The 56,101-nt window shown below is 74.5% G+C and carries 51 protein-coding genes and 1 pseudogene (2 of these 52 only partly in view); 24 read left to right on the forward strand and 28 right to left on the reverse strand.

Annotated features, from left to right (window positions below):
• The 3 genes from NFS20_RS03785 to NFS20_RS03795 form a co-directional block, all read left to right on the forward strand.
• Positions 1 to 850, forward strand: the 3' portion of a protein-coding gene (locus NFS20_RS03785) for a carbohydrate ABC transporter permease (RefSeq protein WP_251150384.1). 71 nt of this gene lie to the left of the window's left edge; only the last 850 of its 921 coding nucleotides appear in the window; its start codon lies off the left edge, out of view; its stop codon occupies positions 848 to 850.
• 95 nt (positions 851 to 945) lie between these two features.
• Positions 946 to 2,493, forward strand: a complete 1,548-nt coding sequence (locus tag NFS20_RS03790; protein WP_251150385.1) for a glycoside hydrolase family 1 protein — start codon at positions 946 to 948, stop codon at positions 2,491 to 2,493.
• Between the two features lie 68 nt (positions 2,494 to 2,561).
• Entirely contained in the window at positions 2,562 to 3,578 is a 1,017-nt protein-coding gene (locus NFS20_RS03795) for a LacI family DNA-binding transcriptional regulator (protein ID WP_251150386.1), read from the forward strand.
• A gap of 69 nt (positions 3,579 to 3,647) precedes the next feature.
• Here the strand turns inward: NFS20_RS03795 and NFS20_RS03800 are convergent, their stop codons facing one another.
• Positions 3,648 to 7,304, reverse strand: coding sequence for a bifunctional proline dehydrogenase/L-glutamate gamma-semialdehyde dehydrogenase (locus NFS20_RS03800; protein WP_251150387.1), 3,657 nt, complete (start codon positions 7,302 to 7,304; stop codon positions 3,648 to 3,650).
• A gap of 52 nt (positions 7,305 to 7,356) precedes the next feature.
• Here NFS20_RS03800 and NFS20_RS03805 point away from each other — a divergent pair, with 52 nt between their 5' ends.
• The 3 genes from NFS20_RS03805 (at position 7,357) to NFS20_RS03815 (ending at position 10,498) form a co-directional block, all read left to right on the forward strand.
• A complete protein-coding gene (locus NFS20_RS03805) occupies positions 7,357 to 8,163 on the forward strand; it encodes an AraC family transcriptional regulator (protein WP_251150388.1) in 807 nt (268 codons plus the stop codon).
• Positions 8,160 to 8,966 (forward strand): aldo/keto reductase, encoded by an 807-nt coding sequence (locus tag NFS20_RS03810; protein ID WP_251150389.1) that lies wholly within the window; start codon positions 8,160 to 8,162, stop codon positions 8,964 to 8,966. The genes NFS20_RS03805 and NFS20_RS03810 overlap by 4 nt, the downstream gene beginning before the upstream one ends.
• A gap of 152 nt (positions 8,967 to 9,118) precedes the next feature.
• A complete protein-coding gene (locus tag NFS20_RS03815) occupies positions 9,119 to 10,498 on the forward strand; it encodes a Glu/Leu/Phe/Val family dehydrogenase (RefSeq protein WP_251150390.1) in 1,380 nt (459 codons plus the stop codon).
• A 116-nt stretch (positions 10,499 to 10,614) separates the two neighbouring features.
• Here the strand turns inward: NFS20_RS03815 and NFS20_RS03820 are convergent, their stop codons facing one another.
• The gene (locus tag NFS20_RS03820) at positions 10,615 to 11,445 is read right to left on the reverse strand and encodes a TspO-related membrane protein (protein WP_251150391.1); all 831 of its coding nucleotides are present in this window, start codon (positions 11,443 to 11,445) and stop codon (positions 10,615 to 10,617) included.
• A gap of 139 nt (positions 11,446 to 11,584) precedes the next feature.
• Here NFS20_RS03820 and NFS20_RS03825 point away from each other — a divergent pair, with 139 nt between their 5' ends.
• Positions 11,585 to 13,459, forward strand: coding sequence for a M48 family metallopeptidase (locus tag NFS20_RS03825; protein ID WP_251150392.1), 1,875 nt, complete (start codon positions 11,585 to 11,587; stop codon positions 13,457 to 13,459).
• A 128-nt stretch (positions 13,460 to 13,587) separates the two neighbouring features.
• Here NFS20_RS03825 and hemQ read toward each other — a convergent pair whose 3' ends face one another.
• Together hemQ and NFS20_RS03835 are read right to left on the reverse strand one after the other, a co-directional pair.
• Positions 13,588 to 14,322 carry a hydrogen peroxide-dependent heme synthase gene (hemQ, locus tag NFS20_RS03830; protein ID WP_251150393.1) on the reverse strand — a complete coding sequence of 245 codons (735 nt, stop codon included), beginning with the start codon at positions 14,320 to 14,322 and terminating at the stop codon, positions 13,588 to 13,590.
• 34 nt (positions 14,323 to 14,356) lie between these two features.
• Complete coding sequence (locus NFS20_RS03835; protein ID WP_251150394.1) at positions 14,357 to 15,565, reverse strand: ferrochelatase; 1,209 nt, start codon at positions 15,563 to 15,565, stop codon at positions 14,357 to 14,359.
• A gap of 282 nt (positions 15,566 to 15,847) precedes the next feature.
• On the opposite strand from NFS20_RS03835, the gene NFS20_RS03840 reads away from it, so the two are divergent.
• A complete protein-coding gene (locus tag NFS20_RS03840; RefSeq protein ID WP_251150395.1) occupies positions 15,848 to 17,146 on the forward strand; it encodes an alkaline phosphatase in 1,299 nt (432 codons plus the stop codon).
• A 156-nt stretch (positions 17,147 to 17,302) separates the two neighbouring features.
• Here the strand turns inward: NFS20_RS03840 and NFS20_RS03845 are convergent, their stop codons facing one another.
• The 5 genes from NFS20_RS03845 to NFS20_RS03865 form a co-directional block, all read right to left on the reverse strand.
• On the reverse strand, positions 17,303 to 18,385 hold the full coding sequence (locus tag NFS20_RS03845) for a carbohydrate ABC transporter permease (RefSeq protein ID WP_251150396.1): 1,083 nt from the start codon (positions 18,383 to 18,385) through the stop codon (positions 17,303 to 17,305).
• Positions 18,382 to 19,257, reverse strand: coding sequence for a carbohydrate ABC transporter permease (locus tag NFS20_RS03850; protein WP_251150601.1), 876 nt, complete (start codon positions 19,255 to 19,257; stop codon positions 18,382 to 18,384). Before NFS20_RS03850 ends, NFS20_RS03845 begins: the two co-directional genes overlap by 4 nt.
• A gap of 259 nt (positions 19,258 to 19,516) precedes the next feature.
• On the reverse strand, positions 19,517 to 20,917 hold the full coding sequence (locus NFS20_RS03855; RefSeq protein WP_251150397.1) for an ABC transporter substrate-binding protein: 1,401 nt from the start codon (positions 20,915 to 20,917) through the stop codon (positions 19,517 to 19,519).
• Between the two features lie 91 nt (positions 20,918 to 21,008).
• A complete protein-coding gene (locus tag NFS20_RS03860; RefSeq protein ID WP_251150398.1) occupies positions 21,009 to 22,670 on the reverse strand; it encodes a glycoside hydrolase family 13 protein in 1,662 nt (553 codons plus the stop codon).
• Positions 22,671 to 23,048: 378 nt separating this feature from the next.
• Entirely contained in the window at positions 23,049 to 24,080 is a 1,032-nt protein-coding gene (locus NFS20_RS03865) for a LacI family DNA-binding transcriptional regulator (RefSeq protein ID WP_251150399.1), read from the reverse strand.
• A 166-nt stretch (positions 24,081 to 24,246) separates the two neighbouring features.
• On the opposite strand from NFS20_RS03865, the gene NFS20_RS03870 reads away from it, so the two are divergent.
• From NFS20_RS03870 to NFS20_RS03890, 5 genes are all read left to right on the forward strand, one after another.
• Positions 24,247 to 26,031, forward strand: coding sequence for a beta-N-acetylhexosaminidase (locus tag NFS20_RS03870; protein WP_251150400.1), 1,785 nt, complete (start codon positions 24,247 to 24,249; stop codon positions 26,029 to 26,031).
• Positions 26,028 to 27,854 (forward strand): N-acyl-D-amino-acid deacylase family protein, encoded by a 1,827-nt coding sequence (locus tag NFS20_RS03875; RefSeq protein ID WP_251150401.1) that lies wholly within the window; start codon positions 26,028 to 26,030, stop codon positions 27,852 to 27,854. The genes NFS20_RS03870 and NFS20_RS03875 overlap by 4 nt, the downstream gene beginning before the upstream one ends.
• Positions 27,851 to 29,266: an alanine racemase gene (locus NFS20_RS03880; protein WP_251150402.1), complete on the forward strand. Its 1,416-nt coding sequence runs from the start codon at positions 27,851 to 27,853 to the stop codon at positions 29,264 to 29,266. Before NFS20_RS03875 ends, NFS20_RS03880 begins: the two co-directional genes overlap by 4 nt.
• Positions 29,267 to 29,320: 54 nt before the next feature.
• Entirely contained in the window at positions 29,321 to 29,728 is a 408-nt protein-coding gene (locus tag NFS20_RS03885; RefSeq protein ID WP_251150403.1) for a RidA family protein, read from the forward strand.
• A 124-nt stretch (positions 29,729 to 29,852) separates the two neighbouring features.
• Positions 29,853 to 31,067, forward strand: a complete 1,215-nt coding sequence (locus NFS20_RS03890; protein ID WP_251150404.1) for an AAA family ATPase — start codon at positions 29,853 to 29,855, stop codon at positions 31,065 to 31,067.
• Between the two features lie 26 nt (positions 31,068 to 31,093).
• Here the strand turns inward: NFS20_RS03890 and NFS20_RS03895 are convergent, their stop codons facing one another.
• From NFS20_RS03895 to NFS20_RS03905, 3 genes are read right to left on the reverse strand one after another with little or no spacing between them, the layout of a single operon-like run.
• On the reverse strand, positions 31,094 to 32,293 hold the full coding sequence (locus NFS20_RS03895) for a glycerate kinase (RefSeq protein WP_251150405.1): 1,200 nt from the start codon (positions 32,291 to 32,293) through the stop codon (positions 31,094 to 31,096).
• 9 nt (positions 32,294 to 32,302) lie between these two features.
• Entirely contained in the window at positions 32,303 to 32,863 is a 561-nt protein-coding gene (locus NFS20_RS03900; RefSeq protein WP_251150406.1) for a MarR family winged helix-turn-helix transcriptional regulator, read from the reverse strand.
• 51 nt (positions 32,864 to 32,914) lie between these two features.
• On the reverse strand, positions 32,915 to 33,676 hold the full coding sequence (locus NFS20_RS03905; RefSeq protein ID WP_251150407.1) for an isoprenyl transferase: 762 nt from the start codon (positions 33,674 to 33,676) through the stop codon (positions 32,915 to 32,917).
• Between the two features lie 284 nt (positions 33,677 to 33,960).
• Here NFS20_RS03905 and trhA point away from each other — a divergent pair, with 284 nt between their 5' ends.
• Positions 33,961 to 34,743 carry a PAQR family membrane homeostasis protein TrhA gene (gene trhA, locus NFS20_RS03910; protein WP_502800772.1) on the forward strand — a complete coding sequence of 261 codons (783 nt, stop codon included), beginning with the start codon at positions 33,961 to 33,963 and terminating at the stop codon, positions 34,741 to 34,743.
• A gap of 17 nt (positions 34,744 to 34,760) precedes the next feature.
• Here trhA and NFS20_RS03915 read toward each other — a convergent pair whose 3' ends face one another.
• From NFS20_RS03915 to mca, 3 genes are read right to left on the reverse strand one after another with little or no spacing between them, the layout of a single operon-like run.
• Positions 34,761 to 35,567 (reverse strand): carbon-nitrogen hydrolase family protein, encoded by an 807-nt coding sequence (locus tag NFS20_RS03915; RefSeq protein ID WP_251150408.1) that lies wholly within the window; start codon positions 35,565 to 35,567, stop codon positions 34,761 to 34,763.
• 2 nt (positions 35,568 to 35,569) lie between these two features.
• A complete protein-coding gene (locus NFS20_RS03920; RefSeq protein WP_251150409.1) occupies positions 35,570 to 36,067 on the reverse strand; it encodes a hypothetical protein in 498 nt (165 codons plus the stop codon).
• Positions 36,064 to 37,011: a mycothiol conjugate amidase Mca gene (gene mca, locus NFS20_RS03925; RefSeq protein ID WP_251150410.1), complete on the reverse strand. Its 948-nt coding sequence runs from the start codon at positions 37,009 to 37,011 to the stop codon at positions 36,064 to 36,066. Before mca ends, NFS20_RS03920 begins: the two co-directional genes overlap by 4 nt.
• A gap of 307 nt (positions 37,012 to 37,318) precedes the next feature.
• Here mca and NFS20_RS03930 point away from each other — a divergent pair, with 307 nt between their 5' ends.
• From NFS20_RS03930 to NFS20_RS03945, 4 genes are all read left to right on the forward strand, one after another.
• A complete protein-coding gene (locus tag NFS20_RS03930) occupies positions 37,319 to 37,669 on the forward strand; it encodes a DUF4307 domain-containing protein (RefSeq protein ID WP_251150411.1) in 351 nt (116 codons plus the stop codon).
• A 336-nt stretch (positions 37,670 to 38,005) separates the two neighbouring features.
• Positions 38,006 to 38,488 carry a transcription elongation factor GreA gene (greA, locus tag NFS20_RS03935; protein ID WP_251150412.1) on the forward strand — a complete coding sequence of 161 codons (483 nt, stop codon included), beginning with the start codon at positions 38,006 to 38,008 and terminating at the stop codon, positions 38,486 to 38,488.
• A 244-nt stretch (positions 38,489 to 38,732) separates the two neighbouring features.
• Complete coding sequence (locus NFS20_RS03940) at positions 38,733 to 39,296, forward strand: hypothetical protein (RefSeq protein WP_251150413.1); 564 nt, start codon at positions 38,733 to 38,735, stop codon at positions 39,294 to 39,296.
• A gap of 41 nt (positions 39,297 to 39,337) precedes the next feature.
• Positions 39,338 to 39,727, forward strand: coding sequence for an endonuclease domain-containing protein (locus NFS20_RS03945; RefSeq protein ID WP_251150414.1), 390 nt, complete (start codon positions 39,338 to 39,340; stop codon positions 39,725 to 39,727).
• A 97-nt stretch (positions 39,728 to 39,824) separates the two neighbouring features.
• Here NFS20_RS03945 and ilvA read toward each other — a convergent pair whose 3' ends face one another.
• From ilvA to NFS20_RS03960, 3 genes are all read right to left on the reverse strand, one after another.
• The gene (ilvA, locus tag NFS20_RS03950; protein ID WP_251150415.1) at positions 39,825 to 41,096 is read right to left on the reverse strand and encodes a threonine ammonia-lyase; all 1,272 of its coding nucleotides are present in this window, start codon (positions 41,094 to 41,096) and stop codon (positions 39,825 to 39,827) included.
• Positions 41,093 to 42,403 carry an AI-2E family transporter gene (locus tag NFS20_RS03955; protein WP_463104867.1) on the reverse strand — a complete coding sequence of 437 codons (1,311 nt, stop codon included), beginning with the start codon at positions 42,401 to 42,403 and terminating at the stop codon, positions 41,093 to 41,095. Before NFS20_RS03955 ends, ilvA begins: the two co-directional genes overlap by 4 nt.
• Before the next feature lie 83 nt (positions 42,404 to 42,486).
• Complete coding sequence (locus NFS20_RS03960; RefSeq protein ID WP_251150416.1) at positions 42,487 to 43,740, reverse strand: cystathionine gamma-synthase; 1,254 nt, start codon at positions 43,738 to 43,740, stop codon at positions 42,487 to 42,489.
• 141 nt (positions 43,741 to 43,881) lie between these two features.
• Here NFS20_RS03960 and NFS20_RS03965 point away from each other — a divergent pair, with 141 nt between their 5' ends.
• Together NFS20_RS03965 and msrA are read left to right on the forward strand one after the other, a co-directional pair.
• Positions 43,882 to 44,676: an SDR family NAD(P)-dependent oxidoreductase gene (locus NFS20_RS03965; RefSeq protein ID WP_251150417.1), complete on the forward strand. Its 795-nt coding sequence runs from the start codon at positions 43,882 to 43,884 to the stop codon at positions 44,674 to 44,676.
• Between the two features lie 133 nt (positions 44,677 to 44,809).
• A complete protein-coding gene (gene msrA, locus NFS20_RS03970; protein ID WP_251150418.1) occupies positions 44,810 to 45,484 on the forward strand; it encodes a peptide-methionine (S)-S-oxide reductase MsrA in 675 nt (224 codons plus the stop codon).
• Positions 45,485 to 45,532: 48 nt separating this feature from the next.
• On the opposite strand, the gene NFS20_RS03975 is transcribed toward msrA, so the two are convergent.
• Both NFS20_RS03975 and NFS20_RS03980 read right to left on the reverse strand, forming a co-directional pair.
• Entirely contained in the window at positions 45,533 to 45,895 is a 363-nt protein-coding gene (locus NFS20_RS03975) for a hypothetical protein (protein ID WP_251150419.1), read from the reverse strand.
• The gene (locus tag NFS20_RS03980) at positions 45,888 to 46,148 is read right to left on the reverse strand and encodes a hypothetical protein (RefSeq protein ID WP_251150420.1); all 261 of its coding nucleotides are present in this window, start codon (positions 46,146 to 46,148) and stop codon (positions 45,888 to 45,890) included. Before NFS20_RS03980 ends, NFS20_RS03975 begins: the two co-directional genes overlap by 8 nt.
• 223 nt (positions 46,149 to 46,371) lie before the next feature.
• Between NFS20_RS03980 and NFS20_RS03985 the strand changes: the two genes are divergently transcribed.
• On the forward strand, positions 46,372 to 47,211 hold the full coding sequence (locus NFS20_RS03985; RefSeq protein ID WP_251150421.1) for an aldo/keto reductase: 840 nt from the start codon (positions 46,372 to 46,374) through the stop codon (positions 47,209 to 47,211).
• Here NFS20_RS03985 and NFS20_RS03990 read toward each other — a convergent pair.
• The gene (locus NFS20_RS03990) at positions 47,196 to 48,017 is read right to left on the reverse strand and encodes a metallophosphoesterase family protein (RefSeq protein WP_251150422.1); all 822 of its coding nucleotides are present in this window, start codon (positions 48,015 to 48,017) and stop codon (positions 47,196 to 47,198) included. The genes NFS20_RS03985 and NFS20_RS03990 overlap by 16 nt on opposite strands.
• A gap of 140 nt (positions 48,018 to 48,157) precedes the next feature.
• On the opposite strand from NFS20_RS03990, the gene NFS20_RS03995 reads away from it, so the two are divergent.
• Positions 48,158 to 48,985: a CPBP family intramembrane glutamic endopeptidase gene (locus NFS20_RS03995; protein WP_251150604.1), complete on the forward strand. Its 828-nt coding sequence runs from the start codon at positions 48,158 to 48,160 to the stop codon at positions 48,983 to 48,985.
• A 22-nt stretch (positions 48,986 to 49,007) separates the two neighbouring features.
• On the opposite strand, the gene NFS20_RS04000 is transcribed toward NFS20_RS03995, so the two are convergent.
• From NFS20_RS04000 to NFS20_RS04015, 4 genes and pseudogenes are all read right to left on the reverse strand, one after another.
• Positions 49,008 to 49,811, reverse strand: a complete 804-nt coding sequence (locus tag NFS20_RS04000) for a phosphatase PAP2 family protein (protein ID WP_251150423.1) — start codon at positions 49,809 to 49,811, stop codon at positions 49,008 to 49,010.
• Positions 49,812 to 49,920: 109 nt separating this feature from the next.
• A complete protein-coding gene (locus NFS20_RS04005) occupies positions 49,921 to 50,571 on the reverse strand; it encodes an SRPBCC family protein (RefSeq protein ID WP_251150424.1) in 651 nt (216 codons plus the stop codon).
• The gene (locus tag NFS20_RS04010; RefSeq protein WP_251150425.1) at positions 50,568 to 51,005 is read right to left on the reverse strand and encodes an ArsR/SmtB family transcription factor; all 438 of its coding nucleotides are present in this window, start codon (positions 51,003 to 51,005) and stop codon (positions 50,568 to 50,570) included. Before NFS20_RS04010 ends, NFS20_RS04005 begins: the two co-directional genes overlap by 4 nt.
• A 538-nt stretch (positions 51,006 to 51,543) precedes the next feature.
• Positions 51,544 to 52,182 (reverse strand): annotated as a pseudogene (locus tag NFS20_RS04015) (substrate-binding domain-containing protein); the annotation flags it as partial.
• Between the two features lie 120 nt (positions 52,183 to 52,302).
• Here NFS20_RS04015 and NFS20_RS04020 point away from each other — a divergent pair.
• On the forward strand, positions 52,303 to 52,683 hold the full coding sequence (locus tag NFS20_RS04020; RefSeq protein ID WP_251150605.1) for a DUF5997 family protein: 381 nt from the start codon (positions 52,303 to 52,305) through the stop codon (positions 52,681 to 52,683).
• 90 nt (positions 52,684 to 52,773) lie between these two features.
• Here the strand turns inward: NFS20_RS04020 and NFS20_RS04025 are convergent, their stop codons facing one another.
• Both NFS20_RS04025 and NFS20_RS04030 read right to left on the reverse strand, forming a co-directional pair.
• On the reverse strand, positions 52,774 to 53,142 hold the full coding sequence (locus NFS20_RS04025; RefSeq protein WP_251150426.1) for an Rdx family protein: 369 nt from the start codon (positions 53,140 to 53,142) through the stop codon (positions 52,774 to 52,776).
• Between the two features lie 30 nt (positions 53,143 to 53,172).
• On the reverse strand, positions 53,173 to 54,567 hold the full coding sequence (locus NFS20_RS04030) for a DUF2252 domain-containing protein (RefSeq protein WP_251150427.1): 1,395 nt from the start codon (positions 54,565 to 54,567) through the stop codon (positions 53,173 to 53,175).
• Positions 54,568 to 54,648: 81 nt separating this feature from the next.
• Here NFS20_RS04030 and NFS20_RS04035 point away from each other — a divergent pair, with 81 nt between their 5' ends.
• Positions 54,649 to 55,905, forward strand: a complete 1,257-nt coding sequence (locus NFS20_RS04035; RefSeq protein WP_251150428.1) for a class I SAM-dependent methyltransferase — start codon at positions 54,649 to 54,651, stop codon at positions 55,903 to 55,905.
• Between the two features lie 53 nt (positions 55,906 to 55,958).
• Here the strand turns inward: NFS20_RS04035 and NFS20_RS04040 are convergent, their stop codons facing one another.
• Positions 55,959 to 56,101, reverse strand: the 3' end of a protein-coding gene (locus tag NFS20_RS04040) for an FKBP-type peptidyl-prolyl cis-trans isomerase (protein WP_251150429.1). 280 nt of this gene lie beyond the right edge of the window; the window shows 143 of its 423 coding nt (coding positions 281-423); its start codon lies off the right edge, out of view — the gene reads right to left on this strand; its stop codon occupies positions 55,959 to 55,961.

A 56,101-nucleotide genomic window follows, 5' to 3' on the forward strand; every position in this document is an offset into this window, starting at 1 on the left:
CGCAGGCAAGAACGTCGGCGGCACCCAGCGTCGTCCTCGCTGGGTCACCTACACGCTGCTCGGCATCGTCCTGCTGATCTCGGTCTTCCCGCTGTACTTCACCCTCATCCTGGGGTCGTCGACCCCGGAGGAGATCTCGCGCAACGCCCTGCCGCAGCTCCTGCCGGACTCGAGCCTGTTCACCCAGTTCGGCGAGGTCATCAGCTCTGACGCGATCAACTTCTGGAAGGCTGCGTGGAACTCCGTCGTCATCGCGGTGATCACGTCGCTGTCCGTCGTGCTGTTCTCGACGCTCGCCGGGTTCTCGTTCTCCAAGCTCCGGTTCAAGGGGCGCGGACCGCTGCTCGTGTTCGTCATCGCCACGATGGCGGTCCCGACGCAGCTCGGCGTGATCCCCATGTACATCCTCATGTCGGACCTGGGGTGGATCGGCAAGCTGCAGGCGGTCATCGTGCCGGCGCTCGTCACGGCGTTCGGCGTGTTCTGGATGACCCAGTACCTCGGTGAGGCGCTGCCGTACGAGCTGATCGAGGCCGCGCGCGTCGACGGCGCGTCGATGTTCCGCACGTTCTGGTCGATCGCCCTGCCCGCGGCTCGCCCTGCCGCCGCGATGCTCGGCCTGTTCACGTTCGTGCAGCAGTGGACCAACTTCTTCTGGCCGTCCATCGTGCTCAACCAGAGCAATCCAACGCTGCCCCTAGTCGTCCGGTCGCTGCAGTCGAACTTCTTCGTCGACTACTCGCTCGTCATGGCAGGCATCTTCCTCGTGACGCTGCCGCTCATCGTGATCTTCATGTTCACGGGGCGCCAGCTCGTCGCGGGCATCATGCAGGGCGCCGTCAAGGGCTGACCCGCCCTGCCCGACTCCGTACCCGACTGCCGGGCGGGCTCCTGACCGGAGCCCGCCCGGAGGTCCACCCGTACCTCTCGAAGGACAATCGACCCATGAGCCTCTTCGTCCCGTCCACGCCGCTCGCGCCCAACCCGGCGACGGCCACCGGCCGCGTCGAGATGCCGCACGGATTCCTCTGGGGTGCCGCGACCGCGTCGTTCCAGATCGAGGGTGCCGGGCAGACCGACGGCCGCAAGGACTCGGTGTGGGACGCCTTCGCCCGCGTCCCCGGCGCCGTGGTGAACGGTGACGACGGCCTGGTCGCGTGCGACCACTACCACCGGTACCGCGAGGACGTCGCGCTGATGCGCGAGCTGAACCTCGGCGCCTACCGCTTCTCGAGCTCGTGGGCGCGCGTCCGCCCGGACGGCGGCGCGGTGAACCCGCAGGGTCTCGCGTTCTACGACCGCCTCGTCGACGAGCTCCTCGACGCCCAGATCCTCCCGTGGATCACGCTGTACCACTGGGACCTCCCGCAGGCGCTCGAGGAGAAGGGCGGGTGGACGAACCGTGACACCGCGTTCCGGTTCGCCGAGTACGCCGTGACGATGCACGAGGCGCTCGGCGACCGCGTCGGGGTGTGGACGACGCTCAACGAGCCGTGGTGCTCCGCGTTCCTCGGGTACACGGCGGGCGTGCACGCCCCGGGTCGGCAGTCGCGGCCGGACGGTCTCGCCGCCGCGCACCACCTCCTGCTGGGTCACGGCCTCGCGGTGCAGGCGCTGCGCGAGCGCGCCCCGCAGGCGAACCTGGGCATCACCCTGAACTTCACGGTGGCGGACCCCGTCGATCCGGCGGACCCCGCCGACGTCGACGCCGCCCGCCGGATCGACGGCCAGTTCAACCGCGTCTTCCTCGACCCGCTCTTCCGCGGCGCGTACCCGCAGGACCTCCTCGACGACGTCGCGCCCTACGGGCTGCTCGACCACGTCCGGGACGGCGACCTGGAGATCGTCTCCACCCCGATCGACACGCTGGGCGTGAACTACTACAACGGCGGCGCGTTCTCGGCCCGACCGCAGGAGTCCGGCTCGGCAGACGGCGGGACGCGCCCCGAGGGCGTGCGCGACGAGGACGCCGGGGCGCAGGACGGCGCCCCGGTGCGCGAGACGTCGTCGCCCTACCCCGCCGCGGACGGCGTCCACGGCCACTCGCGCGGCCTGCCTCTCACGGACATGGGCTGGGAGGTCCAGCCGGAGGGCCTGACCCGCCTGCTCACGCGTCTGCAGGAGGAGTACACCGGTCCGCTCGGCGTGAGCATGTACGTCACCGAGAACGGCGCCGCCTACCCCGACGTCGTCGGTCCCGACGGCTCGGTCGACGACCAGGACCGGCTCGACTTCCTCGACGCGCACCTGCGTGCGACGAAGGACGCGATCGACGCCGGCGCCGACGTGCGCGGCTACTTCGCGTGGTCCCTCATGGACAACTTCGAGTGGGCCCTGGGCTACACCAAGCGCTTCGGCATCGTCCGCGTCGACTACGCGACGCAGGAGCGCACCGTCAAGGCCAGCGGCCGCTGGTACGCACGCGTGGCCGGGACGAACGTCGTGCCCGCTCGGGACGAGCCGGACGACGCACCGGCCGGCGCGAGGCCCTGATGAGCGCCGTGACGCCGTCGCGGCCCGCCCCCGGGCCCGTCACGGCAAGGACGCGGGATACTGGTCGGATGAGCACTCCGAGCATCGCCCCGACCTTGGACGAGGTGGCCCAGGCGGCGGGGGTCTCCCGGTCGACGGCGTCGCGCGCGATCAACGGTGGTCTGCGCGTCTCCCCCGAGGCGCAGGCGGCGGTCGACGCCGCCGTCGCCGAGCTCGGCTACACGCCGAACCGTGCCGCACGGTCGCTCGTGACGCGCCGCACCGACTCGATCGCGCTCGTGGTCCCCGAGCCCGACGAGCGCATCCTGACCGACCCCTTCCTCGCCGGCACGATGCGGGGCGTGAGCGCGGCGCTCGGCGGCACGGACCTCCAGCTCGTCCTCCTGTTCGCCCGCCCGGACGAGCAGCCCGGGCGGATCGTGCGCTACCTGCGCAGCGGCCACGTCGACGGCGCGATCGTGGCCTCGCACCACCGTGACGACGAGCTCGAGGAGGCGCTGCTCGCGACGCGCCTGCCCGCGGTGTTCGTCGGTCGCCCGTTCCGTCCGACGCCCGACCTCGTGTACGTGGACGTGGACAACGTCGAGGGCGGGCGGCTCGCCGCCCGGCGCCTCGTCGAGGCGGGGTGCCGCAGGATCGCCACGATCGCCGGTCCGCAGGACATGACCGCGGGCGTCGACCGGCTCACCGGCTGGCGCGAGGTGCTGCGCGACGCCGGACTGCCCGACGACGCCGTCGAGGTGGGCGACTTCGCCGCCTCGGGCGGGGCTGCCGCCATGGAGCGGATCCTCGCGGACCACCCGGACGTCGACGGCCTCTTCGCCGCGTCGGACCTCATGGCCGAGGGAGCGATGCGCGTCCTCGCCCAGCACGGGCGCAGCGTCCCCGGCGACGTCTCCGTGGTCGGCTTCGACAACCTCGCGAACGCCGCGACGACCTCGCCGCCCCTGACGACGGTCCAGAACCCGATGGTCGAGATGGTGCGCAACGCGACGGACCTCCTGCTGGACCTCGTCGCGCACCGCTCGGACGAGGTCAGCTCGTGCGTGCTCTCGCCCGAGCTCGTGGAGCGCGCCTCGGTCTGACGTCGCCGGGGAGGTGCCCGGGCCACCGGGCACTCCCCCCGACGCGCCGGGATCCTCCCCGACGGGGCGTCAGCGTCGCACGTGGCCGTACCGGTGCGTCGTGCGGCTCACGGCCTGCTCGTGGAGCACCGTGAGCAGCTCGCGCCGACCGCTCGCGACGACGGGGTGGTCGAGCACCGTCACGTCGCCGACGCGACCCGCCGCGGCGTCGTGCAGCCCCGGCGCCGTCCCGACGACGCGGACCCGCCCGTGCATGCGGCCGTCGGCCACGCGCGCGGCGAAGTCCTCGTCGGTCACCTCCACGGCCCGTGAGGCCCCGGGCGCCCCGGGCGCGGGGACGACCACGACGGGCACCCCGGCGGTGCGCGCGGCGTGCAGCACGCGCTCGACCTCGACGGCCGGCGCGTCGGACCCCGCGCGCACGGTGAGGAGCTCGACCGGCCGGTACCGGAAGACGTTCGACTCGGCCTGCAGCCCCGAGGGGTCGTGGGCGGTCGAGAACTCCCGCGCCCACCAGCGCGCGTCGTCGGTGCTCGCCCACGCGAGCCACCCTTCGGGCGAGACGTCGCGCGCGGGCGGGAGGCCGCCGTCGGGCGCGTCCTGCGGCTGCGTGAGGTCGCTCGCGACGCCGTCGTCCCACCGGCCGAGCTGCGCCACGTAGTTCGGTCCGCCCGCCTTGGCACCGGGGCCGACGGCCGACTGCTTCCAGCCGCCGAACGACTGGCGCTGCACGATCGCGCCCGTGATGTGCCGGTTGACGTACGCGTTGCCCACCTCGACGGCGTCGAGCCAGCGCACGACCTCGTCGTCGTCGAGGCTGTGGATGCCGCCCGTGAGGCCGAACGGCACCGCGTTCTGCAGCGCGATCGCCTCGTCGAGCGTCGCGGCCGTCATGATGCCGAGGACGGGCCCGAAGTACTCGGTGAGGTGGAAGGCCGACCCGGGCCGCACGCCCTCCTTGAGGCCCGGGGTCCAGAGCCGGCCGGTGCCGTCCTCGCCCGCGTCGAGGAAGCGCGGCTCGACGAGCCACGACTCGCCCTCCTCGAGCGTCGTCAGCGCGCGCAGGAGCTTCCCGGACGCGGCCTCGGTGAGCGGGCCCATGGTGGTCGACAGGTCGGTCGGCGGGCCGACCACGAGCGAGCGCACCGCGTCGACGAGCTGGCGCCGCACGCGCCGCCCCGTCTCGGTGGCCGGGTCGCCGGCCGATCCGACGAGGATCGCGAGCGACGCGGCCGAGCACTTCTGCCCCGCGTGGCCGAACGCCGAGCGCACGAGGTCGGCGACGGCGAGGTCGAGGTCCGCCGACGGCGTGACGACGAGCGCGTTCTTGCCCGACGTCTCCGCGAGGACCGGGCGCTCCGGCTTCCACCGCGCGAAGAGCTGGGCGGTCTCGATGGAGCCGGTCAGCACGACGCGCGCCACGCCGTCGTGCGTGACGAGGTGGGTGCCGAGCTCGTCGTCGGGCACGCGGACGTACTGCACGACGTCGTCGGTCGTCGGTGCGCCGGGTCCGGCGCCCGGACCGTCGACGAGCCCGGCGGCGGCGAAGGGCGCGGGGTCGGCCGCGACGGCGTCGCGCAGGCCCGCGTGGATCGCGTCGACGGCGACCTCGAGGCAGCGCGGCGTCGGGGGCGCGGGCTTGGCGATCACCGCGGACCCGGCCGCGAGCGCCGCCAGGACGCCGCCGACGGGGATCGCGACGGGGAAGTTCCACGGTGGCGTCACGAGCGTGACGCCGTCGGGCGTGAACCGCGCCCCCGGGTACGCGCCGGACGCGGGGTCGAGCTCGACGGCCCGGTCCGCGTAGTAGGCGGCGAAGTCGACGGCCTCGCTGACCTCGGGGTCGGCCTCGGCGACGGTCTTCCCGGGCTCGTGCACCATGGCGGCGACGAGGTCGGTGCGCGCCGCCTCGAGCCGCCGGGCGACGGCGCGCAGGGCGGCGGCGCGCGCGGCCGGGGCGACCCGGGACCAGGCCTCGGCGGCACGGCCTGCGCGCGCGACGACGTCGTCCACCGCGTCCGTGGTCGTGAGCTCCGGCGTCCGGACGGGCACGTACCCGCCGCCCGGTCCGGTCACCCGCCGTGCCCAGGCGCGGTGCTCCGCGACGGCCGGATCGGTGTCGGGCGCGTTGCCGAACCCCGGGTTGTCGCCCGATCCGGTCTCCGATGGCGACACGAGCCGGGGTTCGGCAGGCGCACGGTGCCCGACGGCGGCCGTCGGTGCGTCAGTCTCCCGGGCACGACGCCGCGGAGTCACGTCGGCCTCGCCGTGGTGGACGCCGTGGTGGACGGACGCGCGGAACGCGTCCTCCTGGCGCTCCATCGCGCTGCGTCCGTCGCCGGCGAACATCGCGTGGAGGAAGTTCTGCTCGGCGGCGTTCTCCTCGAGGCGTCGCACGAGGTAGGAGATCGCGACGTCGAAGTCCTCGTCGCGCACGACCGGGGTGTACAGCACGACCCGGCCACCCCTCCCCGCGTGCGGTCCGACGTCCACGCGGTCGCCGGCGACCTCGTCGCGCACCGCCCGTGCCTCGCCCGGCGCCATGCCCTGGAGCATCTCGACGTCGAGCGCGTGGCTCACACCGCGCGCCCTCCCGAGCAGGACCGCGAGCGCGACGTGGAACAGGTTGTGGCTCGCGACGCCGATGCGCACGGCGTCGGTCCGGGGCGCTCGCAGCGCGTGGTCGAGCAGGCGCACGTAGTTCGCGTCGACGTCGGGCTTGGTCGGGTACGGAGCCAGGGGCCACCCGTGGAGCTCGGCTTCCACCGCCTCCATCGCGAGGTTCGCGCCCTTGACGAGCCGCACCTTGACCGGCGCCCCGCCTGCGGCGACACGCTCGGTCGCGAACGCGGTCAGCCCGTCGAGCGCGCCGAGGGCGTCGGGCAGGTATGCCTGCAGGACGATCCCGGCCTCGAGGTCGCGGAGCTCGTCACGGCCGAGGACCGCCCGGAAGACCTCGGTGGTCAGCGCGAGGTCGCGGTACTCCTCCATGTCGAGGTTGAGGAACACGCCGTGGTCGCGCGCCGCGCGGTACAGGGGCAGCAGCCGCTCGACGACGCGGTCGCGCGACCCCTCGAGGTCCCACGTCACGAGCTGCGAGGCGACCGACGACACCTTGACCGACACGTAGTCCACGTCGGGGCGCTCGACCAGGGCGATCGTCCGCTCGAGGCGCGCACGCGCCTCGTCCTCGCCCAGCACCGCCTCGCCCAGGAGGTTGACGTTGAGCGCGTACCCCTCGGCCCGCGTCCGGGCGAGGTGCGCGCCGAGCCCCTTCCCGGCGTCGGCCACGAGGTGTCCGACGAGCTGGCGCAGGCGGACCCGCGCGGCCGGCACCACGACCGACGGCAGCACGGGCGCGACCCCTGCCCCGACACGCAGGAGCGTGCGGTCGACGGGACCCAGGAACGAGCCCGCGCTGCCCGCGAGCTCGCCGAGCCGCGCGAGGGCACGGGCCGCGACGCGCGCGTCGTGGGGGCGCGCGACGTCGTCGACGAACCGGACCGCGAGCTCGAGCCCGGCCGGGTCCGAGACGAGCGCACCCAGACGCTCGGCCGTACGACGCTCGCGGGACTGCGTCCGCGCGTCGCCCGGGCTCTCGGTCGCGCCGAGCCAGCGGCGGGCCAGCGCGACGGCGTCGTCGACGAGGTCCTCGGGCGAGATGATCGTGGTGCCGGCAGCGTCTCCGGGGGTGGGGAGTGGCCGCGCGGTGGCGTCGTCGCTCATCCCCCCAGCGTGCCTCGCCGCGCGCGACCTGTCTTGTACGATCCGGGACGACATGGCACGCCTCCGCGACAACGACGACCCGCTCCGGCACCCCGCCGGCACGGCGACCGCGGACGCGCTCCTCGCGGCGCTCAGCCCGGCGATGGTCGCGCTCATGGACGAGCTGCCCGACACGATGTTCTGCGCGAAGGACGTCACCGGGCGCTACGTCGCGGTCAACCCCGTGTTCGTCGCGCGGACGACCGAGCGCTCGCGCCGCGCCGTCGTCGGGCGGCGCGCCGGAGACCTGTTCGTGCCGCAGCTCGCGGAGCGCTACGAGCAGCAGGACGCCGAGGTGCTGCGCACGGGCCGCCCGCTGCGCGGCGAGCTCGAGCGCATCCGCCGGCTCGGCGGCACGTCCGGCTGGTTCCTCACCGCGAAGCTGCCCGTGCACGACGGCGCGGGCCGGCTCGTCGGGCTCGTGTCCGTCTCGCACGACCTGCGGGCGGGCGCGGCCGACGACGCCACGATGGCCTCGCTGTCCGCGCTCGTCGCAGCGGTCGAGGCGGACCTCGGCGCGCGCTGGACGACGGACCTGCTCGCCGCCGCGGCGGGCTGCACGCCGTCGACGATCGAGCGTCGCGTGCGGCGGGTCTACGGCGTGACGCCGCGCCAGCTCGTCCTGCGCACGCGCGTCGACCGGGCCACCCGGCTCCTCGCCGCGCGCGAGGGGACGATCGCCGAGGTCGCGGCGGCGTCGGGGTTCTACGACCAGCCGTCGTTCACGCGCACGTTCGCGCGGCTCACCGGCGAGACGCCCGCGCAGTACCGCCGCCGGGTGGCGAGGCACGGCGTCGGGCGCGAAGACTGGTGCCCATGACGACAGGACCCAGCACCTCACGACCCGACCTCTCCGGCATCCCCACCGCGACGCTCCCCGGCGGGGACATCCCGCTGCTCGGCCTCGGCACCTGGCAGTCCGAGGGCGACGACGCCTACCGCTCGGTGCGCCACGCGCTCGACGTGGGCTACCGGCACGTCGACACCGCGACGGGCTACGGCAACGAGTCCCAGGTCGGGCGGGCGCTCGCGGAGTCGTCGGTGGACCGCGCCGACGTCTTCGTCACGACGAAGCTCCCGCCGGACGCGGCCGGGAAGGAGCGCGAGACGATCGAGGCGTCGCTGCGCGACCTCGGCACCGAGTACGTCGACCTGTGGCTCATCCACTGGCCGCCGTCCGGCGAGGCGTCGCCGTGGGTGTGGGAGCGGTTCGTCGAGCTGCGGAACGAGGGCAAGGTGCGCTCGATCGGGGTGAGCAACTACTCCGTCGAGCAGGTCGACATCCTCTCCGCGCAGGTGGGCGAGACGCCTGCCGTGGACCAGATCCCGTGGAGCCCCGCGGACTACGACCGGAAGGTGGCGTCGGAGCTCGCGACGCGCGGCGTGGTGCTCGAGGGGTACAGCCCGTTCAAGCGGACCGACCTCGACGCGCCGGTCCTCGCCGAGGTCGCCGAGGCGCACGGCGTCACGCCGACGCAGGTCGTGCTGCGCTGGCACCTCGACCACGGCTTCGTCGTCATCCCCAAGTCCGTCACGCCCGAACGCATCGAGGCGAACTTCCAGGTCACGGGCTTCTCTCTCACGCCCGAGGAGCTCGCGGCGGTCGACGCGCTCGGCGGCTGATCGTGCCTCGCGCGGCCGGCACCGCCTCGCGGCTGCCGCCACGACACGGCCCGTCGGTCGCGGCGGGCTGCGTGTCCCACCGCCCGCGGTAGCGTGATCCCGGGCTCGGCACACCCCCGCCGAGCCCGGGATCACCTCGAACCGGAGGACCAGTGACGACGACGTCAGCACCCCAGACGACCCTGCCCACCACGACGGCACCGCCCACCCCCGAGAGCTCGCCGCCCGGCCACGCGCGCGCCGCAGCGCCCGACGCCGGACCGGCGCGGCGCGCTCACCAGGAGCCTGACGTCGGGTCCGCCCTCGCGACCGCGCACGCGCAGCTCGCCGGCGCCGTCGGGTTCCTCGGCTACGACGACGGCCTGCACGAGATGCTCGCGACGCCGCGCCGCGAGGTGAACGTCGCCGTCCCGCTGCGCCGCGACGACGGCCGCACGGTCCTGTTCCACGGCTACCGCGTCCAGCACAACGTGTCGCGCGGGCCCGGCAAGGGCGGGCTGCGCTACTCCCCCGGCGTCGACCTCGACGAGGTGCGCGCGCTGGCGATGTGGATGACGTGGAAGTGCGCGATCGTCGACCTGCCGTACGGCGGCGCGAAGGGCGGCGTGACGATCGACCCCCGCGAGCACTCCGACGCCGAGCTCGAGCGCGTCACGCGCCGCTACACGTCGGAGATCATGCCCGTGATCGGGCCCGAGCGGGACATCATGGCGCCCGACATGGGGACGAGCGAACGGACCATGGCGTGGGTCATGGACACGTACTCGGTGAACCAGGGGTACACGATCCCCGGCGTGGTCACGGGCAAGCCGATCACGGTCGGCGGGTCGCTCGGGCGCACGACGGCGACCTCGGCCGGCGTCGTGCACGTCACGAGCGCCGCGCTGGCCGAGGAGGACGCCGACCTCTCGGAGATCAGCGTCGCGATCCAGGGCTTCGGCAAGGTCGGGTCGCACGCCGCGGCGATCTTCGCGGCCCGCGGGGCGCGCGTCGTCGCCGTGTCCGACCAGTACGGCGGCGTGCACGACCCGGACGGCCTCGACGTGCGCGGCCTGCTCGAGCACGTGGCCGCGACGGGCAGCGTCGTGGGGTTCGAGCGTGGCGAGGCCGTCGACAACGACGCGCTCCTGGCGCTCGACGTGGACGTCCTCGTGCCGGCTGCCGTCGGCGGCGTGCTGGACGAGGACGCCGCCGGACGCGTCCGAGCGCGGTGGGTCGTGGAGGGTGCCAACGGCCCGACGACCGCCGAGGGCGACCGCGTCCTGGCGAAGAACGGCGTGACCGTGGTGCCGGACGTGCTCGCGAACGCGGGCGGCGTCGTCGTCTCCTACTTCGAGTGGGTGCAGGCCAACCAGGCGTACTGGTGGACCGCGCAGGAGATCGGGGAGAAGCTGGAGCACCGCATGCAGCACGCGTACGACGAGGTGTCGTCGTTCGCGCGGCGCGAGGAGCTGAGCCTGCGCGACGCTGCGCTCGTCATCGGCGTGCAGCGCGTGGCGGAGGCGCACCAGATCCGGGGTCTCTACCCGTAGCCCTCGAGCACGGGGTTCCCCACCGCCGAGCACGGGGTTCTCGACCGGATCTCGGCCGATCCGGTGGCCGACCCCGTGCTCGGCGGACGGTCCTGTCGACGCCGTGGGGCCTCGGCTCAGCCGCGGCGGCGCACCAGGACGGCTCCGATCGCCGCGACGAGCGCGACCGCCGACGCGGCGACGGCCGCCCACGCGACGGTCGTGTCCTCGAGCGGACCCGTGAACCGCCCGACGGCGACCCACGCGAGACCCCAGGACATGGCGAGGCCGATCCCGAGGGCGAGCGCGCGGCGTCGGGCGGTGAAAGCCGCCCAGGCCACGGCGAGCACCGCGGCGAGCGCGACCAGGACCACGGACCATCCCGTGGCGCCGAGGCCGAGCTCCCCGACCCCGGCGTCGGAGAGCGTCGCGGCGACGTTCGCGAGCGTCGCGACGCTCACCCAGCCGGTGTAGAGGCCGACCGTGCCGTCGAGCACGACGGCCTGGACCCGGCTGTCGGGCGTGCTGCGGACGAGGCGCACGACGATCACGGCGAGGACGGCCAAGAGCGCCGCGATCACCGCGACGCTCGCCGCGAGCCAGCCGGCCTGGACCACGCCGATCCATGCCGCGTTGAGCACCATCGAGGCGAGCACCCACCACGCGGTCGCGCGCAGGCGCGGCGTCGCAGCGTGGCGCGGGAGCACCTGGTACACCGCGAACACGAAGAGCCCGAGATAGATCACGGACCAGATGCGGAACGCCGGGTTGTCGGGCGCGACCGGCGTCGCGTCGGCCGACAGCGCTCCCCCGGCGGTCTGCTCGACGGCGGTGCCGCCGAACGCGCCCGCACCGTACGCGGCGGCGCCGGCGGCGACGAGGGAGCCGACGAGCACGACGACCTGGCGGACCCGGTCGGTGGTCGTCGGAGGGACGGTCAGGGACGAGGAGGCGGCGGCTGTCGTCATGCCTCCAGCCTGACATCACTCAGCATGCTGAGCATCTCGGGGGGAGGCCCGGTGGACGGCATTCGTCCCGTGACTCCGGGGACCGCTGGTATCCGCGCCAAATCGCCGCACAGGCGCGGCGCACGTGAAAGGCACGCCCGTGACCACGACCCTGCGCGCAGCGCTCTCGGTCCTCCTCCTCGTCGGTTTCTACGTCCTCGCGCTCGGCGCCGTCGTCGGCCTCGGTGCCGCCACCGTCTGGGCCTTCTCCGAGCACGCCGGGGCCGGTGCGGCCAAGATCGGCTTCCTCACCGTCGTCGTCGCGATCGGCATCCTCGCGGCCCTCTGGCGGGTCGCCCGCGCCGAGAAGCACCCGCCGTCGGGCGTCCTCCTCGACGAGCGCGACGCCCCCGAGCTCTGGGCGACCGTGCGCGAGCTCGCGCAGGTCGCCGACACGCGCCCGCCGGACGAGATCCGTCTCGTCGCGGAGGTGAACGCGGCGGTCAACGAGGAGACCCGGCTGCTCGGCCTCGTCGGCGGGACCCGGCGCCTGTTCCTCGGCGTCCCCCTGCTCCAGGGGCTCGACGCGGCGCAGCTCCGATCGGTGCTCGCGCACGAGCTCGGGCACTACTCCCGCTCGCACACGCGCCTCGGCCCTCTCACGTACCGCGGGCGCGAGGCGATGGTCGCGACCGTCCAGCAGCTCCAGGGCAACGTGGTCGGATGGCTCCTCAAGCAGTACACGAAGCTCTACCTGCTGGTCTCCGCCGCGGTGAGCCGTCGCCAGGAGCTGGAGGCCGACGAGCTCTCCGTCCGTGCCGCCGGCCGGGCGACCGCACAGTCCGCGCTGCGCGAGCTGCCCGCGCTCGACGCCGCGTGGGGCTTCTACGGCGCGCAGTACGTCGGCCTCGGGTGGGACCACGGCTACGCCCCCGCCCCCACCGACGTCTTCGACGGCTTCTCGCGGATGCTGCACGCCCGCGCCGAGGAGATCTCGACCCTCCGTGCCGACGCCCCGCCCGCCGAGCAGTCGCGCTGGGACAGCCACCCCTCGATCGCGGCCCGCGTCGCGGCGATGGAGAGGATGCCGGACGTCGTGGTCACCCGTGACGACCGGCCCGCGACCGACCTCGTCCCGGGGTTCGCAGCGCGCGCGACCCAGGTCGCCGAGGAGCAGGTCGACTACGGCTCACGGGCGCGGCTCGGTTGGGACGCGCTCGTCGCGACGACGATGCCGCTGCACGACCAGCGGGTCGCCGACACGCTCTACCGCGCCGTCGGTCGCGCCGCGGGCACGGGCCGGGGCAGCCTCTCGACGCTCCTCGACGTGGTCGACGCCGGTCGCCTCGACGCCGTGCGACGCGACCTCGTGCCGAACCTGCCGCTCGACGAGGCGCGCGAGGAGCTCGTCGCCGCGACGTCGGCCGCCCTGCGGGCCGCGGCGGTCACGTCCGGTGCCGCGTCGTGGCAGCCGTCCTGGACCGGGCCTGCGCGCCTCGTCACGCCCAGCGGCGAGGAGCTCGACCTGGACCCGGTCGCGCGCGAGGTCCTCGACGGCGCCGGCACCACGGCGGCTCGCGAGCACCTCGTCGCCCTGGGCGTCGACGTGACGGCCGCGGCACAGGTCGGCGAGACCCCGACCGCCCACGGCGGCGAGATCGTCGGCGGGCTCGCCAACGTCAAGGTCGACGGCGCGCCCCACGACGTCCTCGTGCTCGACAACGGGCTGATCCTCGTGCCGTGCCCGAAGAAGACCGAGGGCGGCAGGTCCCGCCTCGTCGGCCTCGTGCAGTCCGCTCCGGTGGACCGGCTCGCGGCCGCCCACCGCTTCCTCGCCTACGAGCAGATCGCCTCCGCCGTCGTCCGCAAGGTCACGCCCGCGCGCGTCGACCTCACGCTGCACGACGGCGCGACCGTCTCCCTGCACGAGACCTGGTCGGGCGAGCGGCTCACGAAGGACAGCGACGAGGCGCTCGTCGCGTACGTCATGCCGTACGTGCGCGAGGACCAGCCCGACGCCGTCACCGCCGGCTGAGCCCGCGCCGTCGGGCTCAGCACCCGGCGCGCGCGGGCGCGAGACGCCCGGACCCGCCGACGAGGACGACAGGGGTGCCGCTGTCCCGTGGGACAGCGGCACCCCTGTCGTTCCAGAGGGTTCCGGGGTCAGGCCAGCGGCTGGCGGTCCGCCCACGCGGTGAGGGTCGTGCGCGGCCCGGTGAAGAACGGGACCTCCTCGCGCACGTGGCGGCGCGCCTCGGTGTTCCGCAGCTCGCGCATGAGGTCGACGATGCGGTGCAGCTCGTCCGCCTCGAACGCGAGGATCCACTCGTAGTCGCCGAGCGCGAACGACGCGACGGTGTTGGCGCGCACGTCCGGGTAGTCCTTCGCCGCGAGGCCGTGGTCGCGCAGCATGGTGCGGCGCTCGGCGTCGGGCAGCAGGTACCAGTCGTAGGAGCGCACGAACGGGTAGACGCTGAGGTAGTCGCGCGGTGCCTCGCCCGCGAGGAACGCCGGGACGTGCCCGCGGTTGAACTCGGCCGGGCGGTGCAGCGCCACGTTCGACCAGACGGGCTCGAGGTGCGCGCCGAGCCCGCTCTGGCGCAGGCGCTGGTACGCGCCCTGGACGGACTCGACCGTCGGGCCGTGCCACCACACCATGAGGTCCGCGTCCGAGCGAAGTCCCGCGACGTCGTACCAGCCGCGGACGACGAGGTCGCCGTCCGTCGCGGCCGGGTCGTCGCCGCCGCCGACGGCGTCGAGCGCCTGCGTGACGAGCGCGGCCCGCTCCTCGGGGTGCGCAGGCAGGGGCGCCGCCGTCGCGAACACCGACCACATCGCGTAGCGGATGGTCGCGTTGATCTCGTCGTGGTCGGCGGGGACGCGGGCGGCGTCGCTCATCGGGGATCCTCTCGGGTGGCCGGGTGCCGGCGGGTCAGCTGTGGATGTCGGTGCTGCAGAGCGCGGGGACGCCGCTCGGCTCGCCGTCACGACGCAGGCAGCAGCCGGGCGCGCACACGGAGCGGAAGGCCGGCAGGTCGCCGACCGTCGCCTGCTCGACGTCCTCGCCGCGTGCCATCGCCGCGCGCTCGACGAGCAGGTCGACGAGGCCCCGCACGAACGGCTCGCGCGTGCCGACGGTGCCGGCCCGGACGGCCGTCATGCCCAGCTTCTCCGCGGTCTCGAGGGCCTCCGTGTCGAGGTCGTACGCGACCTCCATGTGGTCGGAGACGAACCCGATCGGCGACAGCACGACGTCGCGCACGCCGTCGGCCGCGATCGCCTCGAGGTGGTCGTTGACGTCGGGCTCGAGCCACGGCTGGCTGGGCGGGCCGGAGCGCGAGCAGTAGGCGAGGTCCCACGCGACGTCGTGGCCGAGGCGCTCCGAGACCTGCGCGACGATGACGCGCGCGAGGTCGAGGTGCTGCTCGGAGTAGGTCGCGAGCGCGATGCGCGACGCCGCCTCCATGGTGTCCGGGATGGAGTGCGTGACGAACACGAGCCGTGCGGCCGCGCCGTCGCCGCCCTTCTCGGCGAGCGCCGCGTAGCCGTCGAGCACCGCGTCGACGTTGGCCTGCGCGAAGCCCGGGTGGTTGAAGTAGGAGCGCACCTTGTCGAACCGGACCCCGGTGGAGCCGCTCTCGTCGAGCTGCCCGCGCTTCTCCAGCACCACGGCGAGGTCCTCGCGGTACTGGCGGCAGCCCGAGTACGACGAGTACGCCGACGTCACGAGCGCGACGGCGCGTTCCGCGCCGAGCGCCTCGAGCTCGGTGATCGCGTCGTCCGTGTACGGCTCCCAGTTGCGGTTGCCCCACACGACGGGGAGCTCGACGCCGCGGCGCGCGAGCTCGTCCTCGAGCGCGGCCTTGAGCTCGAGGTTCTGCTCGTTGATCGGGCTCTTGCCGCCGAACCCGTAGTAGTGCTCGCCGACCTCCTCGAGACGGGCGTCCGGGATCCCCTTGCCCGCCGTGACGTTGCGCAGGAAGGGCACGACGTCCTCGGGCCGGTTCGGCCCGCCGAACGAGTAGAGGAGCAATGCGTCGTACGGGCGGAGATCGGGGGCCGCGGTCGCGGCGGCATCGGCACGGGGCGAGGGGACGCCGGCAGGGGCGGCAGCGTCGTCCTGGGGGGAGAACGGGGGCATGGTCTCGATCATGGCACCTGGAGCCGGGCCCGCCCGCCGGGAAGCGGACGCGACGGACGTGACATTGACCAGACACCGTGTCACCTTCCCGGAGCCGGCCCGGACACCCGGCGCCGGCGTCCCGAGTTGTGGGCGCCCCGCCCGCACCTAGCGTGGGTCGGGTCGACGGCGAGGACGCCGTCGGCGCCGGCCCACGGACGACGGTGCCTCCCACCGCCGCGTCCCCCGGAGATCCCGGCGGGCGCACGGGCCGACGACGCCGAGAGTCTCGAAGGAGAGCTCATGGACGCACGACGCACCACGATGAGGTCAGGCGCCGCAGGGATCGCCGCGGGGATCGCGCTCGCCGCGGTCCTGCCCCTGGGCGGTGACGGCGACCGCGGCGGCGGCCACGGCCGCCCGGACGACCGCGGCGGGAGCGACCGGGCCCGCAACGTCATCTTCATCCAGGGCGACGGTCTCGGGCTGTCGCACCGCGAGGTGATCCGGCTGGCCACGGTCGGCAAGGACGGTCAGCTCGCCATGGACTCGCTCGAGCACGCGGGCTGGACGACGACCGACTCCGCCGACCCCGAGGAGGCCGTCACCGACTCCGCCGCGGGCGCGACGGCGTTCGCGTCGGGCGTGCGGACCTACAACGGCGCGGTAGGCGTCGACGCCGCCGGGAACCCCGTGCCGACGCTCCTCGAGCGGGCCCGCAAGGCCGGCAAGGCGACCGGTCTCGTCACGACCGCCCAGGTCACCGACGCGACGCCCGCCGCGTTCGGCGCGCACGTGCCCGACCGCGGCGACCAGAGCGAGATCGCCCGGCAGTTCCTCGAGAGCTCGCGGCCGGACGTGATCCTCGGCGGCGGCGAGGACTGGTGGCTGCCCGCGGGCGACCCCGGCGGCTGGCCCGACAACCCGCCGAAGGACCCGACCGAGCAGAGCAAGGGCACGGAGGGGGACCTCGTCGCCCGCGCGCAGCAGCTCGGATACACGTACGTGAGCGACGCCGAGGGCCTCGACTCCGCCGGGCGGGGCAAGCTCCTCGGCCTGTTCGCGAACGAGGAGATGTTCGAGCAGCGCAACGAGGGCGAGGGCGATCTCTACGAGCCCGAGGTCCCGCTCGTCGACATGACCGCCAAGGCGCTCGACACCCTGTCGCGCGACCGTGACGGGTTCTTCCTCGTGGTCGAGGAGGAGGCCGTGGACGAGTTCGCGCACCGCAGCAACGCGACGCGCACGATCCAGGCGGGGCAGGCGCTCGACGAGACGGTCGCGCTCGCGCTCGACTTCGCGGAGAGGAACCGCGGGACGCTCGTGCTCGTGGTCGGCGACCACGCCACCGGCGGCCTCGCCATCGAGAACGTCGACGACGAGGACGAGGGCGGCGAGGGCGCGACGGCCGAGGACGGCCCGTTCGACCTGGCCGGCTCCGACCTGCAGTTCACCGTCGACTGGACGACGGGCGGCCACACGGGCGAGGCGACGCCGCTCACGGCGCAGGGCCCCGGCGCCGAGCGCATGACCGGCGCGCAGCGCAACACCGACGTCCACGACGCGGTCCTGCGGGCGATGCTCGGTCGGGGCCGCGGCTGAGGCGACCGTCCCGCCGGAGCCGCGCGTCGCCGTCGAGCACGACGTGGCGCGCGGTCGAGAACGACCTGGGTGCCGTGATCGAGCTGGTCACGGTACCCAGGTCGTGCTCGGCACCGGCCCCGAGTCTGGCGGGCCGGCGGACCTCGGCGCCCGGGGTCAGCCCTTGACCGCTCCCCCGAGGCCCGCGCCCTGGAGGAACATGCGCTGGAAGACGACGAACAGCGCGACCGGGATGAGCGTCGAGATGGCGAGCGACGCGAGGAACACCCCGAGGTCGGTCGTCGCCTCGATCGACGGGAGGCGCACCGAGAGCGGCTGGATGTCCGGGTCCTTGAGCACGAGCAGCGGCCAGAGGAAGTCCTTCCACGCCGCGATGACCGCGAAGACGGACACGACCCCGATGATCGGCCGCGACATCGGCAGCACGATCGACCAGAACAACCGGTAGGGCCCGGCGCCGTCGACGCGAGCCGCCTCGAACACCTCGCGCGGCAGGCTGTCGAAGAACCGCTGGACGAGGAGCACGTTGAACGCGCTCGCGCCGGCGGGCAGCCAGACCGCCCAGAAGCTGTTCACGAGCGACTGCCCGAGCAGCGGCGGGTCGAGGATCGTCAGGTAGAGCGGCACGAGGAGCACGATCGCCGGGACGAACATCGTCGAGAGCACCAGCGCCTGGACGACCTTGCCGTACCGGGGCCGCAGGACCGACAGCGCGTACCCGCCCGTCGTCGCGACGACGATCTGCGCCGCCCACGACCCGACGGCCAGCCAGATCGTGTTGAGGAAGTACCGGCTGACCTGGACGTCGTTCCAGGCCTTGTCGAGGTTGTCCCACGCGATGCCGTTCGGGAAGACCGCCATGGGTGTGCGGAGGATGTCCTGCGTCGGGGTCACCGCGAACTTCGCGAGGAGGAGCATCGGCCCGAGGCCCACGACGACGAGGACCACGAGCAGGAGCACGTGCGTCGAGCCCATCCCCCACCGGATGCCCGGGCGCCGCCAGTCCGCCACGGACAGCGCCCCGCGGTCCTCGACGCCGTCGAGCGCCCTGCGCCGGCGGACGCGCAGTCGGCGCTGCTCCGCCTCGCGGCGCGAGCGGCTCGCGTCGGCCGCCCGCCGGGCCGGGTCGCCGCGTTCCGGGCCAGCGGGTTCCGGACCGGAGGTGCCGGCCGCGGCGGCCGCGGAGTCCTGGGACACCACGCCGATCTCGCTCGGGTTGTCGGTGGGCGAGAGGGTCATGACGTGCTCCAGGACCGGGTGAGCCGGAAGTAGACCAGCGAGAAGACGGCCAGGACGGCCGCGAGCATGAGCGACAGCGCGGTCGCGGCGCCGTAGTCGCCGCCGAGGCTGTTCTGGAAGGCGTAGCGGTAGATGAGCAGCAGGACCGTGAGCGTCGCGTTGTTGGGTCCGCCGCCGGTGAACAGGTACGGCTCGAGGAACACCTGCGCCGTGCCGATGATCTGCAGGATCAGCGTGATGAACAGGACGCCGCGCAGCTGCGGGAGCGTCACGTGCCAGATCTTGCGCCACAGCCCGGCACCGTCGACCTCGGAGGCGTCGTAGAGCTCGGGCGGCACGCTCGTCAGGGCGGCGAGGTAGATGATGATCGTCCCGCCCGCTCCCGCCCACGTCGCCGCGAGCACGAGGGACGGCATCGCCGTCGACGCGTCCTGCAGCCACGGGTACGGGCCGAGACCGACCCAGCCGAGGATCGTGTTGAACACGCCCGTCGGGCTGCCGCTGTAGAAGAACTTCCAGAGCAGCACCGCGACCACCGGCGGCACGACGACCGGGAGGTACGCGAGCGCCGAGTACAGGCCGCGCGCGCGGCGCACCTCGCGCATGAGGACCGCCGCCACGAGCGGGACCGGGTAGCCGAACAGCAGCGCGAGGAACGCGAAGTACACCGTGTTGCGCACCGCCTTCCACAGCAGCGGGTCGGCGAGCACCTGGCGGAAGTTGTCCAGCCCGACGAACGTCGGGTCGCTCACGAGGTTGGTCTCCTGGAAGCTCATGACCACCGCGCGCACGATGGGGAACCACGAGAAGAGCCCGAAGATCACGAGCAGCGGGAGCAGGAAGACGAGGTTGGGCAGCCCGCCGCCGCGCAGCCACGTCGCGGGGCTGCGGCGCCGGTCGGCACGACCGGCGCGTGGGGCGGGTCCGGGGGCACGGCCGGTCCGCGCGTGCGTCGCGCGGGGCGGTGGCGGCGGTGCGGTGGTGGCGGTCACGAGTGTCCTTCGCGTGCGGTGGAGGGTGCCCGACGACGGGAGGTGCGTCCCGTCGTCGGGCACCGGTGGGGTGCCGGTCCGACCGGTGGGGGGCGCCACCGGCCGGACCGGGTCGGACGGCCCGGTGCCGGCCGGGAGGTCAGCCCTGGTCGAGCAGGGCCTGCGCCTCGTCGTTCGCGCCCTCGAGGAGCGCGTCGACGTCGGCGTTCTCGTCCGTGAGCACGGCCTGCACGACCGGGTCGAGCAGGGCGTAGATCTCCTGCGTCTTCTGCGACGGCTCACCGACGAGCGGCAGGTCGAACATCGTGTCGGTGTAGCCCGTCATCTGGTCGAGCGGCACGTTGACGAGGTCGGAGATCCACTCCTGGTTCTGCTCGTACTGCTCCTGCGAGAACATCGGCAGGACGGGCGTGCCCACGGGCTGGTCGTTCGCGACGAGCGTCTCCGCGTCGGCGACGGCACGGTCCTCGTCGACGAGCTTGGCGAGGTAGAAGAAGTCGATCCACTTCATCGCCGCCGCCTTCTTCTCCTCCGCGACGTCCGCCGGCATGGCTGCGAGCGTGCCGCCCGTGAGGACACCGGCGTCGTCACCCTCGAGCGGGAGCGCGGCGAGGCCGTACATGGCCGGGTCGATCGCGTTCGTCTGCACGAGCGCGGTGTAGACGTCGGAGCCCGACGTGTACATCGCGACCTGGCCGGCCGCGAACGCCTGGTTCATGGTGCCCCAGTCGAGCAGGAAGTTGCTCCCGAGGGAGTTGTCCTCCCACCGCATGGCCTGGAGCCACTCGAGCGCCTCCTTGGTCCCGTCGTTCGTGAGGGTCGACGTGGCCGTGCCGTCGTCGGCGACCTCCTGCGTGCGGCCGCCGCGGGCGAACGTGTTGACCGTGAGCTGCCAGCCGCCCGTGTTGTTCTGCGACATCTGCATGTAGCCCGCGACGCCGGGGTTGGCGTCCGCGATCGTCTTCGCGGCCTCGCGGACCTCGTCCCAGGTGGTCGGCGGGTCGTCGGGGTCGAGCCCGGCCGACTCGAAGAGCTGGCGGTTGTAGTGCAGGCCGACGCCGTACACGTTCTTCGCGGGGATCGCGTAGACGTGACCGTCGGAGCCCGTGCCCGCCTCGATGATGGCCGGGTTGAACTTGTCCGCGTAGGGCAGGGTGCGGAACTGCTCGTCGAGGTCCGCGAGCTGACCGTTCTCGACGAGGGTCTTGGCGTCGGTGAACGGGATCTCGAAGACGTCCGGCAGCGTGCCGCCCGCGAGCTGCGGCGCGAACGTCGTCGCCTTCCACTCGTACTCCTCCGGCACGACGTCGATGTCCGGGTTCGCGGCCTCGAACTCCTCGACCTGGGCGTTGAAGGCGTCGATCGCCTCCTGCTCGGAGCCCGGCAGGAGGGAGACCACCTTGAGGGTGACCTTCCCGTCCCCGTCCGTGCCCTCGTCGCCGTCTCCGTCGCCCGAGCCGCTGCTCGAGCACGCGGCGAGCGTGCTGATCGCGAGCGCCCCTGCGAGGGTGAGGGCGATCGCCTGACGTGTGGACTTCATCGTCACTCCTGTGTCCGGTGGTGCTGGGTGCGTGCTGGGTCGGGTGCGGTGGTGCTGGTGCGGTGGTGCCCGGTCACTCGCTGCTGGGTGCTCAGAGCCGGAGCCACACCGCGGTGTCGGTCACGAGCCGCGCGGGTGCGTCGTCGCCCCCCTCGGGCTCGCTGCGGAGGAGGACGTGCGCGCCGGCGGGCAGCGGCACGTCCTCGGTGCCGAGGTTGACGACGCACGCGACGTCCCCCCGGGAGAACGCGAGCACGTCGTCGCCGAGCACGACGCCACCGAGGGTGTCGAGCCAGCGGAACGTCTCGTCGTGCAGCGCGCGCTCGGCCCGGCGGGCCGCGAGCACGCGACGGTAGAGGGAGAGCACCGACGCGTCGTCGTGCTCCTGGGCCTCGACGGACACCTCGCCCCACCCGGCCGGCTGGGGCAGCCAGGCCGCGGCGCCGCCGTCGGGCCCGAACCCGAACGTGGTCCCGCCGCGCGTCCACGGGAGAGGGACCCGGCAGCCGTCCCGGCCGGGGTCGACACCGTCCGAGCGGAAGTGCATCGGGTCCTGGATCGTGTCGAGCGGGAGGTCCTCGACCTCGGGCAGGCCGAGCTCGTCACCCTGGTAGACGTAGAGCGAGCCGGGCAGGGCGGCGGTGAGCAGGGCCGCGGCCCGTGCCCGACGGCGACCGGTCGGCAGGTCGGTCGGCGTCCCGAAGCGCTTGCTGAGGAAGGCGAACGAGCTGTCCTCGCGGCCGTAGCGCGTCACGGGACGGGTGACGTCGTGGTTGGACAGGACCCACGTGGCCGGCGCGGAGACCGGGGCGTGGGCGTCGAGCGTCGTCTGGACGGACTCGCGCAGCGCCTTGGCGTCCCACGGGCGGGCCATGAAGTCGAAGTTGAACGCCGTGTGCATCTCGTCGGGGCGCAGGTACTGCGCGAAGCGTGCGCGGTCCGCGAGCCACACCTCGCCGATGAGGACGCGCGGCTCGTCGTAGGACTGCGCGACCGCGCGCCACGAGCGGTAGATGTCGTGGAGCTCGTCGCGGTCGACGTGCGGGTGCTCGCCGGGCGCCGGGTGCGCGGGGACGACGTCGGGCAGCGCCGGGTCCTTGACGAGCTGCGCGGCCGAGTCGATACGGATGCCCGCGGCGCCCCGGTCGAACCAGAAGCGCAGGATCTCCTCGTGCTCGCGGCGCACGTCGGGGTGGTTCCAGTTGAGGTCGGGCTGCTCGGGAGCGAAGACGTGCAGGTACCACTCGCCGGGCGTGCCGTCGGGGTTGGTCGTGCGGGTCCAGGTCGAGCCCTGGAACTCGGAGACCCAGTGCGTGGGGATCCCCGCCCCGTCCTCGCCCGTGCCGGGGTGGAACCAGAACCGCTCGCGCTCCGGGGAGCCGGGCCCGGCGGCAAGGGCCGCCCGGAACCACTCGTGCTCCGCGGAGACGTGGTTGGGGACGACGTCGACGATCGTGCGGATCCCCAGCTCGCGCGCCTCCGCGATGAGCTGCTCGGCCTCGGCGAGGGTGCCGAACTGGGGGTCGATCGCGCGGTAGTCCGCGACGTCGTACCCGCCGTCGGCGAGCGGCGACACGTACCAGGGCGTGAACCAGATGGCGTCGACACCGAGGTCGCGCAGGTAGGGCAGGCGGCTCCGGACTCCCGCGAGGTCGCCCGTCCCGTCACCGTTCCCGTCCGCGAAGCTGCGCACGTAGACCTGGTAGATGACCGCGCTGCGCCACCACTCCTGGCCGGGCTGGTCGTCGCTCACCGGGACCTCTTCCTCCTGGTCGGCGCTCCCGCTGCGGTGCGGGTGCCGTGCTGCGTGCCGCCGTCGCCGGTCTCCCGGCGTCGGGACGACCGTCGTCCGCGGGGCGGTGACTGCGTCGTCGAGGATGACAGTAACTAGGCGACTGGTTCGACGCAAGAACCTGACATACTCGTTATTGAAACGCTATCTCTTGACGTCGAGAGGTCGACGATGCCTTGCGACGAACTCGGCAGACGCGACCGCTCGGTGCCGAGCCCCGGGTTGTTGCGCTCTGACAGCGCCGAGCGCCGCACCACCCCGGGTTCGCGCGGACCGCGCGGAGGGGGCGTGGGCCAGCTGCGGGGTGCGGTGCGGGGGTGCGGCCCGGTGCGCGCGGCGCTACGGCGCGATCGGCTCGCGCCCGGTCGAACGGGCCGCCGCGGTCGAGCGCCGCACCACGAGCTCGGGCTCGAACAACAGCTCGTCGCGGGACACGTCGGCGCCGGCGATCATGCTCGCGAGCAGGTCGACCGCGGCGCGGCCCATCGGCTCGATGGGCTGGCGCACGGTCGTCAGCGCGGGATCGGTCGAGTTCATGAGGTTGGAGTCGTCGTAGCCCACGACGGACACGTCGGTCGGCACGTCGAGCCCTGCGCGCCGCACGGCACGGACCGCGCCGAGCGCCAGCGGGTCGCTCGCGCACACGATCGCCGTCGCCCCGGCCTCGAGCAGCCGGTTCGCCGCAGCCTGCCCGCTCTCGAGCGAGTACTGGCTGTGCGCGACGAGCGTCGGGTCGAGCCGGAGCCCGTTGCGCTCCGCGAACGCCTGCGCCGCGGCGAGCTTGCGCTCCGACGGCACGTGGTCCGACGGCCCGAGCAGCAGCCCGACGCGCTCGTGCCCGAGCGAGTACACGTGGCCGAGCGCCTGGTTCATGGCGACGAGGTCGTCGCACGAGACGCGCGGGAAGTCCAGGTCCTCGATCGACGCGTTCATGAGGACGACGGGCAGGCCGAGCTTCTCCAGGCGGCGGAAGTGCGCGTGGTCGGCCCGGCGCTCGGCGTAGAACCCACCCGCGAAGATGACGCCCGAGACCTGCTGACCCAGGAGCAGGTCGATGTACTCCGCCTCGGTGACGCCGCCGGCCGTGCGTGTGCACAGCACGGGCGTGAAGCCCTGCTGGGCCAGCGCACCCCCGATGACCTCGGCGAACGCCGGGAAGATGGGGTTGACGAGCTCCGGGAGCACGAGCCCGACGAGGCGCCCGCGCTCGCCGCGCAGCTTGGTCGGTCGCTCGTAGCCGAGCACGTCGAGGGCGGTGAGCACCGCGTCGCGCGTCGCCTGGGAGACGCCCGGCTTGCCGTTGAGGACGCGGCTCACCGTCGCCTCGCTGACCCCGACCTTCGTGGCGACCTCGGCCAGACGTCTCGACATGTCGCCGACTATACGCCCGTACGCAAGCGGCTTGCGTGAACGACCGTGTCGCGACGCATTCTTGCGCGGTCACGCCGGTGGTCGGAGGTCGTCGGCCGCAGTCCTCGGAACCGCGGTCCGGTGGCCGCGGTTTCGTCCGTCCTGAGGGTGCGGCTAGGCTCGTTCAGTGTCCTTCCAAATGTCGCAAGGGCTGGTCCCCCGTCCGGTGTCGGTGACGCCCGCGCCGGGCGTCGTGGTCCTGGCCCCCGGCAGCGTCGTCGCCCACGATCCCGCGCTGCGGCCCGCTGCCCGCTGGTGGCGCCGCGTCACGGAGGACGCGTTCGGTCTCGACCTCGTCCCCCTGCCCGACGGCGCTGCCGCCCACGACCCGACCGGGACCACCGCGACGGTGCGGTTCGCGGTCGACCGCGACCTGCCGCCGTCGGGCTGTCGGCTCACGGTGGACGACGCCGGCGTGCGCGTGGACGCCGCCGACCTCGACGGCGCGCACGCCGCCGCCCAGACGCTGCGGCAGCTCGCCGGCCCGGCGGCGTTCCGTCGCGCTCCGGTCGGACGGGACCACGGCGGCCGCCCCTGGACCGACGGGCAGCCTCGACCCGTCGCGGGTGCCCTCACGCTGCCGCACGTCACGATCACGGACCACCCCCGGTTCGCGTGGCGCGGGGTGCTGCTCGACGTCGCGCGGCACTTCCTGCCGAAGGCCGACGTCCTGCGCTTCGTCGACCTCGCGGCGGCGCACAAGCTCAACGTCGTCCAGCTCCACCTCACGGACGACCAGGGCTGGCGCATGGAGATCGAGCGCTACCCGCGCCTCACGGAGGTCGGTGCGTGGCGGCGCGAGTCGGGCGTCGGGACGTGGCGGGCCGGGGTGTCCGACGGGCGGCCGCACGGCGGGTCCTACACGCACGACGACCTGCGCGAGATCGTCGCGTACGCGCGCGAGCGCGGCGTCACCGTCGTCCCGGAGATCGACGTCCCGGGGCACGTCGAGGCGGCCGTCGCCGCCTACCCGGAGCTCGGGACGCGCAAGACCCCGCACGCGGTCCGGACCACGTGGGGCGTGAGCACCGAGGTCCTCGACCCGTCCGAGGAGTCGCTGGCGTTCTTCCGGGACGTGCTGGACGAGGTCCTCGACGTGTTCGACGCCCCGTTCGTCGCGCTGGGCGGCGACGAGGTCCCGACGACGCTCTGGCGCGACGACCCCGCGATCGTCGCGCGGGCCGCCACGCTCGGGCTCGACGACGTCGCCGACCTGCACGGCTGGTTCCTCGCGCGCCTCGCGGAGCACGTCGCGTCGCGAGGCCGTCGCGCGGTCGTGTGGGACGAGGCGTTCGGCCCCGCGCTCCCCCGCGACGTCGTCGTGGCGTCGTGGCGCGGCTGGGCGGCCGGGGCGGACGCGCTCGCCGCGGGGCACGACGTCGTCATGGCGCCCGAGCAGGTCGTGTACCTCGACCACCGCGAAGGAGACGGTCCCGACGAGCCGGTGCCCGTCGGGTTCCTGCGCACGCTCGAGGACGTCTACGCGTTCGAGCCCCTCCCCGGCGGCCTGGCGGACGCGGTCGCCCGCGCCGGCGCCGCCGCGTCGGGCGCGCTGCTCGGCGGCCAGGCGCAGGTGTGGACCGAGCACCTCGACTCCGTGCGCCGCGTCGACTACGCGGCGTTCCCGCGCCTCGCGGCGTTCGCCGAGGTCATGTGGTCCCCCGCCGCGGACCGGTCGGTCGGCTCGGCGGCGTCGCTCGAGTTCCGCGCGCGCCTGGAGACCCACCACCTGCCGCGACTCGACGCGTACGGCGTGGAGTACCGACCGCCGTCGGGCCCGCACCCGTGGCAGACCCGGCCGGGCGTGCACGGCTGGCCGCGCGACCTCGCGGCCGAGCTCGCCGCGGGCGGGCTGCGCGGCGTCGGCGGCTGGGTCGAAGGGCGCGACCGGCACACGGGAGGACCGGCGTGAGCACGGCCCGGTCCTCGGCGGGGCTCGGCTGCGCGACGCTCGTCGTGCGCGGCGCGCGCCTGCCTCTCGCGCACGGCGGGCTCGCCGGCCCGGTCGACGTCGTGGTGTCCGCGGGGCGCGTCGCGTCGGTCTCCCCGGCGGGTCGGAGGGACGCGCTGCCCGACGGCGCACGCGTCCTCGACGCGGACGGACGCCTCGCGCTCCCCGGGTTCCTCGACGCCCACGTGCACGGCGCGGCGGCCGTCCTCGACGACGACGTCCAGCTCGCGATGCTGCGCCAGGGCGTCACGGGGATCGTGGTCGGCCAGGACGGCGTCGGCTACGCGCCCTCACCGGGACGGGGCGAGGCACGACCGGGCAGGACACGAGCGGGCGCGGCGGGCTCGCTGCGGGAGGACTCGACGGAGCCGCTGCACGACGCCCAGGGCTGGGCGAGCGCGTACTTCGCGGCGATCGACGGCGAGCACCCGACGTTCAGTGGCGGGTCCGTGGCCGACCTGCTCGCGACGTACGACGGCACCACGCGGGTGAACGTCGGGTATCTCGCGCCGCACGGCACGATCCGGTACGCCGTCCTGGGCCCCGCGGCGCGCGCCGCGACGCCTGCCGAGCTCGACCGCATGGCCGCGATGCTCGCCGCGGCCCTCGACGACGGCGCCCTCGGGATGTCGACGGGCCTCGAGTACGTCCCGGCCGCGTACGCCGACGAGGACGAGCTCGTCGCGCTCGCCCGCGTCGTCGCGGCGCGCGGGTTGCCCCACGTGTCCCACATGCGCGGCTACGAGGACCGGGCCGGGCCGGCGTTCGCCGAGCTCGTGCGCATCGCACGCGCGGCGGGCGTCGCGACCCACGTGTCGCACTACCACGGCCCCGCCGACGAGCTCCTCGGCGACGTCGACCACGCGCACGCCGCCGGTCTCGACGTCACGTTCGACTCCTACCCGTACCTGCGCGGCTGCTCGATCCTGTCGATGGTGTCGCTGCCGACCTGGCTCCCGATCGCCGACCCCGACGCGACCGTCGCGGCCCTGCGCGACCCGGTCGTCCTCGACCGGCTTCGTCGCGAGCACTTCCCGGCGCTCGCGGACCTGTGGCCGCGCGTCACCATGGCCGCCGTCCCGACCGGGCCTGCGGCCGGCGCACCGTCGGAGCGGACCGGTGCACCGGCCGCGACGGAGGACCTCGCCTGGACGGAGGGCCTGGCGCTGCCCGACGTCGCCGCCCGGCTCGGTCTGCCGCCCGCCGATGCCGCGGTCCGGCTCCTCGTCGCGACGCGCCTGCGCGCGAGCTGCGTGTTCGCGCAGCCCCCGACGAGCTCCCCCGCGTCGGTGCGGGCACTTCTCCGGCATCCCGCGCACGTCGGCGGGTCGGACGCGATCTACGCGCCCCTCGGCGGCGGGGGTCGCCCGCACCCGCGCGGCTGGGGCGCCTTCGCGCGCTTCCTCGCCGAGCACGTGCGTAGGCTCGGGGACTGGACGTGGCACGACGCCGCGACGCACCTGTCCACCGCCCCGGCGCGACGCTTCGGCCTCGCCGACCGCGGGACCCTGGTGCCGGGTGCGGTCGCCGACGTCGCGCTCGTCGACCCGGACCGGGTCCAGGACGAGGCGACGTACGAGCGGCCGCGCGTGCCGGCGTCGGGCATCGACGACGTGCTCGTGGCGGGCGTGCCGGTCCTCGTGGGTGGTGCCCTGACGGACGCGACCCCGGGACGGCCCCTGCGTCCGGGCCGGCGCCCGGGCTCGGGTCCGAGCTCGCACCCGGGCCAGGGTCCAGGCCGGGACGTCCACGACCGCGAAGCCGAGCAGAGGAGCACCGCATGACCACCGGAACCCCCGCACCGGGCGAGCTGCGCGCGTGGGCGGGCGACGTCGTCGGGCCGCGGACGAAGGGCCTGCGGCTCGACGCGCCCGCGACGGTCGCCGAGGTCCTCGCGCCCGTGCCCACGACCGACGTCGACGACGGGGGCGGCGGCGGCGAACCGCGCGGTCCTCGCATCACGGACGACCGCTTCTCGTGGCCGCTCCTCACGCTCGACGACGCGGCGCTCGACCACAACGTCGGCCTCGTGGCGCGCCTGTGCGCGGAGCGCGGCGTCGAGCACGCGCCGCACGTGAAGACGGCGATGTCGCGCGCGCTGTACGCGCGCCAGGTCGCGGCGGGCGCCTGGGGCGCGACGGTGGCGACGCCCGGCCAGCTCCGAACAGTGCGCGACTGGGGCAGCGAGCGCATCTTCCTCGCGAACGAGCTCGTCGACCCGCGCGAGCTCGCGTGGCTGCGCCGCGAGCTCGAGACCGTCGGGTCGCTCGAGGTGTGGCTGTACGTCGACTCGACGCGGGGCGTCGACCTCCTCGCACGCGCGTTCGCAGGCACCGAGGCGGAGGTGCTCTCCCGCCTCGGCGTGCTCGTCGAGATCGGCGTCGTCGGAGGCCGCACGGGCGTGCGCAACGACGTGGAGGCGCTCGACGTGGCCCGTGCCGTCCACGCGACCGGGCTGCGCCTGCTCGGCGCAGCGGGCTACGAGGGGTCCGTCGCCGGGGGCACGAGCGCGGAGCAGCTCGACGCCGTCGCCGCGTGGTGCCGCCACCTGCGGGAGGTGGGTGCCGCGCTCGTGCGCGCCGGACTGGCGGGGGCCGACGAGCCGCTCGTGCTGTCGGCGGGCGGCAGCTCGTTCCTCGACGTCGTGCTCGCCGAGCTGCCCGGCCCTCTCTCGTCCCCCGAGGCCGGCGGCGCGATGGACGGGACGGGCGTCCTGGACCTCGACGTGCGCGTCGTCGTGCGCTCGGGCGCCTACCTCACGCACGACCACGGTTTCTGCGCGCGCATGGACCCGTGGGGCCGCATCCCCGGGGCCGAGCCGCTGCACGCCGCGGCGACGGTCTGGGGGCAGGTGCTCTCGGTGCCGGAGCCGGGTCTGGTGATCTGCGGCGTCGGGCGCCGGGACGTGTCGTTCGACATCGACCTGCCCGTCGCGCTCGCACTGCGCTCGCTGGGCGACGACGGCGAGCTGCGGCCCGCGCGCGAGCTCGCCGGTGCGCGCGTCACCGCGCTCAACGACCAGCACCTGTTCCTCTCCCTCGACCCGTCGCCCGACACGCCGGCGACGTCGCAGGTGCGCCCCGGCGACGTGATCGGGTTCGGCATCTCGCACCCGTGCACGACGCTCGACCGCTGGCACGTCGCCGCCGTCGTGCGCGGGGACGAGGTCGTCGACCTCGTCACGACGGACTTCTGACCGGCCTGCGCACCTGCGCCGTCGCACACCACGAGAACCTCCCGGAGGACCCGCATGAGCACCGAGAAGACCGCCGTCTCGACCCCCGACGCCCCCGCGCCGGCCCACACGTTCCACCAGGGCGTGCGCAAGGGCCCGTTCGTCCAGGTGTCGGGCCAGGGCCCCGTGGACCCCGCGACGAACGAGTACCTGTACCCGGGCGACGTCGCGGCCCAGACGACGCGCACGCTCGAGAACGTCCGGGCGATCGTCGAGGCGGCCGGCGCGACGTTCGACGACGTCGTCATGCTGCGCGTCTACCTCACGAAGCGCGAGGACTTCCCGGTCATGAACGAGGCGTACGGCGCGTTCGTCTCCGCGCACACCACGAACGGCGTGCTCCCGAGCCGCACCACGGTGTTCACCGGGCTGCCGCGCGAGGAGATGCTCGTCGAGATCGACGCCTTCGCGATCGCGGGCTGACGCCCCGACCCGCTGAGTGCTGGGTATCTGTCGCTCGATGAAGCCTGCGACGACAGACTTCCAGCACTCAGCGAAGGGGGTGGGCGGGGCGGCCTAGGGTCGTGCGCATGAACGGAGCAGCGGCATGATCGGGACGATCGCCGTCGAGGGGTACCGCTCGCTGCGGCACGTGGTGCTGCCGCTCGGGCGGGTCACCGTGGTCACGGGGGCGAACGGGACGGGCAAGTCGAACCTCTACCGGTCGCTGCGGCTCCTCGCGCAGTGCGCGCTCGACGGTGCCGTCGGGGCGCTCGCGCGCGAGGGCGGGCTGCGCTCGACGCTCTGGGCCGGGCCGGAGCACGGGTCCCGTGCGACGCGCGACGGCGAGCTGCAGGGCCGGCTCCGCACCGGTCCCGTCGCGCTGCGGCTCGGCGTCGCCGGCGTCGAGGCGGCCGACCTGGGCTACGCCGTCGACCTCGGGCTGCCCCAGGACGGCGGGTCGGCGTTCGCGCTCGACCCCGAGATCAAGGTCGAGGCCGTGTGGTCCGGCCCGGTGCTGCGCCCCGCGACCCTCCAGGCCGAGCGGCGCGGTCCGGCCGTACGCCTGCGGGACGACGACGGCGCGTGGGTCACGTCGCCCGCGCGCCTGCGCACGTTCGACAGCATGCTCGCCGAGCACGTCGACCCCGTCGGCGCGCCCGAGGTCGTCGCGGTGCGCGAGGCGCTGCGCTCGTGGCGGTTCTACGACCAGTTCCGCACCGACCCGCTCGCCCCCGCCCGCGCGGTGCAGGTGGGGACCCGCACGCCCGTGCTCGCGCACGACGGTGTCGACCTCGCCGCTGCGCTCGAGACGGTCCGCGACCTCGGCCGGGCCGACGAGCTCGACGCGGCGGTCGCCGACGCGTTCCCGGGGGCGCGCGTCGAGGTCCGCGCCGACGACGGCCGGTTCGGGCTCGCGTTCCACCAGCAGGGTCTCCTGCGACCGCTCTCCGGCGCGGAGCTCTCCGACGGCACGCTGCGCTACCTGCTGTGGGTCGCCGCGCTGCTCAGCCCGCGACCCCCGGCGCTGCTCGTCCTCAACGAGCCGGAGACGAGCCTGCACCCGGACCTGCTGCCCGCGCTCGGCACGCTCGTCCACGCGGCGGCGCGGGACACGCAGGTCGTCGTGGTGACGCACTCGGCCCCGCTCGTGGACGCGCTCCGCCGGGCCGCGGCGTCGGGCACCGCGTCGGGCGGTGCCGACCTGCCCGGTCCGGACGACCTCCAGGAGGTCGCGCTGGAGAAGGCGTCGGGCGAGACGGTCGTCGCGGGTCGCGAGGGTCTGCTCGACCAGCCGGCGTGGCACTGGCCGAAGCGCTGACCGCCACCGCTCGCGCTGCCCGCGCGTCAGGCGCGTGCGGCGAGGACGAGGCTCGTCACCGTCGCGGCGAGGTCCGTGAGCCGCGACGCGGTGCGGTCGAGCAGGTCGTCGAGCGCGATGGGGCCCGGGGCGATGCTGAAGGCCGCGGCGATCCCGGCGGCCCTCGCCTGGTCCGCCGGGAGGAGCACGCGTCCGGCGAGCACGACGACGGGCGGCCGCCGGGGCGCCTCCGCGGCGAGCGCGCCGATCGCGTCGGCGACCTTGCCGTGGACCGACTGCGAGTCGAACGACCCCTCCCCGGTCACGACGAGGTCCGCGCGGCCGATCTCGCCGGGGAGCCCGATCGCCTCGGCGACGAGGCGTGCCCCGGGCTCGAGCTCCGCCCCCACGGCGGCCACCAGCCCGGCGGGCACTCCGCCCGCCGCGCCCGCACCCGCGAGCCCGCCGACCGACACCCCGGTCTCGCGCTCGAGCACGGCCTCCCAGCGGCGCAGCGCGTCGTCGAGGTATGCGACGTCTGCGCCCTTCGCCCCCTTCTGCGGGCCGAACACGTGGGCCGCTCCGCGCTCGCCGTGCAGCGGGTTCGTCACGTCCACCGCGAGCCGCCACCGCACGGCGCGAGCGCGGGGGTGCAGGGACGCGAGGTCGAGGCGCGCGACGCGCGCGAGCCCCTCGCCGCCGTCGGGCACGGGCTCACCGTCCTCGTCGAGGAGGCGTGCACCGAGCCCCGTGAGGATGCCCGCTCCGCCGTCGGTCGAGGCGGAGCCGCCGAGGCACACGACCACCTCCTCCACGCCCGCGTCGAGGACGGCCGCGGCCGCGGCGCCCGTCCCGAGCGTGTGCGCGTGCAGCGGCTGGAGGGCGACGTCGCTGACCTGCGGCAGCCCGCTCGCCTCCGCGAGCTCGACCACGCCGACGCGGCCGTCGGCCGAGACGCCGTAGCGCGCGGTGTGCGGGCGGCCGATCGCGTCGACGGTGGGCACCTCGCGCGCCGGCACCCCCCAGACGGCGAGGAGGGTGTCGAGGGTGCCCTCGCCTCCGTCGGCCATGGGCAGCTCGACGACGTGCGCGTCCGGGACGACGCTGCGGACCCCTGCTGCGACCGCGTCGGCCACCTCGGCAGCGCTCAGGCTGCCCTTGAAGGAGTCGGGCGCGACGACGACGCGCAGCGGGCTCTCCCCGCGCGGGGCGGGACGGACGGGTTCGGTGCTCGGCGCTGAGGACACGCGGCGATTCTAGGCAGGCACGTCGGTCACGGGCGGGTCGACGGCAGGTTCGTCCTGCGTGTTTCCCACCACACCGGCACCGCGCGGGAGGTCGGGCCGGACCGCGGGGATCGTCGCCTGGGCGGCGCGGAGCCGTTCGAGCAGGGCGCCGAGGGTCTCGAGCTCGTCGTCGTCGAGCGCACCGCCGACGTAGGTCGCGATCGCTCGCGCGTGGGCGCGGCCGATCGTCCGCTGCCGCTCGGCGCCGAGCGGCGTGAGACGCACGAGCGTGCCGCGTGCGTCGCCGGGGTCGGCAGAGCGGTCCACGAGGCCCCGGCGCTCGAGCCGCTCGACCATGCGGCTGAGAGACGGCTGGCTGAGGAGGATGAGCGCGTTGAGGTCGCGCAGCCGCATGCCGTCGCCCGGGCCCTTCGTGAGCGAGAAGAGCACGTCGTACTCGCGCATCGTCAGGTCGTCCCAGACGGGGTCCGACTGCAGGCGGCGCACGAGCGCGACCTGGGTGCGGAAGAGGGACTCCCACGTCTCCACGGCGAGGCGCGCGCTGCCGACGTCCCGGGCCGACTCGCTCATGACACCTCCGGTCGATGCGTTCGCATCGACCCTACCGGCAGGGCGAGGGCCTCACCGGCCGAGGCGTCGCTCCCGCTGGGAGTAGGACCGGAGCGCGCGCAGGTAGTCGACGCGCCGGAAGTCCGGCCAGTACGCCTCGCAGAAGTAGAACTCCGAGTGCGCGCTCTGCCACAGGAGGAACCCGCCGAGGCGCTGCTCGCCCGACGTCCGGATGACGAGCTCCGGGTCCGGCTGTCCCTTGGTGTACAGGTGCTCCTCGATGTGCTCGACGTCGAGGTTCTCCGCGAGGTCGTCGAGCTTCGCCCCGGCGTCGGCCTGCTCGCGCAGGTACGAGCGGACCGCGTCGGCGATCTCGTGCCGACCGCCGTAGCCGATGGCCACGTTGACCTGGAGCCCGTCCACAGCGGCGGTCCGCTGCTGGGCCTCGCGCAGCGCCGACGCGAGCCGCTCGGGCAGCAGGTCCAGACGCCCCATGACGCGCAGTCGCCACCGACCGGACTGCGCGAGGTCGCGCACGGCGTCCTCGATGATGTCGAGGAGCGCCGAGAGCTCCTCCTGCGAACGGGAGAGGTTGTCCGTGGAGAGCATCCACAGCGTGACGACCTCGATGCCGAGGTCCTCGCTCCACCCCAGGAACTCGTCGATCTTGTCGGCGCCGCGACGGTGACCCGTGGCGGCCGTCTCGCCGAACGAGCGGGCCCAGCGCCGGTTGCCGTCGAGGATCACGCCCACGTGTCGCGGGAATCCCTCGCGCGAGAGCGACGCGGCCAGCCGACGCTCGTAGAGTCCGTACACGGGATGGGGCAGTCGCACGACGGTTCCTCGGCGGTGGGCTCGGTGGGTGGTCTGGTCGTGGTCGGCAGCAGGGCGGTGCCGCGAGGCGCGACGACCCGGCCGACCGGACTGCCACACGGTACTCCTCGGCGCACCGCGGCCAGGGCCGCTGGTCTCGGACGACGGTCCCCTGCCCAGGATCTTCACACCGGAGGCGGCACCCTCGGCGTGGACCTACGCTTCCGTAACTTACGATGGCGTAGGTCGCTGGGAGCACGCCCGCGACCGACCGACCGACCGCTGAGCGACACCCAGGAGGACCGGTGGCACGAGCGACGTCCGACCGCGACCCGGCACCCGAGTCCGGCCCGACCGCACCTCGCGGCACGCAGCCCGACGAACCCGCCACAGGCTCGCTGGAGAACGTCCGCGACTCCGTGACCGACGCCGTCGCGCAGGTCGCCGAGGCGGTCAAGCCCCGGTTGCGCGGCTGGATCCACGCCGGGACCTTCCCGCTCGCCCTCGTCGCCAGCATCGTGCTCGTCGCCATCGCACCACCCGTCGCGGGCAAGGTGTCCTGCGCGATCTTCGGGCTCTCCGCGTGCCTGCTGTTCGGGACGAGCGCCGTCTACCACCGCGGGACCTGGTCGCCCCGCGTCGCCGGCATCCTCCGCCGCGCCGACCACTCCAACATCTTCCTCATCATCGCGGGCACGTACACCCCGCTCGCCGTGCTCCTCCTCCCCCAGCGCACGGCCACGATCCTGCTGGCGATCGTGTGGAGCGGAGCGCTCCTCGGCCTCCTCGCCCGGATCTTGTGGCTCGACGCGCCCCGCTGGGTCTACGTCCCGGTCTACGTCGCGCTCGGCTGGGTCGCCGTCGGCTACATGCCGCAGTTCTGGACCACCACGAACGGGCCCGCGATCGTCTGGCTCGTCGCGATCGGGGGCCTCGCCTACACGCTGGGCGCCGTCGTCTACGGCATCAAGAAGCCGAACCCCAGCCCACGCTGGTTCGGCTTCCACGAGATCTTCCACGTGCTCACCGTCGTCGGGTTCGGGTGCCACTACGCGGCGATCATGCTGGCGGCGGTCGCCGCGCGCTGAGCCCGCGCGTCGGGAGGTCAGCCGAGCGGGACGACGGCGTAGCGGCGGTTCGCGAGGGAGGGGTTGCGTTCGCGCACCGCCGCGAGGGCGGAGGGGTCGAGGTCGGCGCTGCGCAGCTCGGCCTCCTCGCCCAGCTCGAGGCCGACCTGGCCGTCGGGGCCGACCAGGAGGGACCGGCCGGTCACGCCCCTGCCGGCCTGCCCCACCGCGAGCACGACGGCGGTGTTCTCGATGGCTCGCGCCCGGGCGAGCGTGCGCCAGTGGTCGGCCTTGAGCGGTCCCGCGGCCCAGGCGGCCGGGACGACGAGCACGTCCGCGCCCGCGTCGACGAGGCGCCGCGCGCTCTCGGGGAACCGCAGGTCGTAGCAGGTCATGACGCCGAACGCGAGGCCACCGAGGCGCAGCACGAGCGGCTCGGCGGCCGGGTCGCCCGCCTCGAGCCGGTCGGACTCGCGGTGGCCGAACGCGTCGTACAGGTGGACCTTGCGGTAGACGCCGGCGAGCTCGCCCTGGGCGTCGACCGCGACGACGGCGTTGACGGCCTTCCCCGGAACGGCCGCCGGCAGCAGCGTCCCGGCGACCGCCGCGACACCGTGCTCGCGCGCGAGGCGTCGGAGCCCCGTGACGAAGGACCCGTCGAGCGGCTCGGCGTGCTCCGGTCCGGTCCCGCCCGGGTCGAACGCCGCGGCGTACTCGGGCAGCACGAGCAGGTCGGCGTGGACGCGCGCGGCCTCGCGGAAGGCGGAGCGCACCGCGACGAGGTTCGCCGCGTGGTCGGTCGACACCTCGAGCTGGCCGAGGGTGACGCGCGCACCGTCGGCCACCGTCAGGCGTCCCGCCGCGGGGTGCCCGACGTCGCGTCGCCGCCCGGCGTGCGCCCGTCACCGGGAGCTGGCCCGTCGCCGGGTGTCCGCCCGTCGCCCGGTGCGGCACCGCCGTCGCCTCCGGCACCGTCCGGCGCCGTGCTGCCTGCCGGACCCGTGATCGGGCCGTCCGGGCCGATGCCCTGCACCTCGGCGTTGTGCCGCATGCGGCGGAGCTGGCGCGAGAGCGCGAAGAACAGCGCGACCGCGGCGAGCGCGACCGCGAAGATCGCGAGGAAGCCCGCGAGCCCCGGCGACACGTCGGTGGGCTCGAGGTCCTCGCGCAGCGGGTCGTCGGACGGGCTCGGGGTCGCCGTCTCCGTGACGACCTCCGCCGCCCACCCGGGGCCGCCCGCGACGGCGAGCGCCCCGTCGCCCGGCACACCCAGGTCGAGCAGCACGCCGTCGAGCAGCCCGGCGTCGACCGGGCCGGAGCCGAGGGACCCGGTCACCGCGCTCATGCCGCGCTCCCCGACGTGCCGACGTGCTCGCGCACGCCCGCGAACAGGTCGTCCTCGGGAAGGTCCACGGGCACGCGCGACTCCGCGAGCTCGTACTCCTCGAACGGCCACACGTCGACCTCGAGGTCGCGCGGGATCGCGAAGAAGAAGCCGTCGGGGTCGATCTGCGACGCGTGCGCGATGAGCGCGGCGTCGCGCTGCGCGTAGTAGCGCGCCACGGGGACGCGCGTCGTGACCTGGCGCTCCGGGATCTCGCGCGCGGACCGGGACTCGACCCAGTCGCCGAACGGCGACTCGAGGCCGGCGCCCTGCATCGCCTCGTGCAGCGTCCGGATGCGGTTCATCGAGAAGTCGTGGTTGTAGTACAGCTTGAGCGGGGCCCACGGCGCCGCGCCGCCCTCGCGCCGGTAGCGGTCGGGGTCGCCCGCGGCGTGGAAGGCCTCGAACGCGACCCGGTGGCACATCACGTGGTCGGGGTGGGGGTACCCGCCCGACGGGTCGTAGGTGGTCATGACGTGCGGGCGGAACTCGCGTACGAGCTCGACGAGCGGCGCCGCCGCCTCCTCGAGCGGCACCAGTCCGAAGCAGCCGTCCGGCAGGGGCGGCAGCGGGTCGCCCTCGGGCAGGCCGGAGTCCACGAAGCCGAGCCACTGCTGACGGACACCGAGCGCCCGCGCGGCCGCCGCCATCTCCTCGCGGCGCAGCGCCCGCATGCCCTCGACGTCCGCGGGGCCCGTCCCGAAGCTCGGGTTGAGGATGTCGCCGCGCTCACCGCCCGTGCACGTCGCGACGAGCACCTCCACGCCCTCCGCCGCGTAGCGGGCCGTGGTCGCGGCCCCCTTGCTCGACTCGTCGTCCGGGTGCGCGTGCACGGCGAGGAGCCGCAACGGCTCCTGCTCGCCGTGGTCGCGGCGGGGCGTCGGTCCGGCCGTGGGATCGGCCACTGGTCCTCCCGGGATACCTCGTGCGTCTCCGCGCAGGCGCCCGGGCGCGCGACACGGTCGGGTCCCGGCCGTGCCACGGCACCTGCCGGGCTCTGCGAAGATGGTCGAGGACCATGATCCCCCACCCCGCCCACCGCTGACGAACCCCGCCGCAGCCGGACCCGCCCCCGGCGACCGCGACGGCCGGAGCCGACCGGCGGGCCGCCGAACCAGGACACCCCGACGTGACGAACGAGACCACCGCCCCGCGCCCGCCCCCGCCACGCCCGCACGGCCGCCCGCGGGACGGTACGGGCCGGAGCCGACGGTGCGACGTCGACGCCTGGCGATCGCGGCGATCGCGGCACTGGCAGTGGTGGGGCTCGCGGTCGTCGTCGCCATCGGGATCCGGTTCGCGAGCGAGCCGGTGCGGCACAAGCTCGTCGGGTTCGACGTCGTGGACTCCGAGCGCGTCGACGTGACGTTCGAGGTCTCCATGGAGCCCGGGACCGTCGCGGAGTGCACCGTCGACACGATGGCGGACAGCTACGCGCAGGTCGGCACGCTCGACGTGACCGTCGGCCCGGTGGACACGCTCGAGTCCCGCTGGACCGTGAGCGTCGCCACGTCCGAGCTGGCGACGACGGGCGTCGTCGAGTCGTGCCGCGTCGTGGAGTGACCCTTCTCACCCGCTCACCCCGGCCCTCCTGGACCGCGCCCCGGCCGTGAGCCCGGGGGTCGTGACCTGCGTCGTCGTCGGCACGTGGGTGCCCTTTGATACCCTGAGGGATTCCTGCGCAGGACTGCGCCCGGACGAGCCGTGCCCGTCGAGACCGACGCGCCGGCCGCCGTCGGGCACCGGAGCACCGCGCGGAGACCCAGCCACATGCGCTGCCACCCGGGCAGCGTCACCGACCCGGGCAGGCAGGCGCACCGCGAGAGCTCGCGCCTCGGCTGCCCGCACCTGCACGGCCGCCGAGGTGCGGCCGTCGACCATGGAAGGAAGGAGCGAACCGTGACCAACACCACCGTCACCTGGCTGACCCAGGAGGCGCACGACAGGCTGCAGGCCGAGCTCGCCCACCTGTCCGGCGAGGGCCGCACCGAGATCGCCGAGCGCATCGCCGCCGCGCGCGACGAGGGCGACCTCAAGGAGAACGGCGGCTACCACGCCGCGCGCGAGGAGCAGGCCAAGAACGAGGCCCGCATCCGCGAGCTCACCGAGAAGCTGCGCAACGTGCAGATCGGCACGCCGCCGGACGACGGCAAGGTCGAGCCCGGCATGGTCGTGACCGCCGAGGTCGCGGGCGACGAGATGACCTTCCTGCTCGGCTCCCGCGAGATCGCCGGCACGACGGACCTCGACGTGTACTCGCCGACGTCGCCGCTCGGCGCCGCGATCGACGGCAAGTCCATCGGGGACGCGACGAGCTACACCGCGCCCAACGGCAACGAGATCGCCGTGAAGATCACCGGCGCCAAGCCGTTCGAGGGCTGACGACCTCCCTCACGACGACGCACGCCTGCCACGACGGCCCGGCACCCATCGGGTGCCGGGCCGTCGTCGTACCACCAGATCCCGCGGTCGTGCCCACGAGATGCGGCTCGTCGTCGCTCCCGCCGCACGTCGGACGACCACTTCTCGCCTCTCGATCCCTGCTCCGGGCAGGCCGGTGCCGCCGTCGTCCACAGTCTCGGTCCGGGGCCACCACGGCGAGGCGGGCGACGCCACACTGACCGACGTGCTGCCACCCCTTCCCGAGCCTCCGTTCCTCGTCGCCACCGCCCTCGCCTTCGGCGCGACCCGCCGCCAGCTGCGGTCGCCACGTCTGCACGCACCGGTCCGCGGGGTGCGCATGGACGTGGGCCTCGCCGACGACGTCCGCGGCGTGACCGCGGCGGTGCAGCTCGTCCTCCCGGACGACGCGGCGTTCTCCCACACGACGGCGGCCGCACTGTGGGACCTGCCGCTGCCGCGGGGCGTCACGGGGACGGGCCCGCTCCATGTGACCGGCCCCGCTGGCCGGCGGTCGATCGACGCCCTCCACGTCGTGTCGCACGCCGGGCTCGCGCCGGTCGACGTCGCGGTCCGGCACGGGGTACGCACGACGCGACCCGACCGCACCTGGGCCGACCTCGGCGCGCTCGTCGCAGGCCGGCAGGCGGGACCGTCGCTCGGGCCGACCGACCTCGTCGTCGTCACGGACGCCCTGCTCCCGGGCGCGGACGAACCCGGCCCTGCCCTCGTGAGCTGCTCGAAGCGCGACTCGCGACATGGTCGGGTCGCCGGGGCTCCACGTCGCTGACCCTGGCGCTCGAGCGGTCGCGCCGGTTCGTCGACTCACCGATGGAGACGCGGCTGCGGCTGCAGCTGGTCGACTCGGGGTTTCCGTGCCCGGTCGTCGGCGCGGACGTCTTCGACGACGACGGCCGGTGGGTCGCCCGACCGGACCTGTGCTGGCCTGGGCTGCGGATCGCGGTCGAGTACGACGGCGCGCACCACCTCGTCTCCGCGAAGCAGCGCCTGGACGACGTCGCCCGTCAGGAGGAGCTCGAGCGGTTGGGCTGGCGCGTGATCGTGCTGTTCGCGCACGACGTCCTGCGGCGATGGCCCAGCACGGAGAGCCGCGTGCTCCAGGCCTTCGTCGACCGCGGCGTCCGTCCGGACGAGCTGCCCGACGCCCCGGACGTGGCGACCCGGCCACGCGTCGTGACGCCGTCCTGGTCGCGATCGTGACCCGCGGTGGCTCCCGTCCGGCCAAGCGAGATGCGAGTAGTGGTCGTCGTCGAGCGTGCCGGAGCGACCACGAGTCGCGTCTCGCCAGGTCGCGAGGTCAGCCGGGCGACGTCCGCTCCGACCGCTCGACGCGGTAGCCCTCGGCGCGCAGCCGCGCGACGAGCTCGTCGCAGTGCTCGGGACCCTTCGTCTCGACCTGCATGCGCACCCACGCCTCCCCGATCGCGAGCCCGACGTCCGTGCGGTCGTGGTCGATGTGCATGACGTTCCCGCGCAGGGAGGAGATGATCTCGAGCAACCCGGCGAGCGCGCCGGGCCGGTCGTCGAGCAGCACCTGGAGCTGGATGTACCGGCCCGCTGCGGCGAGGCCGTGGCGCACGACGCGCAGCAGGACGAGCGGGTCGACGTTCCCGCCGGAGAGGACCACGACGACCGGCCCCTCCAGGGGCGCAGCACCCGCGGTCGGGTCGGCGACGTCGAGCGCGCGCGACGCCGCGAGCAGAGCGGCCACGCCTGCCGCCCCGGCCGGCTCGACGAGGAGCTTCGCGCGCTCGGCCACCATGAGCAGCGAGCGGGAGATCTCCTCCTCGGTGACGGTGCGCACCTCGACGCCGTGACGGGCGAGGATCTCGAACGGGACGGCGCCCGGCGTGCCGACCGCGATTCCGTCGGCCATGGTCGCGGCGACCCGCGACGTCGTGGGCTCGCCGGCGGCGAGCGACGCCGGGTAGGCCGCGGCGCGGGCGGCCTGCACGCCGACGACACGCACGTGCGGGGCGGCCTCCGCGAACGTCGCCGCGAGCCCCGCGACGAGCCCGCCGCCGCCGAGCGGCGCGACGACGGTCCGCACGTCGGGCACCTGCTCGAGGATCTCGAGCGCGATCGTGCCCTGCCCGGCGACGACGTCGGGGTGGTCGAACGGGTGGATGAGCACCGCACCCGTGCGCTCCGCCTCGGCCCGCGCCGCGGCGAGCGTCGCGTCGACGTCCTCCCCCACGAGCCGGACCTCCGCCCCGTACTGGCGGGTCGCCGCGACCTTGGGCAGGGCGGCGTCGACCGGCATGTACACGACGGCGCGGATGCCCAGCAGGCCGGCGGCGAACGCGACGCCCTGCGCGTGGTTCCCCGCGCTCGCCGCGACGACGCCGCGCGCCTTCTCGTCGGCCGAGAGCCGGGCCATGCGCACGTACGCGCCGCGGACCTTGAACGACCCCGCGCGCTGCAGGTTCTCGCACTTGAGCAGCACGCGGACGCCGGCCGCCTCGCTGATGGCGCGCGACGTCTGCACGGGCGTGACCGTCGCGACGCCGTCGAGCAGGCGGGCCGCGTCCCGGACGTTGGCGAGCGTGACGTGGTCGGGACCGCTCATGCGGACGGGCCGTCGCCGGCGTCCTCGGTGCTCGCGACGGGAGAGTCCTCCTGGCCCGGCGCGGCGCGGCGGCGTCCCACCCACGTCCGGCGGGTGGGCTCGTCGAGATCGGCCTCCGCGCGCGTGACGACCGGGGGCTGCGGGCTCCCCCGGACGACGACGCGGTCGTCGGTCCCGAGCTCGGGGAACTTGTCGTGCCCGTGCAGGTAGAGGACCACGGTGTTGAGGACGGCGGCGATCGGGACCGCGAACAGGGCCCCGAGGATGCCCGCCGCGAAGCTGCCCGCCGCGACGACGAGCAGGACCGCGACCGGGTGCAGCGAGACCGCGTGCCCCATGAGGAACGGCTGGAGGATGTGTCCCTCGATCTGCTGCACGAGCAGGACGATCGCGAGCATGATCAGCGCCTGCGGCCAGCCCTGCGCCACGAGGACGACGAGCACCGCGATCGAGCCGGTGACGATCGCACCGACGATCGGGATGAACGAGCCGACGAACACGAGGATGGCCAGCGGCAGCGCGAGGGACGGCACGAAGAACGCCGCACCGATGCCGATACCGACGGCGTCGACCGCGGCCACGAGGATCTGGGTCCGGGTGTAGGCGGACAGCGTGATGATGCCCCGGCGCCCCGCCTGGTGCACGCGGTCGCGCGACCGGAGCGGGAGGAGCCCGACGGCCCAGGACCAGATGGTCCGGCCGTCGAGCAGGAAGAAGAACGTGCAGAACAGCGCGATGAGCGCGCCCGCGAGCACGTGGCCGACCGTGGTGGCGGCGCCCAGGGCGCCGGACACGATGCTGCTCTGGTTCTCGGAGAGGGCGGACTGCGCCTGGTCGAGGTAGGAGTCGAGCGTCACCGAGTCGAGCTTCAGCGGGCCGTCGGCGAGCCAGGCGGTGAACTGCTGGAACCCCTCGACCGCTTGGTCGCGCAGCTCCTGGAAGCCGCTGACGATCTGCTGCCCGGCGAGCGTCACGAGCCCCGCGACGACGAGCAGCAGCCCGAGGAGCGCGACGCCCGACGCCAGCCCGCGCGACATGCCGAGCCGGCGCTGGCAGAACCGCTGCACGGGGGTGAGCAGCACCGTGAGCAGGAGCGCGACGGCGATCGGCACGACGATCACCTTGAGCTGCGTGACGACCCACAGGGTCGCGGCGACGAGCGCGCCGATGAGCAGCAGCCGCCACGACCAGGCGGCGGCCGCGCGCACCGAGTCCGGCACCGCCGCCGCACCGGGTCGACCCGGCGGGAGCGGGGAGGGGTCTGCGGTCTGCTCGTGCTGGTCCGGCCGGTCGGTCTGCGCGCTCACAGCGCAACACTAGGCGAGCGGGCACCCGGTCGCGCGTACCGGCACCACGCGTCCGCCGGATCTGCCTCGTCCGGCGGTGTGCGTCACGACAGCGCGCGGTCGAGGTCGGCGATGAGGTCCTCGACGTCCTCGATACCGACGGACAGGCGCACCAGGTCGTCCGGCACCTCGAGCGCCGTGCCGGCGACCGAGCCGTGGGTCATGCGCCCCGGGTGCTCGACGAGCGACTCGACCCCGCCCAGCGACTCCGCGAGCGTGAAGACCTGCGTGCGCCCGCACACGTCGAGCGCCTTCGCCTCGGTGCCAACGCGGAACGACACCATGCCGCCGAACCCGCTCATCTGGCGGGCCGCGACCTCGTGGCCCGGGTGGGACGCGAGACCCGGGTAGATCACCTGCGTCACGGCCGGGTGCTGCTCGAGGAACGCCGCGACGGCCGCGGCGTTGGCCTGGTGCCGGTCCATGCGCACCGCGAGCGTCTTGAGCCCGCGGAGCGTGAGCCACGCGTCGAACGGTCCCGCGACGGCGCCGGACGCGTTCTGGTGGAAGCCCACCGCGCCCGCGACGTCGGTCCCGCCCGCGGGCGACGCGAGGCCGCCGGGGAGCTGGGCGCTCGCCGCGACGACGAGCGCTCCCCCCACCACGTCCGAGTGCCCGCCGACGTACTTCGTCGTCGAGTGCACGACGACGTCCGCGCCGAGCGCGAGCGGCTGCTGGAGGTACGGCGTCGCGAACGTGTTGTCGACGACGAGCAGCGCGCCCGCCTCGTGAGCGATCTCCGCGAGCGCCGAGACGTCCGAGATCCCGAGCAGCGGGTTCGTCGGCGTCTCGACCCACACGACCTTGGTCGACCCGGGTCGGACGGCGGCGCGCACCGCGTCGAGGTTCGCCAGGTCCGTGAGGTCGACCGGGGTGTGCTCGATCCCCCAGGGGCCGAACACGCGGTGGACGAGCCGGTACGTACCGCCGTACGCGTCGTTCGGGAACACGACGTGGTCCCCCGGGCGCAGCACGGCGCGCAGGAGGGTGTCCTCCGCGGCGAGGCCGGACGCGAAGGCGAAGCCGCGCGCGGCAGGCGACCCGTCCGCCGTCGGGCCCAGCCCTCCGGACTCCGCGGCCGCGAGTGCCTCCTCGAGCGCCGTGCGCGTCGGGTTCGCGGAGCGCGAGTACTCGTACCCGCCGCGCAGGCCGCCCACACCGTCCTGCTTGTACGTGGAGACCTGGTGGATGGGCGGGACGACGGCGCCCGTCGTCGGGTCCGGGTCCTGGCCCGCGTGGATGGCGCGGGTGGAGAAGCCGGTCGTGGTCCAGTCGGGGTGCTCGCTCGAGGTGCTCACCGTCCCAGACTACGGTCGCGGCCCGAGCCCGCCACGGTCACGGCCCGCGGTGGCGCGGCCCGACGGCGCGCGGCACGGTGGGAGCACCAGGGCAGCGACCGGCCGCGACCGGTGGTGCCCGCGACGCGGACGGAGGCACGGATGAGGATCGACCTCGACGGCAGGACGGCGCTCGTCACCGGCTCGGCGCAGGGCATCGGGCTGGCGATCGCCCGGACCCTCGCGCGGTGCGGGGCGAGCGTCGTCGTCAACGGGCGGTCGGAGGAGACGTCGCAGCGCGCCGCGGAGGACGTGCGCGAGCACGTGCCGGGCGCGCAGGTCCTCGGCGTCGCGGCCGACCTCGCCACCGACCAGGGCACCGCGGCGGTGCTCGAGGCGGTGCCGCGCGTCGACGTGCTCGTGAACAACCTCGGCATCTTCGAGAGCGCGGACCCGCTGGAGATCGACGACGCCACGTGGCGGCGCTACCTCGAGGTGAACGTCCTCGCGGGCGTGCGCCTCACGCGCGCCTACCTGCCGGGGATGATCGACCGCGGCTGGGGTCGCGTGCAGTTCATCGGGAGCGACTCGGCGGTCGTGATCCCGGCGGAGATGATCCACTACGGCGTGACGAAGACGGCGCTGCTCGGCGTCTCGCGCGGGTTCGCCAAGGCCGCTGCGGGGACGGGCGTGACGGTGAACAGCGTGCTCGCCGGCCCGACGCACACGGGCGGCGTCGAGACGTTCGCCCGGAGCCTCGTCGGCGACGACCTGCCCTGGGACGAGGCGCAGCGCGTCTTCATGCGCGAGCACCGGCCCCAGTCGCTGCTCCAGCGGCTCATCGAGCCCGAGGAGATCGCGCACATGGTCGCGTACCTGGCGTCGCCGCTCGCGTCCGCGACGACGGGTGCGGCCGTGCGCGTCGACGGCGGCTACATCGACGCGATCGTCCCGTGAGACCCTCGGCGGAGCGCCCAGGCGCGTGCCCGGGGCAGGAACACACTCCGGCCGCGCCGCGTTCTACCCCGTGCCAGGACGATGCGTCGTGGGCCAGCGCCCCGGTCGTCCCGGTCCCTTCAGGAGGTAAGCGATGAACTCGATCTTCGACGCGATCTTCGGCTCGTCCGGCAAGACGACGATGGTCGCCCCGGAGGACACGCTCCCCGGGCGTCAGTCCCCCGTCCTGCAGACCCCGCGCCCGCACACGGTGCTCGGCACGTCGATCACCGGCCCCTGGCCCGAGGGCACGCGCGTGCTCTACCTCGCGATGGGCTGCTTCTGGGGTGCCGAGGAGATCTTCTGGCAGGTCCCGGGCGTCGTGAGCACCGCCGTCGGGTACATGGGCGGCACGACGCCGAACCCCACCTACGAGGAGGCGTGCAGCGCCCGTACGGGCCACACCGAGACGGCGCTCGTGGCGTACGACCCGACGAAGGTCTCCGAGGAGGAGCTCCTCAAGATCTTCTGGGAGCGCCACGACCCGACGCAGGGCTACCGCCAGGGCAACGACGTCGGCACGCAGTACCGGTCCGCGGTGTACTGGACGACGCCCGAGCAGGAGGCCGCGGTCCGCGAGACGGCCGAGCGCTACGGCAAGGTCCTCGAGGCGAAGGGCTACGACCCGATCACGACGGAGAGGCGCCCCGCGTCCGAGGCCGGTCCGTTCTACTACGCCGAGGACTACCACCAGCAGTACCTCGACAAGAACCCGAACGGCTACCGCTGCCACGCCACGACGGGCGTCCCGTTCCCCGACGCCGCCTGATCGTCTCCCCGCTCTGACGGCCCTCGACCACCCGGTCGAGGGCCGTCCTCATGCCGTCGGGAGACGCCGCGGCCGGGTCCGGTCCTCGTCGGCAACGAGATAGCGGGCCCAGATGAGTGCCTTGCGGTACGGCCCGTCGCCGTCGGCGTCTCGCTGGGGCTGGTCGAACTCGACCCAGTACTCCAGCTCGCCGGCTTCCGCGCGCGGGTTTCTGATCGGCACCGGTGCCGCCATCGCGCTGACGGTGCCGGAGAACTCCTGGAGCCACGGTCCGTGCCACGCCCGGTCGTGCACGACACGGACCCGCGTGCCGGCGGGCCAGGCTCCTCGAGGCCATGCGCGCGGCAGGGCGACGCCGATGATCGTCTCGACCGCCCGCCGGTCACGGTCGTCACTGGGGCCGTCAGTCACCCTGAACCACCAGGCGCCGGACCCGTTCGCGCACGGCCGCCGACCATGCGACGGGGTCTGCATCGTGCTCCCGGCACTCGTCGAGCCACCCGTCGAAGGTCGAACGGATGTACTCGAACTCGTGGACGTGCTCGCCCGGCCCTCCGTGGCGGATCAGTCGTGGGTCGTCCGGGTCCCGCGTCAGGTCGAAGCCGTGCAGGTGCAGGAGCGCCGTCATGACGAGAGGCTGCGCCTCGACAGGGGAATCGGCCATGACGTACGGATCCGCCCAGCGATGCACCTCCTCGCGGCTCACGCCGCCGCGCACCAGCGCCGTCCACCACCGTTCGACCTCGCGACGAGAAGGGCCGCACAGCACCACCATGGGGAGAGCGTACGACTGCGCGAGGACGGTGTGTCGGTACGCCGACGGGGCAGCGCCACCGAGGGTTCCATTGCGCGTGCCGGTGCGTCCGGGGCGTGCGTAGATGGAGAGCATGACCTCCCTCCCCCGACTCACGTCCCAGGACGGCACGACCCTCCCCGCGATCGGCTTCGGGACGTACTCGCTGCGGGGGTCGGGTGGGGCCGAGACGGTCGTGCGGGCGATCGAGGCGGGGTACCGGCTCATCGACTCGGCGTTCAGCTACGAGAACGAGGGCGCGGTGGGCGCGGCCGTACGGCAGTCGTCGGTGCCGCGCGACGAGGTGCTCGTGACGTCGAAGCTGCCCGGGCGGTACCACGCCTACGACGACGCCGTCCGCACCGTCGAGGAGTCGCTGTTCCGTACGGGACTCGATCACCTCGACCTCTACCTGGTCCACTGGCCGAACCCCGGCGTCGGGCGCTACGTCGAGGCGTACGAGGCGCTCGTCGCGTGCCGCGAGCGCGGGCTGGTCCGCCACGTCGGTGTCTCCAACTTCCTGCCCGACCACCTGGACACGGTCATTGCGGCGACGGGCGTGACACCCGTCGTGAACCAGGTCGAGCTGCACCCCTACTTCCCGCAGCACGACCAGCGCCACGCCGACGCCGAGCGGGGTGTCGTCACGGAGGCGTGGAGCCCGATCGGGCGGGCGGGCGAGCTCCTCTCCGACCCGGTCGTCACCGCGGTCGCGGCGGCCCACGGGGTCTCCCCGGTGCAGGTCGTCCTGCGCTGGCACGTCCAGCTGGGCGTCGTGCCGATCCCCAAGGCGTCGTCGCCCGAGCGCCAGCGGGAGAACCTCGACGTCTTCTCCTTCGAGCTGTCGACGCACGAGATGAACGCCCTCACAGGCCTCGCGCGCGCCGACGGTCGGACGAACGACCAGGACCCCGCGGTCTACGAGGAGCTCTGACCCTGGGCCTCGGAGTCGGGCCCTCGTCCGGCCGGCCCGCGGCCGTCGCGCGGCCCGAAGACCCGCAGCGCCTCGGCGTCGCTCGCCGCCGACCGGACGAAGTACTCGGCCCACTCCCCGACGCCCGGGTAGTCGCTGCCGGCTACCACCGCGGCGACGGCCGCGTCGACGTCGACCTTCGTGTGCCGCAGCGACACCTGTCCGTCGTGGAGCAGCGCCCACGCGCCGCCGGGCCGCCCGTACGGCATGCCGACGCTCCCCGGGTTCACGACGAGCCGCCGGTCGACGAGCCGCACGAACGGCATGTGGGTGTGCCCGCAGAGCACGGTGCGGACCGCGGGGTCAAGGCCGCCGAGGACGTCGGCCCATCGCTCCAGCGACGAGTCGACGAGCACGACCTCCTCGTCGTCGCGCGGCGTGCCATGGCAGCACACGACGCGCCCGAACCCGCGCACGACGATCTCGACGGGGTGCGGCAGGCCCGCGAGCAGCTCGACCTGGTCCGGCCGGAGCTGCGCCGCCGCCCACGGCACGACCGGGTCGGGCACCTCCCCCGCGCCGTCGCGCGCCCAGGAGACGAGCTCGCGGTCCGCGTTGCCGCGCACGAGCAGGGCGCGGTCACCGAGCGACGTGAGGCGGTCGAGCACCTCGACCGGCTGCGGGCCGGCGGCGTGGTCACCGGTCACGACGACGAGGTCTGCCACGCGCACGTCGGGCTCCGCGAGCACGGCGTCCAGCACGGGGAGCACGCCGTGGACGTCGGACAGGACGGCGACGACGCCGAGCTCGGAGGTGGGTGCGGTCATCGACCCACGGTCCCACGGAACTCCTTCGGACCGCCCCACCGGTCGCCCACGGTCCTGCCACGCGCAGGTCGTGACGCGCTCCCGCCGCGCGGGCATGGCACCGTGTGCACGTGACGTCTTCCCCCGGCCCGTCCGTCGTCGTGCCCGACGCCGCCCTACCGCCATGGGCCGTCGGCTCGCCGGCCCGCCTGCTCGCCGCCGCGCTCGTCTCGCTGTCCGCGGTGCTGCTCTTCGCGGTGCACGTGCGCCCGCTCGGCTATCTCCCGCTCGTGCTGGGCGTCGCGCTCGGCTGGGCCGTCGATCGTGTCCTCGGCCGTGACCTCGCCCTGATCGGCGTGGGCCTGGGGATCATCTCGGCCATCTCGCTCGAGGCCGACCTGTCGGACGCGGGCATGGCGCGTTTCACCGTCGCCCTGTCGCTCGCGGTGCTCGTGCCCTGGGCGCTGTCGCGGTTCGCGTTCCACGACCGGACGATCACGTTCCCCGTCGCGACCGGCCGGCGCTGGTCGCGCGGCCAGATCGTCTACCTCGCCGTGGTCGTCGTCGCGGGCTACCTCATCCTGCCGTTCTACTTCATCGGCTCGGGGGCGTACCGGAACTGGCCGGAGGTGACGAGCGGGGCCGAGATCGCGCGGCTGTTCGTCGGGGTGAACGCCGTCGGGATCTGGGACGAGCTGTTCTTCGTGTGCATCGTCTTCGCGCTGCTGCGCCAGCACTTCGGGCTGTGGACGGCGAACCTCCTGCAGGCGGCGGTGTTCGTCTCGTTCCTGTGGGAGCTCGGCTACCGCGAGTGGGGCCCGCTGCTGACGATCCCGTTCGCCCTCGTGCAGGGCTGGATCTTCTCGTGGAGCAAGTCGTTCACGTACGTCGTTGCCGTGCACCTGCTGTTCGACCTCGTGGTGTTCGGCGTGCTCGTGCACGCCCACAACCCCGAGCTCTTCGACGTGTTCGTCACCGCTCCCCGCTGAGGCCCTGCGGACCAGCCCGCGCTCAGAAGGGTCGCGCGACGAGCAGGCGCCGGACGCCGTCGACCCGGCACGCCGCGTGCACCGCGGTCGTCCCGGGACCTGCCAGCACCAGGGTGGTCGCGACCACGACGCCCACCCCGACCGCCGCGCCCGCGACGACGTCGTGCGGGAAGTGCGCACCCTGCGCGACGCGCGCCGCGCCCACCACGACGGCGAGCGCGACGGGGAGCACGACCCACAGCACGACGTCGATCGGTCGCGCGACGACCGCGTGGCGAGGCGTCCGCCCGCCGAGGAGACGTACGGCCGGCGCTCCCGCGACGACGACCGCCGTGGCGAGCGCGAAAGCGATCGCCGTGTGGTTGCTCGGGAACGACCAGTCCCCCGCCGGCGGGCAGTGCGCGACCTCGACGAGCTCCCAGCACCCGCGCGGCTGACGGACCACGGACTTCACGAGCTCGCTGGCCCCGTAGGCGAGGACGGCACCCACGCCCGCCGTGAGCGTCGTCGCCACGGCGACGTGGCCGCCGTGCCGCGAGCGCAGGAGGACGACGCCGCACAGCGCGACGAGCACGAGCACGCCGCCCTCGGCGACGAGCCCGGTCCACGGCAGGTCGCCCGTGCGAGCGGTCAGCGCGACGTACAGGCCCTCGCTCGGACCGCGCAGCAGCAGGGCCAGGACCACGACGAGCGCCGCGCCACCCAGCCACGCGAGCGCCCGGGTGGTGACGTGCGGGCGGGGAGCGCCGGCGTCGGGCGGCGTGTCGTCCGGGTGCAGGACACGGTCGAGGACGGGTGCGGGACGGGACGAATCGGGCGAGCTCACCGGTCGAGGGTAGACAGGTGAACAGCGGATGAACATCAGCCCTCGGTCGGACGTCGAGCGTGTCGTCGCACGACCGAGGGCGGACCCGACCCTCTCGATCCCGGCGGTGCTACTCCTGCGGGTCGAGCGGCGGCACGTAGAACGCGGTGGTCGCCGCGACGCGCGCCGCGACGGTCCCCTCGTCCAGGCCGTCCGCCGCGGCCAGGGCGGCGCCCCAGGACTCGCTGCTCGCGGTGTTGAACGCCCGCACGGCGGGATCGGTCGCGAGGGTCTCGGGGTCGATCGCCCCCTCGACGCCGGCAAGGTGCAGCCCGAGGCCGAGGAGCGCGCCGTCCCAGCCGACGCCGACCGCTCCCGGGCCGAACTGGTCCCACATCTCGGGCGGGGTGACGGCGGTGTGGTCGAGCGTGAGCCGCGTCCCGTCACCGTCCGGCTCGAGACGCACGTCGACGATCGAGGAGTCCTCGGGGCCCACCGGGCCCATGACCCACGTGAGCTGCAGGTGACGCGGCGCGTCGCACACGCGGATCTCCCCGCCCGCGTTGCCCTCCGTCTGGTAGGTGCCCCCGACGCGCAGGTCGCCCGTGACGGGCAGGAACCAGCGCGGGAGACGCTCGGGGTTCGTCACGGCGTCCCAGACGTCGTCGACAGCCGCGGGGTACGTCCGCGAGAGGCTGACGACGCGCGCCTCCCCCGCGGGGAGCGTCCCGCGCCCGACCCTGCGTCGCACGTTCTCCAGCTCGGCGATGAGGTCCTTCATCCTGCCCTCCAGGTGGTGTCGGTGTCGTGCTTCTCGTCGGTGGTCGACGGCGCTCGCGCCCCCCGCGCGGTGTCGTCACCGCCTCCGCTCGCGGCACGGTCCGCGGCGAGCCGCCGTTCGCGTGCCCCGCGCGCGAGCTCGGTGCCGAGCGCGTCGAGCCGCTGCTCCCAGAAGCGCCGGAGGCCGGCGGCCCAGTCCTCGACGTCGCCCAGCGGCGCGGGGTCGAGCGCGTAGAGGCGTCTGGTCCCCTCGGCACGGACGGTCGCGAACCCGCTCGTCCGCAGGACGCGCAGGTGCTGGGAGACGGCAGGCTGGCTGATCGAGAACTCCGCGCCCACGAGCGCGACGACCTCGCCCGCGGACCGCTCGCCCTCGGCCAAGTGCTCGAGGATGCGGCGGCGGACGGGGTCGCCCAGCACGTCGAACGCTTCCATCGCTCCAGTATAGAAGCGAGTACTTATATAAGTCAATGCCTATGGAGGTCGACGGACGAGCGCCCGGCTCGAGAGACGCACTCCTTGGGCGCAGCGCTCGAGCCTGGGCGCAGCGCTCGAGCCTGGGCGCAGCGCTCGACGAGAGCGCCTCGGTCGCCCTCGAGACCCGGGTTTCAGCGACCCCGGCCCTGCCCGCGCCCCCGCGCTTCCCGCCGCCCGCCTTGCCCGAACCGCCCTTGCCTGCGCCCTTGCCCGAGCCGCCCTTTCCCGCGCCCTTGCCGGGACCGCCGCCCTTGCCCAGGCCGCTCGTCCCGGCGCTCCTGCCGCCCTTCCCGGGTCCCCTGCCCGAGCCGACCTTGCCGGCACCCCGGCCCGTGCCGCCCTTCTCGCCGCGCGGGCCGCCCGGCTCGGCCGCACGCCCCGACGCCGCGGCGTCGGGCGCCGGGGACCGGCCGCGCGAGCTGTTGACGGTCCGGCCGCGGACGATGCCCACCATCTCCTCGACGAGGTCGTCGTCCCTCTCCGCCAGCCAGGCGAGCGCGACGGGCGCGGACGGCGCGCCGTCGAGCCGCCGGTGCACGACGTCCTTGCGGTGGTGCAGCCGCGCGAGCGACTGCGGGACGACGAGGACGCCCACCCCCGCCGCGACGAGGACCACGGCGTCGGCCGTCGTCGCGGGGCGCTCGACCGCCGCGACGCCGGGGGGCGACGGGGCGTCGTCCGCGGCCCCCGGCTCGCCCGCCCAGGGGACGACGTCGTCGAGCGGGCGCTGCAGGACGTCGTCGTCGAGGTCGCCGAGCGCGACCGCCTCGTCGGGGTCCAGCGCGGCGAGCAGGTGGTCGCGCGACGCGACGACGACGGACGTCTCCTCGTAGAGCGGGATCGCCGCGAGGACGTCCTTGTCGACCGGCGGCCGGAGGAGCGCGGCGTCGGCCTCTCCCTCGCGCAGGACGCGCTCGGCGTCGGCGGCGTCGGCCGCGACGAGGTCGAGCGGTACGTCAGGGTGCCGCTCGCGCCACGTGCGGACCCACTTCGCCGGGGTCGCCCCCGGGACGTACGCGAGCCGGAAGCGGGGTCCGCCCTGCTGGCCGACCTCGTGACCAGGAGTCGTGCCCGCGCCGCCCTCGAGGGTCGCGTCGCTGTCGTCCTCGGGGGTCGCGCCCGTGTCGTCGTCCACCCGACCACCCTAGGTCCGACGGCGCCCCGCGACCGGACCGGGCCGGGCCGGGCCGGGCACCGGGGGCCGGCACCCCCCGGGCGGACGGCCCGACCCGCTCGGAGGACATACCCTGGGCGCATGAGCCCGAAGCACTCCGCGCAGTCGATGAAGCCCGCCACGGCGGCCAAGAAGCTCGGGGTGTACCTGCCCGCGACGCCCGAGGAGTTCCGGGCGAGGGAGATCACGCGCGCGCAGCTCGAGGAGCTCGAGAAGAACCCGCCGGAGTGGCTCGCCGACCTGCGTCGCAACGGCCCGCACCCCCGGCCCGTCGTCGCCGGCCGTCTCGGCGTCTCGATCTCCGGCCTCACGCGGGGCGGGCTGACGGAGCCGCTGACCACCGAGCAGATCGACGAGCTGCGCCAGGACCCGCCCGCGTGGCTCGCCCAGGAGCGCGAGGTCCTCAAGAAGGTCCGCGCCGAGGAGGAGCGGCTCGCCGCGCAGCAGTCCCGCAAGGCCTGAGCCAGGTCGTCACCGCGGCCGGTTCGGCCACCTGTCGGCCACGTCCGCCCACCCGACGAGCGGGGCGGAGACCGCAGGTCCTCTCGACCGTCAGGCGCTCCCCGCCGCGCGGTCGGTGTGGCCGAGCGACAGGTCGGGGGCGACGGCGTCCCGCACGCGGCGCTTGAGGTCGGGGATCTCGGGGAACCCGCCGTCGGCCTTCCGGTCCCACAGCAGGACCGGACCGTCCCCGGCGTCGAGCGTGACGCGGAACACACCGTCCGTCCCGGGCACGAGCGCGACCTCGCCGAGCCGGGTCCGGAAGGTCTGGAGCAGCTCCTGCGCGACCCACGCGGCGCGGAGCAGCCAGCGGCACTGCGTGCAGTACTCGACCGCGACGCGCGCCGTCCCGCGCGGCTGGTGCGCCGGAGGCTCCACGATCTCGCCGGCGGGCAGGGGTCGTGCGGCGTCGTCCGTCATGCAGCCCAGCCTAGGGTCGCCGCCCGGGCGTCACGTGCCCCGCTCGGCGGGCAGCCGACCGGACGCGACGGCTGCCTCGAGGGCCGCGTAGTCCTGCTCGACGACGTCCGCGTAGGCGCGGGCCCAGCGCGCGACGGACGCGTCGAACGTGTCCGAGCGACCCAGGTAGCCGAGCACCATCCTCGCGCCGGGCGACTGGCTGTGCGCCCGCGCGAGGACGCGACCGCACAGCCCGCCGTACCGCGAGAAGAGTGCGGGGTCCAGCCGGTCCAGCTCGACGGAACCCTTCATGTCCCGGAACTGGCGCCAGAAGAAGTCGACGCGTGGGCGCCCGGTCCGGTCCGGCGCCTCGACGGTCGTCCAGCCGAGGAAGGGGTCGGAGTGCGCCTGGAGGATGCGCTGGGCAGCGACGACGCGCCGCCCCTGGGACGGCTCGGCCCGCGCGGGCCTCAACCCGGCAGGCAGGGCGTCGACCATGCCGCCGTAGCGCGCGAGGACCGACGTCGAGGCCTCCTTCAGCTGGAGGACGAGCGGCTCCCCCGCGGGCCCCTCGAAGAGCAGGATGTAGCAGCGCGTGCCGACGCTGCCCACTCCCACCACGCGCAGCACGAAGTCGACGAGCGTGAACTGCCCGAGCAGGAGCCGGAGGTCGGAACGCAGCGGCTCGCGGTACTGCTCGAACATCGTCGTCAGCTCGTCGAGCGACACGCGGTCGACGTGCTGCGTGACCGGCGGCTGGTCGACGATCCGCGACCGCCCGTCCGCCGTGCGCGTCGTGATCCGCTCCACCACCTGCTCGGACGTGCGCCGGCGCGCCTTGCGTGCCGTGCGGCGCAGCTCTTCCCGCCCCTCCTTGCGCATCGTCGGCGCGATCACGTCGGTCTCGACCTGGTAGGCGAACCGGTCGAGCGCGCTGCGGGCGAACAGCTCCGCGAGCGCCTCCCGGTAGCCGCGGACGGCGAGCCGTGCCGCGTCCGCGCACTCCGCCTCCGCCATGCCCTTGTCCCGTCCGCCGACGTACATGCTGGCGGCGAGGCGCTTGACGTCCCACTCCCACGGGGCGTCGCACGCCTCGTCGAAGTCGTTGAGGTCGAACACGAGGCGCCGCTCCGGCGAGGCGAACAGGCCGAAGTTGGACACGTGCGCGTCGCCGCACGCGACGACGTGGACGCCCGTCCGCGGGCCGTCGCGCAGGTCGTGGGCCATGGTCGCGGCGGTGCCGCGGTAGTACGCGAACGGGGACTCGAGCATGCGTCCGATGCGCAGCGGCACGAGCTCCTGCAGGCGGTCGCGGTTCTGCTCCTCGACGATCGCGACCGGGTCCCGCTCCGGGAGGACCAGCTCGCCCTGGGCCCGGCGCGGCGCGCGCTCCCGGAGGGTGCGGCCGGCGGCACGTGACTCGTCGAGCGTCCTCGGGACGTCCATGGTGGCCTCCTCGGACCGAGAACCGCAGGCTAGCGCGCGCACGCGGGCACCGCGCGCCGGTCGGTCGGGGAGACTGGGAGCGTGACGACGCCCGACCTCGACGACCTGCTCGCCCGGCTCCGCACCGACGACGGCGGACCTCTGCGCGAGGACTCCCCCGTCGCCGTCGACGCCGCAGACCGCCTGCTGCTCGACGAGGCGGCGCCGTGGCTCGCGGCGGCCGACGCGGGCGACGTCGCCGTCGTCGACGACCGTTTCGGCGCGCTCACGCTCGGTGCCACGGCTCTGGTCCGGGGGTCGTCCGGGGGCGCGACGACGGACGAGCCGGGACGCGCGGACGGCGTCGTGCGGGTACACCAGGACGAGTGCACCGCGGAGGCGGCGCTCGCCGCGAACGCGGCGTCGACCGGGAGGCTCGGCGCCTACCAGCAGCACGCACCGGGTCCGGGGCTGCTCGCGGGCGCGCGCGTCGTCCTGCTGCGCCTCCCCCGCGGGCTCGCCGCCCTGCGGGACGTCGCGGAGCACGTCGCGCGCGAGGCCGACCCCGGCGTCGTCCTGCTCGCGGGCGGGCGCGTCAAGCACATGACACCCGCGATGAACGACGTGCTCGGCGAGTCGTTCGCCGACGTGCGCGCGAGCCTCGCGCGCGGCAAGTCCCGCGTCCTCGTCGCGCGGTCCCCTCGGGCTCCCGACGCCGGGACCCCCTTCACCTACCCGGTCACGGTCGACCTGCCCGACGTCGGTCTCGCGGTCGCCGCGTACGGCGCGGCGTTCGCCGGCGCGAGCCTCGACCTGGGCACGCGGTTCCTCCTCGAGGCCCTCGAGGGCGCGGTCCGCGACGAGCGCTCGGGCGGAGCGGCGGCGCGGGCGACGTCGGGCGCAGCGGCCACCCGCGGGAGCGAGCCGCGCGACGTCGTCGACCTGGGGTGCGGGACGGGGATCCTGGCGACCTGGGCCGCCCGACGGTGGCCGGCCGCGCAGGTCGTCGCCGCGGACCGCTCGGACGCGGCGGTGCGCTCGGCCGCGCTCACGGCGCGGGCCAACGGCGTGGCCGACCGGGTGCGCGTCGTGCGGGACGACGCGGGCGCGACCCTCGCGGACGTGAGCGCCGACGTCGTGCTGCTCAACCCGCCGTTCCACGAGGGCGCGGCGCTGCGCACGGACGCCGCGCACCGCATGTTCGCGACGGCGGGCCGGGTGCTGCGGCCGGGCGGCGAGCTCTGGTGCGTGGTGAACTCGCACCTGCGCCACCGCCCGGCGCTCGAGCGCGCGGTCGGCCCGACCGTCCAGGTGGCGCGCGACCGTCGCTTCACGGTCACCCGCAGCACGCGTCGCTGAGCGTCGCGCCCCGCGGACCGGTCACCCGACCCGACGGCCGCTCCCCGACGGCGTCACTGCACGTCGACGACGTCGACCACGAACACGAGCGTGTCCGTGCCGCCGATGCCCGCCTGGGGGACGCCGCGCTGGCCGTAGCCGTGCTCCGGCGGGATGGAGAGGAGCACCCGCGAGCCGACGTTCTGCCCGACGAGGC

It is taken from the genome of Cellulosimicrobium sp. Marseille-Q4280 (assembly GCF_943181405.1).
Lineage (GTDB): Bacteria > Actinomycetota > Actinomycetes > Actinomycetales > Cellulomonadaceae > Cellulosimicrobium.

What these genes read in the sequence shown, in the direction of transcription:
- NFS20_RS04010 (WP_251150425.1), bottom strand. Translation starts at nt 51,005, where the DNA reads ATGGAAGCGTTCGACGTGCTGGGCGACCCCGTCCGCCGCCGCATCCTC.
- NFS20_RS03980 (WP_251150420.1), bottom strand. Translation starts at nt 46,148, where the DNA reads ATGGCCGATTCCCCTGTCGAGGCGCAGCCTCTCGTCATGACGGCGCTC.
- NFS20_RS03800 (WP_251150387.1), bottom strand. Translation starts at nt 7,304, where the DNA reads ATGAGCGACGACGCCACCGCGCGGCCACTCCCCACCCCCGGAGACGCT.
- NFS20_RS03985 (WP_251150421.1), top strand. Translation starts at nt 46,372, where the DNA reads ATGACCTCCCTCCCCCGACTCACGTCCCAGGACGGCACGACCCTCCCC.
- NFS20_RS04030 (WP_251150427.1), bottom strand. Translation starts at nt 54,567, where the DNA reads ATGGACGTCCCGAGGACGCTCGACGAGTCACGTGCCGCCGGCCGCACC.
- NFS20_RS03840 (WP_251150395.1), top strand. Translation starts at nt 15,848, where the DNA reads ATGGACGCACGACGCACCACGATGAGGTCAGGCGCCGCAGGGATCGCC.
- NFS20_RS03820 (WP_251150391.1), bottom strand. Translation starts at nt 11,445, where the DNA reads ATGACGACAGCCGCCGCCTCCTCGTCCCTGACCGTCCCTCCGACGACC.
- NFS20_RS03920 (WP_251150409.1), bottom strand. Translation starts at nt 36,067, where the DNA reads ATGAGCGCGGTGACCGGGTCCCTCGGCTCCGGCCCGGTCGACGCCGGG.
- NFS20_RS03790 (WP_251150385.1), top strand. Translation starts at nt 946, where the DNA reads ATGAGCCTCTTCGTCCCGTCCACGCCGCTCGCGCCCAACCCGGCGACG.
- NFS20_RS03810 (WP_251150389.1), top strand. Translation starts at nt 8,160, where the DNA reads ATGACGACAGGACCCAGCACCTCACGACCCGACCTCTCCGGCATCCCC.
- NFS20_RS03805 (WP_251150388.1), top strand. Translation starts at nt 7,357, where the DNA reads ATGGCACGCCTCCGCGACAACGACGACCCGCTCCGGCACCCCGCCGGC.
- NFS20_RS03855 (WP_251150397.1), bottom strand. Translation starts at nt 20,917, where the DNA reads ATGAAGTCCACACGTCAGGCGATCGCCCTCACCCTCGCAGGGGCGCTC.
- NFS20_RS03965 (WP_251150417.1), top strand. Translation starts at nt 43,882, where the DNA reads ATGAGGATCGACCTCGACGGCAGGACGGCGCTCGTCACCGGCTCGGCG.
- NFS20_RS03885 (WP_251150403.1), top strand. Translation starts at nt 29,321, where the DNA reads ATGAGCACCGAGAAGACCGCCGTCTCGACCCCCGACGCCCCCGCGCCG.
- NFS20_RS03900 (WP_251150406.1), bottom strand. Translation starts at nt 32,863, where the DNA reads ATGAGCGAGTCGGCCCGGGACGTCGGCAGCGCGCGCCTCGCCGTGGAG.
- NFS20_RS04025 (WP_251150426.1), bottom strand. Translation starts at nt 53,142, where the DNA reads ATGACGGACGACGCCGCACGACCCCTGCCCGCCGGCGAGATCGTGGAG.
- NFS20_RS03880 (WP_251150402.1), top strand. Translation starts at nt 27,851, where the DNA reads ATGACCACCGGAACCCCCGCACCGGGCGAGCTGCGCGCGTGGGCGGGC.
- NFS20_RS03845 (WP_251150396.1), bottom strand. Translation starts at nt 18,385, where the DNA reads ATGACCCTCTCGCCCACCGACAACCCGAGCGAGATCGGCGTGGTGTCC.
- NFS20_RS03865 (WP_251150399.1), bottom strand. Translation starts at nt 24,080, where the DNA reads ATGTCGAGACGTCTGGCCGAGGTCGCCACGAAGGTCGGGGTCAGCGAG.
- NFS20_RS04020 (WP_251150605.1), top strand. Translation starts at nt 52,303, where the DNA reads ATGAGCCCGAAGCACTCCGCGCAGTCGATGAAGCCCGCCACGGCGGCC.
- ilvA (WP_251150415.1), bottom strand. Translation starts at nt 41,096, where the DNA reads ATGAGCGGTCCCGACCACGTCACGCTCGCCAACGTCCGGGACGCGGCC.
- NFS20_RS03990 (WP_251150422.1), bottom strand. Translation starts at nt 48,017, where the DNA reads ATGACCGCACCCACCTCCGAGCTCGGCGTCGTCGCCGTCCTGTCCGAC.
- msrA (WP_251150418.1), top strand. Translation starts at nt 44,810, where the DNA reads ATGAACTCGATCTTCGACGCGATCTTCGGCTCGTCCGGCAAGACGACG.
- NFS20_RS04005 (WP_251150424.1), bottom strand. Translation starts at nt 50,571, where the DNA reads ATGAAGGACCTCATCGCCGAGCTGGAGAACGTGCGACGCAGGGTCGGG.
- hemQ (WP_251150393.1), bottom strand. Translation starts at nt 14,322, where the DNA reads ATGAGCGACGCCGCCCGCGTCCCCGCCGACCACGACGAGATCAACGCG.
- NFS20_RS03795 (WP_251150386.1), top strand. Translation starts at nt 2,562, where the DNA reads ATGAGCACTCCGAGCATCGCCCCGACCTTGGACGAGGTGGCCCAGGCG.
- NFS20_RS03835 (WP_251150394.1), bottom strand. Translation starts at nt 15,565, where the DNA reads ATGCCCCCGTTCTCCCCCCAGGACGACGCTGCCGCCCCTGCCGGCGTC.
- NFS20_RS03890 (WP_251150404.1), top strand. Translation starts at nt 29,853, where the DNA reads ATGATCGGGACGATCGCCGTCGAGGGGTACCGCTCGCTGCGGCACGTG.
- NFS20_RS03945 (WP_251150414.1), top strand. Translation starts at nt 39,338, where the DNA reads ATGGAGACGCGGCTGCGGCTGCAGCTGGTCGACTCGGGGTTTCCGTGC.